Origin of the sequence: Lysinibacillus sp. UGB7, assembly GCF_049058285.1 — a bacterium.
Classification (GTDB): domain Bacteria; phylum Bacillota; class Bacilli; order Bacillales_A; family Planococcaceae; genus Lysinibacillus; species Lysinibacillus sphaericus_B.
Genome location: NZ_JBMGUV010000001.1, coordinates 164,225 through 218,695 on the forward strand (window position 1 = coordinate 164,225; position 54,471 = coordinate 218,695).

Annotated in this window: 87 protein-coding genes (2 of these 87 only partly in view); 49 read left to right on the forward strand and 38 right to left on the reverse strand. The window is 32.4% G+C overall.

Annotated elements, in window-relative coordinates:
• A protein-coding gene (locus ACOMCU_RS01070) for a hypothetical protein (RefSeq protein WP_421049121.1) crosses the window boundary here: on the reverse strand, nt 1–512 show its 5' portion. Its footprint begins 28 nt before the window's first position; only the first 512 of its 540 coding nucleotides appear in the window; the start codon lies at nt 510–512; the stop codon falls past the left edge of the window.
• Nucleotides 513–931: 419 nt separating this feature from the next.
• Here ACOMCU_RS01070 and ACOMCU_RS01075 point away from each other — a divergent pair, with 419 nt between their 5' ends.
• The 4 genes from ACOMCU_RS01075 to ACOMCU_RS01090 all read left to right on the forward strand — a co-directional run bounded on the left by ACOMCU_RS01075 (nt 932) and on the right by ACOMCU_RS01090 (nt 4,322).
• Nucleotides 932–1,390 carry a macro domain-containing protein gene (locus tag ACOMCU_RS01075; protein WP_421049122.1) on the forward strand — a complete coding sequence of 153 codons (459 nt, stop codon included), beginning with the start codon at nt 932–934 and terminating at the stop codon, nt 1,388–1,390.
• Nucleotides 1,391–1,500: 110 nt separating this feature from the next.
• Complete coding sequence (locus ACOMCU_RS01080) at nt 1,501–1,926, forward strand: hypothetical protein (protein ID WP_421049123.1); 426 nt, start codon at nt 1,501–1,503, stop codon at nt 1,924–1,926.
• A gap of 61 nt (nt 1,927–1,987) precedes the next feature.
• A complete protein-coding gene (locus ACOMCU_RS01085) occupies nt 1,988–3,277 on the forward strand; it encodes a glutathionylspermidine synthase family protein (RefSeq protein WP_421049124.1) in 1,290 nt (429 codons plus the stop codon).
• A gap of 358 nt (nt 3,278–3,635) precedes the next feature.
• A complete protein-coding gene (locus ACOMCU_RS01090) occupies nt 3,636–4,322 on the forward strand; it encodes a hypothetical protein (protein ID WP_421049125.1) in 687 nt (228 codons plus the stop codon).
• A 463-nt stretch (nt 4,323–4,785) separates the two neighbouring features.
• Here ACOMCU_RS01090 and ACOMCU_RS01095 read toward each other — a convergent pair whose 3' ends face one another.
• Entirely contained in the window at nt 4,786–5,064 is a 279-nt protein-coding gene (locus ACOMCU_RS01095; protein WP_421049126.1) for a hypothetical protein, read from the reverse strand.
• Nucleotides 5,065–5,480: 416 nt separating this feature from the next.
• Here ACOMCU_RS01095 and ACOMCU_RS01100 point away from each other — a divergent pair, with 416 nt between their 5' ends.
• From ACOMCU_RS01100 to ACOMCU_RS01245, 30 genes are all read left to right on the forward strand, one after another.
• The gene (locus ACOMCU_RS01100; RefSeq protein WP_421049127.1) at nt 5,481–5,918 is read left to right on the forward strand and encodes a hypothetical protein; all 438 of its coding nucleotides are present in this window, start codon (nt 5,481–5,483) and stop codon (nt 5,916–5,918) included.
• Nucleotides 5,902–6,249: a hypothetical protein gene (locus ACOMCU_RS01105; protein ID WP_421049128.1), complete on the forward strand. Its 348-nt coding sequence runs from the start codon at nt 5,902–5,904 to the stop codon at nt 6,247–6,249. The genes ACOMCU_RS01100 and ACOMCU_RS01105 overlap by 17 nt, the downstream gene beginning before the upstream one ends.
• 95 nt (nt 6,250–6,344) lie before the next feature.
• Nucleotides 6,345–6,539 carry a hypothetical protein gene (locus ACOMCU_RS01110; protein ID WP_421049129.1) on the forward strand — a complete coding sequence of 65 codons (195 nt, stop codon included), beginning with the start codon at nt 6,345–6,347 and terminating at the stop codon, nt 6,537–6,539.
• A gap of 33 nt (nt 6,540–6,572) precedes the next feature.
• Entirely contained in the window at nt 6,573–6,854 is a 282-nt protein-coding gene (locus ACOMCU_RS01115; protein ID WP_421049130.1) for a hypothetical protein, read from the forward strand.
• A gap of 53 nt (nt 6,855–6,907) precedes the next feature.
• Nucleotides 6,908–7,072, forward strand: coding sequence for a hypothetical protein (locus ACOMCU_RS01120; protein WP_421049131.1), 165 nt, complete (start codon nt 6,908–6,910; stop codon nt 7,070–7,072).
• 72 nt (nt 7,073–7,144) lie between these two features.
• A complete protein-coding gene (locus ACOMCU_RS01125) occupies nt 7,145–7,474 on the forward strand; it encodes a hypothetical protein (RefSeq protein WP_421049132.1) in 330 nt (109 codons plus the stop codon).
• 260 nt (nt 7,475–7,734) lie between these two features.
• Entirely contained in the window at nt 7,735–7,998 is a 264-nt protein-coding gene (locus ACOMCU_RS01130) for a hypothetical protein (protein WP_421049133.1), read from the forward strand.
• A gap of 59 nt (nt 7,999–8,057) precedes the next feature.
• Nucleotides 8,058–8,420, forward strand: a complete 363-nt coding sequence (locus ACOMCU_RS01135; RefSeq protein WP_421049134.1) for a hypothetical protein — start codon at nt 8,058–8,060, stop codon at nt 8,418–8,420.
• 160 nt (nt 8,421–8,580) lie between these two features.
• Nucleotides 8,581–8,859, forward strand: coding sequence for a hypothetical protein (locus tag ACOMCU_RS01140; protein WP_421049135.1), 279 nt, complete (start codon nt 8,581–8,583; stop codon nt 8,857–8,859).
• Nucleotides 8,860–8,927: 68 nt separating this feature from the next.
• Nucleotides 8,928–9,206 carry a hypothetical protein gene (locus ACOMCU_RS01145; RefSeq protein ID WP_421049136.1) on the forward strand — a complete coding sequence of 93 codons (279 nt, stop codon included), beginning with the start codon at nt 8,928–8,930 and terminating at the stop codon, nt 9,204–9,206.
• A gap of 52 nt (nt 9,207–9,258) precedes the next feature.
• Nucleotides 9,259–9,519: a hypothetical protein gene (locus tag ACOMCU_RS01150; RefSeq protein ID WP_421049137.1), complete on the forward strand. Its 261-nt coding sequence runs from the start codon at nt 9,259–9,261 to the stop codon at nt 9,517–9,519.
• A 29-nt stretch (nt 9,520–9,548) separates the two neighbouring features.
• On the forward strand, nt 9,549–9,809 hold the full coding sequence (locus ACOMCU_RS01155; RefSeq protein WP_421049138.1) for a hypothetical protein: 261 nt from the start codon (nt 9,549–9,551) through the stop codon (nt 9,807–9,809).
• A gap of 84 nt (nt 9,810–9,893) precedes the next feature.
• Entirely contained in the window at nt 9,894–10,256 is a 363-nt protein-coding gene (locus ACOMCU_RS01160; RefSeq protein WP_421049139.1) for a hypothetical protein, read from the forward strand.
• A gap of 133 nt (nt 10,257–10,389) precedes the next feature.
• Complete coding sequence (locus ACOMCU_RS01165) at nt 10,390–11,127, forward strand: hypothetical protein (protein WP_421049140.1); 738 nt, start codon at nt 10,390–10,392, stop codon at nt 11,125–11,127.
• Nucleotides 11,128–11,301: 174 nt separating this feature from the next.
• On the forward strand, nt 11,302–11,727 hold the full coding sequence (locus tag ACOMCU_RS01170; protein WP_421049141.1) for a hypothetical protein: 426 nt from the start codon (nt 11,302–11,304) through the stop codon (nt 11,725–11,727).
• A gap of 132 nt (nt 11,728–11,859) precedes the next feature.
• A complete protein-coding gene (locus ACOMCU_RS01175; protein ID WP_421049142.1) occupies nt 11,860–12,267 on the forward strand; it encodes a hypothetical protein in 408 nt (135 codons plus the stop codon).
• Nucleotides 12,268–12,489: 222 nt separating this feature from the next.
• Nucleotides 12,490–12,963 (forward strand): hypothetical protein, encoded by a 474-nt coding sequence (locus ACOMCU_RS01180; RefSeq protein ID WP_421049143.1) that lies wholly within the window; start codon nt 12,490–12,492, stop codon nt 12,961–12,963.
• A gap of 143 nt (nt 12,964–13,106) precedes the next feature.
• Nucleotides 13,107–13,910, forward strand: a complete 804-nt coding sequence (locus ACOMCU_RS01185; RefSeq protein WP_421049144.1) for a hypothetical protein — start codon at nt 13,107–13,109, stop codon at nt 13,908–13,910.
• Nucleotides 13,911–13,937: 27 nt separating this feature from the next.
• Nucleotides 13,938–14,627, forward strand: coding sequence for a hypothetical protein (locus ACOMCU_RS01190; RefSeq protein WP_421049145.1), 690 nt, complete (start codon nt 13,938–13,940; stop codon nt 14,625–14,627).
• A 274-nt stretch (nt 14,628–14,901) separates the two neighbouring features.
• Nucleotides 14,902–15,510, forward strand: coding sequence for a hypothetical protein (locus tag ACOMCU_RS01195; RefSeq protein ID WP_421049146.1), 609 nt, complete (start codon nt 14,902–14,904; stop codon nt 15,508–15,510).
• A gap of 780 nt (nt 15,511–16,290) precedes the next feature.
• Entirely contained in the window at nt 16,291–16,728 is a 438-nt protein-coding gene (locus tag ACOMCU_RS01200) for a hypothetical protein (RefSeq protein WP_421049147.1), read from the forward strand.
• A gap of 18 nt (nt 16,729–16,746) precedes the next feature.
• Nucleotides 16,747–17,130 carry a hypothetical protein gene (locus ACOMCU_RS01205; RefSeq protein ID WP_421049148.1) on the forward strand — a complete coding sequence of 128 codons (384 nt, stop codon included), beginning with the start codon at nt 16,747–16,749 and terminating at the stop codon, nt 17,128–17,130.
• A gap of 113 nt (nt 17,131–17,243) precedes the next feature.
• Nucleotides 17,244–17,612 carry a hypothetical protein gene (locus ACOMCU_RS01210; protein WP_421049149.1) on the forward strand — a complete coding sequence of 123 codons (369 nt, stop codon included), beginning with the start codon at nt 17,244–17,246 and terminating at the stop codon, nt 17,610–17,612.
• A 35-nt stretch (nt 17,613–17,647) separates the two neighbouring features.
• Nucleotides 17,648–18,223: a hypothetical protein gene (locus ACOMCU_RS01215; protein ID WP_421049150.1), complete on the forward strand. Its 576-nt coding sequence runs from the start codon at nt 17,648–17,650 to the stop codon at nt 18,221–18,223.
• Between the two features lie 275 nt (nt 18,224–18,498).
• A complete protein-coding gene (locus ACOMCU_RS01220; protein ID WP_421049151.1) occupies nt 18,499–18,849 on the forward strand; it encodes a hypothetical protein in 351 nt (116 codons plus the stop codon).
• Nucleotides 18,850–18,865: 16 nt separating this feature from the next.
• Nucleotides 18,866–19,639 carry a ribonuclease HI gene (locus tag ACOMCU_RS01225; RefSeq protein ID WP_421049152.1) on the forward strand — a complete coding sequence of 258 codons (774 nt, stop codon included), beginning with the start codon at nt 18,866–18,868 and terminating at the stop codon, nt 19,637–19,639.
• 18 nt (nt 19,640–19,657) lie between these two features.
• Nucleotides 19,658–19,828, forward strand: coding sequence for a hypothetical protein (locus ACOMCU_RS01230; RefSeq protein WP_421049153.1), 171 nt, complete (start codon nt 19,658–19,660; stop codon nt 19,826–19,828).
• 531 nt (nt 19,829–20,359) lie between these two features.
• Complete coding sequence (locus tag ACOMCU_RS01235) at nt 20,360–21,328, forward strand: hypothetical protein (protein WP_421049154.1); 969 nt, start codon at nt 20,360–20,362, stop codon at nt 21,326–21,328.
• A gap of 418 nt (nt 21,329–21,746) precedes the next feature.
• Nucleotides 21,747–22,850 carry a C39 family peptidase gene (locus ACOMCU_RS01240; protein ID WP_421049155.1) on the forward strand — a complete coding sequence of 368 codons (1,104 nt, stop codon included), beginning with the start codon at nt 21,747–21,749 and terminating at the stop codon, nt 22,848–22,850.
• A gap of 146 nt (nt 22,851–22,996) precedes the next feature.
• A complete protein-coding gene (locus tag ACOMCU_RS01245) occupies nt 22,997–23,332 on the forward strand; it encodes a histidine kinase (RefSeq protein WP_318286004.1) in 336 nt (111 codons plus the stop codon).
• Nucleotides 23,333–23,792: 460 nt separating this feature from the next.
• Here the strand turns inward: ACOMCU_RS01245 and ACOMCU_RS01250 are convergent, their stop codons facing one another.
• On the reverse strand, nt 23,793–24,293 hold the full coding sequence (locus tag ACOMCU_RS01250; protein ID WP_421049156.1) for a hypothetical protein: 501 nt from the start codon (nt 24,291–24,293) through the stop codon (nt 23,793–23,795).
• A 111-nt stretch (nt 24,294–24,404) separates the two neighbouring features.
• Nucleotides 24,405–24,707 carry a hypothetical protein gene (locus ACOMCU_RS01255; RefSeq protein ID WP_421049157.1) on the reverse strand — a complete coding sequence of 101 codons (303 nt, stop codon included), beginning with the start codon at nt 24,705–24,707 and terminating at the stop codon, nt 24,405–24,407.
• Between the two features lie 291 nt (nt 24,708–24,998).
• Between ACOMCU_RS01255 and ACOMCU_RS01260 the strand changes: the two genes are divergently transcribed.
• A complete protein-coding gene (locus ACOMCU_RS01260; RefSeq protein ID WP_421049158.1) occupies nt 24,999–25,559 on the forward strand; it encodes a hypothetical protein in 561 nt (186 codons plus the stop codon).
• Nucleotides 25,560–25,666: 107 nt separating this feature from the next.
• Here ACOMCU_RS01260 and ACOMCU_RS01265 read toward each other — a convergent pair whose 3' ends face one another.
• The 3 genes from ACOMCU_RS01265 to ACOMCU_RS01275 form a co-directional block, all read right to left on the reverse strand.
• Nucleotides 25,667–26,044 (reverse strand): hypothetical protein, encoded by a 378-nt coding sequence (locus tag ACOMCU_RS01265; RefSeq protein WP_421049159.1) that lies wholly within the window; start codon nt 26,042–26,044, stop codon nt 25,667–25,669.
• Nucleotides 26,045–26,197: 153 nt separating this feature from the next.
• On the reverse strand, nt 26,198–26,743 hold the full coding sequence (locus ACOMCU_RS01270) for a hypothetical protein (RefSeq protein ID WP_421049160.1): 546 nt from the start codon (nt 26,741–26,743) through the stop codon (nt 26,198–26,200).
• Between the two features lie 38 nt (nt 26,744–26,781).
• Nucleotides 26,782–27,402 carry a hypothetical protein gene (locus tag ACOMCU_RS01275; protein ID WP_421049161.1) on the reverse strand — a complete coding sequence of 207 codons (621 nt, stop codon included), beginning with the start codon at nt 27,400–27,402 and terminating at the stop codon, nt 26,782–26,784.
• 125 nt (nt 27,403–27,527) lie between these two features.
• Here ACOMCU_RS01275 and ACOMCU_RS01280 point away from each other — a divergent pair, with 125 nt between their 5' ends.
• The 14 genes from ACOMCU_RS01280 to ACOMCU_RS01345 all read left to right on the forward strand — a co-directional run bounded on the left by ACOMCU_RS01280 (nt 27,528) and on the right by ACOMCU_RS01345 (nt 35,715).
• Entirely contained in the window at nt 27,528–27,776 is a 249-nt protein-coding gene (locus ACOMCU_RS01280; RefSeq protein WP_421049162.1) for a hypothetical protein, read from the forward strand.
• A 194-nt stretch (nt 27,777–27,970) separates the two neighbouring features.
• On the forward strand, nt 27,971–28,543 hold the full coding sequence (locus ACOMCU_RS01285) for a hypothetical protein (protein ID WP_421049163.1): 573 nt from the start codon (nt 27,971–27,973) through the stop codon (nt 28,541–28,543).
• 122 nt (nt 28,544–28,665) lie between these two features.
• Entirely contained in the window at nt 28,666–28,998 is a 333-nt protein-coding gene (locus ACOMCU_RS01290) for a hypothetical protein (protein ID WP_421049164.1), read from the forward strand.
• Between the two features lie 45 nt (nt 28,999–29,043).
• Nucleotides 29,044–29,451 (forward strand): hypothetical protein, encoded by a 408-nt coding sequence (locus ACOMCU_RS01295; protein WP_421049165.1) that lies wholly within the window; start codon nt 29,044–29,046, stop codon nt 29,449–29,451.
• 224 nt (nt 29,452–29,675) lie between these two features.
• Nucleotides 29,676–30,263, forward strand: coding sequence for a hypothetical protein (locus ACOMCU_RS01300; RefSeq protein WP_421049166.1), 588 nt, complete (start codon nt 29,676–29,678; stop codon nt 30,261–30,263).
• A gap of 19 nt (nt 30,264–30,282) precedes the next feature.
• Entirely contained in the window at nt 30,283–30,882 is a 600-nt protein-coding gene (locus ACOMCU_RS01305) for a hypothetical protein (RefSeq protein WP_421049167.1), read from the forward strand.
• 20 nt (nt 30,883–30,902) lie between these two features.
• Nucleotides 30,903–31,481 (forward strand): hypothetical protein, encoded by a 579-nt coding sequence (locus tag ACOMCU_RS01310; RefSeq protein ID WP_421049168.1) that lies wholly within the window; start codon nt 30,903–30,905, stop codon nt 31,479–31,481.
• A 13-nt stretch (nt 31,482–31,494) separates the two neighbouring features.
• Nucleotides 31,495–32,499 carry a hypothetical protein gene (locus ACOMCU_RS01315; protein WP_421049169.1) on the forward strand — a complete coding sequence of 335 codons (1,005 nt, stop codon included), beginning with the start codon at nt 31,495–31,497 and terminating at the stop codon, nt 32,497–32,499.
• Nucleotides 32,500–32,542: 43 nt separating this feature from the next.
• The gene (locus ACOMCU_RS01320) at nt 32,543–33,106 is read left to right on the forward strand and encodes a hypothetical protein (RefSeq protein ID WP_421049170.1); all 564 of its coding nucleotides are present in this window, start codon (nt 32,543–32,545) and stop codon (nt 33,104–33,106) included.
• A 90-nt stretch (nt 33,107–33,196) separates the two neighbouring features.
• Nucleotides 33,197–33,553, forward strand: coding sequence for a spore protein H (locus tag ACOMCU_RS01325; protein WP_421049171.1), 357 nt, complete (start codon nt 33,197–33,199; stop codon nt 33,551–33,553).
• Nucleotides 33,550–33,966 carry a hypothetical protein gene (locus ACOMCU_RS01330; protein ID WP_421049172.1) on the forward strand — a complete coding sequence of 139 codons (417 nt, stop codon included), beginning with the start codon at nt 33,550–33,552 and terminating at the stop codon, nt 33,964–33,966. The genes ACOMCU_RS01325 and ACOMCU_RS01330 overlap by 4 nt, the downstream gene beginning before the upstream one ends.
• Before the next feature lie 32 nt (nt 33,967–33,998).
• The gene (locus tag ACOMCU_RS01335; RefSeq protein WP_421049173.1) at nt 33,999–34,532 is read left to right on the forward strand and encodes a hypothetical protein; all 534 of its coding nucleotides are present in this window, start codon (nt 33,999–34,001) and stop codon (nt 34,530–34,532) included.
• A gap of 257 nt (nt 34,533–34,789) precedes the next feature.
• Complete coding sequence (locus ACOMCU_RS01340) at nt 34,790–35,362, forward strand: hypothetical protein (protein ID WP_421049174.1); 573 nt, start codon at nt 34,790–34,792, stop codon at nt 35,360–35,362.
• Nucleotides 35,363–35,517: 155 nt separating this feature from the next.
• Complete coding sequence (locus ACOMCU_RS01345; RefSeq protein ID WP_421049175.1) at nt 35,518–35,715, forward strand: hypothetical protein; 198 nt, start codon at nt 35,518–35,520, stop codon at nt 35,713–35,715.
• Between the two features lie 699 nt (nt 35,716–36,414).
• Here ACOMCU_RS01345 and ACOMCU_RS01350 read toward each other — a convergent pair.
• The 31 genes from ACOMCU_RS01350 to ACOMCU_RS01500 form a co-directional block, all read right to left on the reverse strand.
• Nucleotides 36,415–37,260 carry a tyrosine-type recombinase/integrase gene (locus ACOMCU_RS01350; protein WP_421049176.1) on the reverse strand — a complete coding sequence of 282 codons (846 nt, stop codon included), beginning with the start codon at nt 37,258–37,260 and terminating at the stop codon, nt 36,415–36,417.
• Between the two features lie 447 nt (nt 37,261–37,707).
• Nucleotides 37,708–38,169, reverse strand: a complete 462-nt coding sequence (locus ACOMCU_RS01355) for a hypothetical protein (protein WP_421049177.1) — start codon at nt 38,167–38,169, stop codon at nt 37,708–37,710.
• Nucleotides 38,170–38,901: 732 nt separating this feature from the next.
• Entirely contained in the window at nt 38,902–39,099 is a 198-nt protein-coding gene (locus ACOMCU_RS01360; protein ID WP_421049178.1) for a hypothetical protein, read from the reverse strand.
• 47 nt (nt 39,100–39,146) lie between these two features.
• Nucleotides 39,147–39,536 (reverse strand): type II toxin-antitoxin system death-on-curing family toxin, encoded by a 390-nt coding sequence (locus tag ACOMCU_RS01365; protein WP_197224772.1) that lies wholly within the window; start codon nt 39,534–39,536, stop codon nt 39,147–39,149.
• Nucleotides 39,533–39,661 (reverse strand): hypothetical protein, encoded by a 129-nt coding sequence (locus ACOMCU_RS01370; protein ID WP_276570409.1) that lies wholly within the window; start codon nt 39,659–39,661, stop codon nt 39,533–39,535. The genes ACOMCU_RS01365 and ACOMCU_RS01370 overlap by 4 nt, the downstream gene beginning before the upstream one ends.
• A 104-nt stretch (nt 39,662–39,765) precedes the next feature.
• Nucleotides 39,766–40,368, reverse strand: a complete 603-nt coding sequence (locus tag ACOMCU_RS01375; protein WP_421049179.1) for a hypothetical protein — start codon at nt 40,366–40,368, stop codon at nt 39,766–39,768.
• A gap of 30 nt (nt 40,369–40,398) precedes the next feature.
• Nucleotides 40,399–40,995, reverse strand: coding sequence for a hypothetical protein (locus ACOMCU_RS01380; protein WP_421049180.1), 597 nt, complete (start codon nt 40,993–40,995; stop codon nt 40,399–40,401).
• Between the two features lie 194 nt (nt 40,996–41,189).
• A complete protein-coding gene (locus tag ACOMCU_RS01385; RefSeq protein WP_197224769.1) occupies nt 41,190–41,471 on the reverse strand; it encodes a hypothetical protein in 282 nt (93 codons plus the stop codon).
• Nucleotides 41,472–41,527: 56 nt separating this feature from the next.
• The gene (locus tag ACOMCU_RS01390; protein WP_421049181.1) at nt 41,528–41,866 is read right to left on the reverse strand and encodes a hypothetical protein; all 339 of its coding nucleotides are present in this window, start codon (nt 41,864–41,866) and stop codon (nt 41,528–41,530) included.
• A gap of 67 nt (nt 41,867–41,933) precedes the next feature.
• Entirely contained in the window at nt 41,934–42,527 is a 594-nt protein-coding gene (locus tag ACOMCU_RS01395; protein ID WP_421049182.1) for a hypothetical protein, read from the reverse strand.
• Between the two features lie 136 nt (nt 42,528–42,663).
• Nucleotides 42,664–43,263, reverse strand: coding sequence for a hypothetical protein (locus ACOMCU_RS01400; RefSeq protein WP_197224766.1), 600 nt, complete (start codon nt 43,261–43,263; stop codon nt 42,664–42,666).
• A 184-nt stretch (nt 43,264–43,447) separates the two neighbouring features.
• Nucleotides 43,448–43,624: a hypothetical protein gene (locus ACOMCU_RS01405; protein ID WP_421049183.1), complete on the reverse strand. Its 177-nt coding sequence runs from the start codon at nt 43,622–43,624 to the stop codon at nt 43,448–43,450.
• 40 nt (nt 43,625–43,664) lie between these two features.
• Complete coding sequence (locus ACOMCU_RS01410) at nt 43,665–44,531, reverse strand: hypothetical protein (protein WP_421049184.1); 867 nt, start codon at nt 44,529–44,531, stop codon at nt 43,665–43,667.
• 303 nt (nt 44,532–44,834) lie between these two features.
• A complete protein-coding gene (locus ACOMCU_RS01415) occupies nt 44,835–45,494 on the reverse strand; it encodes a hypothetical protein (protein ID WP_421049185.1) in 660 nt (219 codons plus the stop codon).
• A 140-nt stretch (nt 45,495–45,634) separates the two neighbouring features.
• Nucleotides 45,635–46,171 carry a hypothetical protein gene (locus ACOMCU_RS01420; protein ID WP_421049186.1) on the reverse strand — a complete coding sequence of 179 codons (537 nt, stop codon included), beginning with the start codon at nt 46,169–46,171 and terminating at the stop codon, nt 45,635–45,637.
• 12 nt (nt 46,172–46,183) lie between these two features.
• Nucleotides 46,184–46,786 (reverse strand): hypothetical protein, encoded by a 603-nt coding sequence (locus ACOMCU_RS01425; RefSeq protein WP_421049187.1) that lies wholly within the window; start codon nt 46,784–46,786, stop codon nt 46,184–46,186.
• Nucleotides 46,787–46,808: 22 nt separating this feature from the next.
• Nucleotides 46,809–47,387, reverse strand: a complete 579-nt coding sequence (locus ACOMCU_RS01430; protein WP_421049188.1) for a hypothetical protein — start codon at nt 47,385–47,387, stop codon at nt 46,809–46,811.
• An 88-nt stretch (nt 47,388–47,475) separates the two neighbouring features.
• Entirely contained in the window at nt 47,476–47,787 is a 312-nt protein-coding gene (locus ACOMCU_RS01435) for a hypothetical protein (protein WP_421049189.1), read from the reverse strand.
• 13 nt (nt 47,788–47,800) lie between these two features.
• Nucleotides 47,801–48,340 (reverse strand): hypothetical protein, encoded by a 540-nt coding sequence (locus tag ACOMCU_RS01440; RefSeq protein ID WP_421049190.1) that lies wholly within the window; start codon nt 48,338–48,340, stop codon nt 47,801–47,803.
• Nucleotides 48,341–48,464: 124 nt separating this feature from the next.
• On the reverse strand, nt 48,465–48,785 hold the full coding sequence (locus ACOMCU_RS01445) for a hypothetical protein (RefSeq protein WP_421049191.1): 321 nt from the start codon (nt 48,783–48,785) through the stop codon (nt 48,465–48,467).
• A gap of 15 nt (nt 48,786–48,800) precedes the next feature.
• Entirely contained in the window at nt 48,801–49,370 is a 570-nt protein-coding gene (locus ACOMCU_RS01450; RefSeq protein WP_421049192.1) for a hypothetical protein, read from the reverse strand.
• Nucleotides 49,371–49,486: 116 nt separating this feature from the next.
• On the reverse strand, nt 49,487–49,858 hold the full coding sequence (locus tag ACOMCU_RS01455) for a hypothetical protein (protein ID WP_421049193.1): 372 nt from the start codon (nt 49,856–49,858) through the stop codon (nt 49,487–49,489).
• A 27-nt stretch (nt 49,859–49,885) separates the two neighbouring features.
• Complete coding sequence (locus ACOMCU_RS01460; RefSeq protein ID WP_421049194.1) at nt 49,886–50,335, reverse strand: hypothetical protein; 450 nt, start codon at nt 50,333–50,335, stop codon at nt 49,886–49,888.
• Nucleotides 50,322–50,603, reverse strand: a complete 282-nt coding sequence (locus tag ACOMCU_RS01465) for a hypothetical protein (RefSeq protein ID WP_421049195.1) — start codon at nt 50,601–50,603, stop codon at nt 50,322–50,324. The genes ACOMCU_RS01460 and ACOMCU_RS01465 overlap by 14 nt, the downstream gene beginning before the upstream one ends.
• A gap of 147 nt (nt 50,604–50,750) precedes the next feature.
• Nucleotides 50,751–51,314: a hypothetical protein gene (locus ACOMCU_RS01470; RefSeq protein ID WP_421049196.1), complete on the reverse strand. Its 564-nt coding sequence runs from the start codon at nt 51,312–51,314 to the stop codon at nt 50,751–50,753.
• 99 nt (nt 51,315–51,413) lie between these two features.
• On the reverse strand, nt 51,414–51,587 hold the full coding sequence (locus tag ACOMCU_RS01475) for a hypothetical protein (protein ID WP_421049197.1): 174 nt from the start codon (nt 51,585–51,587) through the stop codon (nt 51,414–51,416).
• 14 nt (nt 51,588–51,601) lie between these two features.
• A complete protein-coding gene (locus ACOMCU_RS01480; protein ID WP_421049198.1) occupies nt 51,602–52,036 on the reverse strand; it encodes a hypothetical protein in 435 nt (144 codons plus the stop codon).
• A 19-nt stretch (nt 52,037–52,055) separates the two neighbouring features.
• Nucleotides 52,056–53,018, reverse strand: a complete 963-nt coding sequence (locus tag ACOMCU_RS01485) for a hypothetical protein (protein WP_421049199.1) — start codon at nt 53,016–53,018, stop codon at nt 52,056–52,058.
• Nucleotides 53,019–53,121: 103 nt separating this feature from the next.
• Nucleotides 53,122–53,454 (reverse strand): hypothetical protein, encoded by a 333-nt coding sequence (locus ACOMCU_RS01490; protein ID WP_421049200.1) that lies wholly within the window; start codon nt 53,452–53,454, stop codon nt 53,122–53,124.
• 173 nt (nt 53,455–53,627) lie between these two features.
• Nucleotides 53,628–54,008 (reverse strand): hypothetical protein, encoded by a 381-nt coding sequence (locus tag ACOMCU_RS01495; RefSeq protein ID WP_421049201.1) that lies wholly within the window; start codon nt 54,006–54,008, stop codon nt 53,628–53,630.
• A 137-nt stretch (nt 54,009–54,145) separates the two neighbouring features.
• Nucleotides 54,146–54,471: the 3' portion of a hypothetical protein gene (locus tag ACOMCU_RS01500; RefSeq protein ID WP_421049202.1), read on the reverse strand. 307 nt of this gene lie beyond the right edge of the window; the window shows 326 of its 633 coding nt (coding positions 308–633); its start codon lies off the right edge, out of view — the gene reads right to left on this strand; its stop codon occupies nt 54,146–54,148.

The window sequence follows — 54,471 nt, forward strand, 5'->3', positions numbered from 1 at the left end:
GCAAGCTGTAATGCTTTACTCATTTCAGCTTCGTTTTTTTGCACAATTTCGCCATTAACGGTATAAGCTTCTATGAATAGATTTTTCATAGAATCATTGTAGTGTTCTGCAAAATCTACAAGTGGATCGTCAGCTGTATTGCTGACAATTGTTGCTTTGAATACATTTACTAGCACAACTTCATCATTATCGATGTTTTCAAGGTAAGTGCCAGCAGTAAATGCATTGATTAAATCAGCTGTAAATTGAATAGAATCCGCTTCAGATACTGCGTATTGCTCAGCATAAGCTACCATTAACTTAATGCGTTCAACACGAACATCGCCAGTAGTATCTTCTAATTCTTTAGCTGTCATTGTAGCAATCGTTTTAGCGGCTTCTTTATATGATAATTGTGAAACTCGCTCGATTGGTGTCGCTACTTTTTCTTCAGTTGTTGCCTCGATTATTTCCGTATTTACTTTTGATACTTTACTTTCCTCTCCATTACTGCACCCAAATAGTAAAGTCATTGATAAAACAGAAACTAACATTAAAGGTTTTTTAGTAAATATAATAATTCCTCCATTGTCTTACTTGTTTTTTTTGTCTGTTTTTTTCTTACTCTTTTTATATCTTACGCATCCAGCTGTTGTTGCAGCAGCAGCGGCTAGGCCAATACCTGCTAAAACCATAATTTTTTTCAATACAATCACTCCTTTTTTGTATAGTAACTCTTTATCCTATGTTCCTTTTAATGTACTGATAACAATTATTTCAATAAAATTGTAATGATATAAGTAATTCGAGTAGATAAGAAGAAACGCTATATAAGGCAGATGAAAATGCATGGTGATGAATATGAAAATAGGAGCATATAGTTTAGAAGTTTTTATAAAAAAGGTGAATGATTAAATAATTCATTGAATTGTGAAAGGAGATGTTATGCAACATGATTTATAAGGAGATTTTTGGATATTCTCTATTTGATTGCCGTACAGATTATGTATTAGCCCATTGTGTTAGTCGAGATTTTGAGATGGGAAAAGGCATTGCACTCGAATTTTCACGTAGAAATCCTCAAATGAAGGGTGTTATGAGAAATGTGAAAACTAGAAAAGTTGGAGATGCACTTACTTATTTTGGACCAAAGCATGTTGTGATCAACTTGATTACTAAGGAAAAATATAACGGAAAGCCTACTAGAGCAACGTTTAATCAGGCTGTTATTTCATTACGGAATGAAATGTTAGCAAGAGGTTTTTATAAGCTAGCTATTCCATTAATAGGCTCAGGATTAGACCGTTTAGATTGGTCTGAAACAAGAAAGGTGATTAAAGATGTCTTTCAAGACACACCAATTCAGATTTTTGTCATTGCTCGTTCAGAGGAAGCACTACATAGTGCCTAAAGTTGACGAAAATAGTTAAAAGTTATCAGATATTATACTTCTTTTGTTGAATCATTTGTCGAATAGACGCATAGAATGCAGAAACGATAATTTACTAAGGAGGCGATTTTATGTCAATCAAACGAAATATTAAACGAAAGAAAATGGTAACAATTACAGGCTTATCGGTACTAGCATTAACTTTAGCAGGTTGTGGTTCTAACGGAACAAATAATGCGTATGCCTCAGCTAAAAACTCTAGCTATGGAAAGGATTGTAAGCAATGGACACAATCTGAAGATGGTTCTGAAAAATGTACGGACAAAAGATCGAGATATTCAAATCAGCACTTCTTTAACGGAGCAATGTATAGTAGCCTTTCAAATATGCAACAAAGCTCAGATTATAAAACCAATAATCTTAAAACAGGTACAAGTAAAGTTAATCTAAACAAAAGTGGCTCTAGCTCTAGTTCATCTGCTGTAAAAGGCGGTTCTACAAGTACAGGGAAGTCAGGGTTTGGATCAGGTGGACGTGGAGGTAGCAGTGGCTCTTAATTCTAAGAGCCCTTTTTTATGATTAATAGTTTATAAACAAACATTCAAAGGAGCGTCAATCATGACAACATTTAATTTAGAAAAATACAATCAAGAACGTAAGGCATTTTTTGGTCAATATCCATATTTCTTTGCTAATTTTGAAGATCCAAATTATCCGTTGGAATACGCTTTGTTCGATACACATGAAATATCAATGAAGCAAGCGGTTGAGCTTTCGTATGCAACGGAAATGTTATGGAAAATTCATAAGAAAGCAACTGTTATGATTCTTGATCTAACGGATGAACAGCTTGAATTAATGGGCTTCCGTTCTGAAATATTGCCCTATATCCGATTAAACTACTTACAAAATCCGAGTATCTTAGGACGATTCGATTTTATCTGCACCGATAATGGACAGATTAAAATGATCGAGCTGAATGCCGATACACCATTTATGCTTTCAGAAACATTCGAGATGAATTATTTAGTATGTGAGCATTTTGGAAAAACAGATATGAATGATTTTGATGAACTTTCAATCGCTGTCAATACGGCAATAGAACATGCTGCAAAGTATTTGGGAAAACCTTTGTCAGATGTTCATTTGGTGACTACTAGCAAGGAAATTGATGTAGATTTTGAAGAATTTGCAAATGTGTACTTGCTACAAGAGGCAATTGATATGCCAGTACGTGCATCATTCGAGCCTATTCAGAATTTAATTATTTATGCTGAAGATAAAGGGGATATTAAGCGTGGGTTATACACGAATAATATGGAACGAATCGACATCTTGTATCGACCAGCACATCCATTAGAGTTTATCTTAGATGATGTATCAGCTGATGGTGAGCGAATTGGACTACAGCTATTGGATCTTGTGAAAGATAAGGAATTGGCAATTATTAATTCGCCAGCCGCATATATTCTGCAATCTAAAATGTTAATGTGGATGATTTGGATTGGGAAAGATAATGATGAATTATTTACAGAAGAAGAACAGCAGGTAATCAATAAATATATGCTGCCGACCTACATGGATGCAAATTATTTTACTGAAAATAATATTCCATATGTTAAAAAACCGATTTACGGAAGAGAAGGAAATTCAGTCGAAATTGTTGTTGATGCAGCAGGTAATAATGATAAGGCAAAAGAGCAACACTACTTAGACAATTATTTCTTGTATCAGCAATATGTTGAAATGCCTGATAAGCAAATTGTCCTAAAAGATGGATTTTATACAAAAAAACTATTAATGGGATCGTTTATTTCAAATAATAAGGCTATAGGATTAACAGCTCGTATTGGTTCGAAAATAACAGAATGGGATTCTCATTGGATGGCAGTTTCTATTGAAGTGTAATAAAATATAATACTTAATACCCTTGAGTGAAACAAGAATCAAGGGTATTTTTTGATTTCATCTCATTAAATAAATAATAAATAGATAAAAAGGTCATATTTTCATATGTATTAATCTTACAAAAATACATTTCAAAATAATTAAATTGTAACAGTATCTTATAAATAATAATTATCTAATATTAGAATATTTGTAACGTTAAAAACGTATATTACGCTGTTTAAACAGAGAAACGTGCAATTTTATATTTTTTTGCTACATAACTAAAAAACTTGTGCTTTGGAAATAATCGAATCTATGTGTAAAATATAACTAAAAATAGAAACTAAAAATAGTTTTCGGGGAAAGGTTGTTAGAAGTGCAGGAACAAGATTCGAACACATCATTAAATAGGAGGGCTGTAGGACGAAAAGATTCTTGGAGTAAAGAAGATGACGAGATATTGGTAAATTTAGTATTTAAACATATCGAATCAGGTAGTACGCAAACAAATGCATTTTTGGAAGCAGAAGTGAGATTGGGAAGAACCAAATCCGCATGTGGGTTTAGATGGAACAACAAGCTTCGCATTATTTATGACGAGCGTATTCGTGAAACAAAGATCAGTAAACGTTTAACAGCTAGAGCGAGAACGTTGCGATATGGCTCAAGAAGCACCTGGAGCTTAGAACAAGATAAAATAATATTACAATTTATCCTTGATGGGATTAATATGGGGAGAAAAATTAGAGATTCAATCCGATTGGCAGCCGCTCATTTAGATAAAAATGAGAATTCCTGTATGATTAGATGGACAAATGTGGTAAGACCTGATCATATATCGGAATATTTAGAAGCTAAGAAACGATATAAGGATTCTATGGTGTTATTTGGTAATTCATGGGACGAGAATAAGGTTGAGCGAGTTATACACAATCTTGAGTTGAAAATACATGAGCTTACTAAGGAAATTCGACATATGAAGGAGAACTATGTTGAAAAATGTGATTGTTTGAGATGTGAATTAAATTGTTTGAGTATCGTTCAGAAAAAAGATGAATTATAAACATAGTCAAACCCTTTTAAACATACACTTGTAAAAGGATTATTTTGTTTATTTTTTAGCGTTTTATATAGATTATACGACATTTTTTAGGAGCTGATAAAAAACGCAAATAAGCCATTAAGGAATGTTACATAAATCATCAAGAATACTGCTATGGAGTAAGTCTTGGAAATTTTGCTTCATTTATTACAAGAAATCTTAATTTGCTTTTTAATCAGCTTTGAAGTAAATGCAACGCTTAACACAAGAAATTCCTGAAGATTTTCTCAAAGAGTTTCGATTCGATTGAAAGTGGATTAATTGTATTAAAGTAAACAATAAAAGCAGCTTACTACGATTTAGTAGAGCCGCTTTTTTATTATGATTTTTTATTCATTTTCAGGGTTTTCTCGAATGCCTGAATCACCAAAAGCCTTTTCACCGATCTGTTTCATCCAATTCATCTACTTCAACAACAGGTGGCTTAGCTTGGAGCGATAACCATTTGAGCAATTTTGTCGTCTTTACGTATTAAAATTGTTCCTACTGGTACTTTTTCTTTATCGATTACTTCAATGACAGTGCCATCCAGTAGTAGTACCTGGTTTATTTTCTTCACTTCTAATAGTTGCTCACTCATATCGAACTGAATAGGTGCAATATTGTCAATCATAACGCCAATGGCTCCACGATACCCTTCATCAACTGTACCAAACTGAATTCGTATTTTTGTTTTCGATGTGATGCCACTTCGATTACGCAATTGAGCTTCGTGATCATTTGGTAGAGCAATGGCGATTCCTGTAGGGTTTACATTTGAAAAGATAAGTCAATCTGAATTGTTTACTTCTGAACATTCATATGATTTATTGCAAGATGCGATGGTGATATTATCTACAAACATTGTGCTTTTAGTTGTTTGGCTCGTATTTGACACAAATGCGAAAATCACAAGGAGAGTATGACGGAAAATAAATAAGCAATTTACTTTACTGTAAATTGCTTATTTATATGGTGCATTTTTTGGGCATCAACTAGGAATTTAATTTTTGATTTAAAAAGTTGTCGCAACTCATTCTAAATCAGAGAAGAAACGAATTGACATATAAAAATATAGAGGTTAATATTTAATTAAATAAAACGTCAAAGATAATTTACAGAAAAAAGGTGTGTTCTACTATGGAGCAAGATTTATCAAATGAGCAAATCGCTCAGATATTGCGAACAACCTTACGAGAGAGTGTTCGGCAGGGTTCGGCAGAAGATGAAAAGGTGACTTTTACTTTATTAGAAGATAATGCTGTTAATATGGGCGTTATCGTTAATCAACAAACAAAAGGTCCAGCTGGTGTAGTAATCGCTGATCCATCTAATGACAAGGTAGCTGTTTTAGAAATTCAAAGTGTATTAGAAGTTGTTAAATTTGCAACACCTGTATTGGTTGCATCAGAAATGTTATTAGAGACTGATGGCTCACTTGCTTCATTTACTGAATCAGAAAAAATTATTTTAGAGGCTGCTCAAGGGCTTTCTAAGCGATTAGAAGGTTTAGGAGTTTATCGTCCATCAAAAACTCAAAAGAAGAAGGAGGATTCTACTCATGCAAGCACCCATTAATGAAGCAATTACTACATTAGAAACAAATAAGGTATTTCATTTATCTCATGCTCAGCTGAAGCCAACCGTTCGATTAGGACGTAGTGAAGAAGTGAGTTTTCCATTCTCTTTAGGCTTTGTTTTACGAGATGAATTGGGAAATCCAATCGAATCAATTCATGCCGCATTTGGAACAGTGCAGGGTATTCAACGCTATTTAGAGCTTCTTTTTATGTTCTGTACGCAATTAAAGGATTCGGCATATTGGGAAACAGTAGAAGAAAGCGACAAAATGGTAATTGGTGAAGTGCTGGCGACACAACAATTATATGAAAAAAAAATGAAGCATTAGCTATCTAAAAAGGCTATTCGCAATATGTAGTGAAATCTAATGTTTAAAAATTATATTCTACTAAAATTATGTTTAGCAAGAAAGGGGAATAGAAAATGAATGACAATCAACTTATAGTGCTGAAATGGATGATTAAAACAGTCAATTTTCAAGACATGCTCATTGAATTGGATGGGGCATTTGAATCCGTACCAAATGAGGTTTGTGAAGCATACGAAAACATTAGTCAAAAAGAAAAAATAGAGGTAATCCATAAAGCTACAGGCATTTTGCTTAAAGAATTATTCTAAACAAAAATACTTAGTAAGAAAGAAGGTTGTTATATGGGATTGAATCGGATTAAGGGGGAATTTTCCAAGTGCTGTAAAACCACAACGCACCGTAGCCCCAAATTAGCAGGTTTTAAAAGTTATTGTGATAAATGCCGCAAAGAGTGCGAATTGATAGATTTACAGGCTCGTATTTTAGTCGAACAACGTAATGATAAAACTTTCAAAGTTACTAGTATGATTCCTCACCGAAAAATTATAAATGTATTAATTACAGGTGAAGGCGAGCCATTTGAAATTAGCTACTTAGAGCAGGAATGCGAATTATTCTACTAAGCACTTCGTCAATGATTGTAAGAAAAAAATGTTCAGTAAGGAAAGGTGATTACATGGGTGTAAAAATAGTTAGTTCAGAAGAAATGGATGAATGTACATGCGGTACTGGAACAGATAGAAAAATGGTGTGGATATTTGAAGGTGAAACAATTCATAAAGAGATGCCCTTTTGTCGCTCATGTGAAGAAGATTTGAAGTGTAGTATTAAAAATAAATAATAAAAACTACTGCACAATATGATAATTTTGCACACCGAAAACATATTGTTCATTAAAAAAGGAGAGAAATTAATGGTAACAGAAGAAATGCTTTTTAGTAAACAATTTAAATTTAAACACTTTTTATTAGAGGTGTTAGAAAAAGATGAAAAGAAAAATGTATTAGTTTTTGCAGCAAATGTTGTAACAGCTACATTACCAGGACAAGGTATGAGTGCTGGACATATCGAAATCAACCGCACTTTATGGAATCAAGATTCTCCAAAACGACCTGAAGGTTATTGGGTACTAGGGAGTCCTGAACAAAATGGAATTATGAAAAGTGTCTTTGTATCAGATGAATGGTTAGAAAATACGCCAAAAGATATTCAAAATCAAAAACGTGCTGAATGGGGAGTATAAGTAAGCTTTGCTGAACACTTCAAACATATTGCACACTGGAACAATTTTGTGAAATAGTGGGGTGTAAAAATGAAAACAAGCATTGAAGAGTTATTGTATCACAAACATTACTTTATTGATTCTGGACGCATGCATCCGACAATGGAATTGGTATTTTTTTGTGTATTAGTTTAATTCAATATTACTTCGAAACTGCTGAATACTTTGAAGATATTGCACACTGGAAAGAAAATGTGCAGTAAGAAAGGTGGAGTAATTTCTTGAAAGAGGGACTTTATTGTCGAGATAAACGAACAAATGAAATTCTTCTTTTTTACTTCTTTACTCGTAGTTGTCATATGTTTATAAATCAAAATAATGTCTGCATTGACAGACCTAAATACAATGTTTATCAAAGAGTGACGGATAAAAAAGTAATTCAGGAATTTGAAGAATTAAGAAAAGTGAAACCAAGAAAAAATGTGCGAGAAAAACCTATCCATAACTGGGATGAAGTGATAAATTTCAACACCATTTATTATTGAAAGGTGGTATGTCTAATCTTTAATCTAGATAAAAATTGTTTAGTAAAGGAGGGTGTGTATTGGCTAAAAAGAAATTACCGTATCCGTTACAAGGACACTTTTCCCTTGTGAAGAACGATATGAAAAAGAAATATAAACACCAGCCAAACACATTAAATACAGATGAGGGTTGGTATGAGAATGTCATTTTAAATGCAGATAACTTTTTCGATTATCTTTATAGCCCTTCTTTCGTTTATGGCGATTTAAAGGTTATGTTTGACTATATAAGTCCAAGTTTAACCCTTGCTAATTTTAGGGGTGTAAGAGAGAAATATGGTGAACTGCACCGTTATCATATCGTTATGGAATATGTATTATTACCTTTATACGAACGGGCTTATGCAAAAGCAGTGAAAGAATTATCATTCACCGCTTACTAAGCAATTCGTAAGTGTTACTGAACAATTTGAAGAAAATGTTCAGTAATGGAATGACGTTGATAGATTACTTAGCAGGAAGTGATAAAATGTTAATTTTTGGCGTTGTACTTTTGGTAATAGGGATTCAATTGATTTTGCTGAAATGGTGAGTACTGAACAATTGAAAGAAAATGTACAGAAAAGGATGATGAAAATGCATATAGAATTGACCCGGACAACAGGAACAATATTGAAGATTAACGTATTATCAATAGATGCAGTAGAAAGTGATGGCAATGGGGGATTTTTTTCTTCTAAAAACACGTCAATTTCAATAGGTTCTTCAACTTTTTATGTAATTGAAAGTTATAGTGAAGTATCTACAAAAATTGATGAAGCATTAGCAAAAATTCCTACAGAACTTGTGGTCGCTAAATATAAAAATAACCAAATTTTATAATCGTTTTACTGAACGATATGAGTATATTGCACAGTGGAAAGAAAAAGTACAGGAAGGGAATAGAGTAGATGGAAAGATATAAAGATCTAGATACTTACCAAACTATATTGGCTATTAAACAATTAGCTCAATGGTCTAACGATAAATTGCTTATTTCAGCAGATGAATATGATTTTTTATGCGAGGTAACAGGTCGAGAAAATGAATTAAGAGGTTTTGGTGACGACTATAAACAGTTTGCTCCAGGAGAATTCTACAAAATCATTGAAGAAGCTAAAAAAGAGACATTACGTGAAAATGCAAGAAAAGGAGAAAATCGTGAAGAAGAAATTCATAGTTATTACTAATGATGGTCCGATGGTCCTTTGAAAGAAAGTGTGTAGAAAGGGTGAAAAGACAATGAGTAACATCGAGGGACTTAAACCATGTCCGTTTTGTGGAGGCAAAGCTCAGCTTGCTATTAATGATGATGAAGGAAATCTACGTGATGAAGAATATGAGAAAAATCCTCGGTCAGGGCTATCGTTTAAAATACGACACGCTCACGAAGAAAATGAAGGCTGTCCAATTGCCACGTATGATGAAGATGACGCAACAATGGGTGTATATCTTTATGAAAGTAGAGATGAAGCATTGCAAGCTTGGAATTTACGCAAGTGATAAATATTGTTCATTGATGGGGTGGAATATTGAAAGGTCATTTTTGTGAATGTGGCAACAAATTAAAATTAATCGAATTAAAAACATATGAACAAATTTCTGAAATCAAAAATAATGGAACTTTATCTAAACGTAAAAGAAAACCTTATTTATCACATAACCAACTTGCTGATAGTACAGGCGATAATTCATACCTTGAATGTTGGATATGTGAAGCAAAGTACGAATTTTTAGGAGTAAATGAAGGTGGTAAAGTCGTAAAAGGCGAGAAATTTTACTGCACATTCTGAGAAAATTATCTAGTAAAGAAAAATGTAAAATGAGAGCATTCCGCCATTTATAGTGAATGCCCTCAAAAAATAAGGAGTGATACTATGCAACAGGCAACGAAATTTTTTGAACATTTTCATGTAGGTTTAAATGAAGTCTTAGCTGCATCAGAAGAAATTAAAGCTTGGTTTGTGGGTGTAGATACAACAAATATTACGGAACTGGAAGCGAAGCAACATTTATTAGCCTATCATGCTGCTTCTCCAACAAAGGATGATGAAAGGCTGAATGAAAATGAAGGACATTTATGGTTTGAATCAAAGGATCATTTGGCTTTAGCATGGTCTTACTGGCACGAATCAAAAGATTATGCCTTCATGATTAACGGCTACTACTTCGATGATACACAAGCATTGCAGGAGGCATTTGCTAACAAACCAGGATGGAAAATCATTCCTTACGTATAAATATTTCAATATTGTCTAATGGGGTGGTTCTGACATAGTTCAGAGCCGCCTTTTTGATTATTGAAAGAGAAAGGAGCATAGCATGGTGTATATCCAAAGCGGATAAATATCAAGAAGAAGAGGGGGTTATAATGTGGATAAACAAGAAATTGAAGGCATTTATAAACACATCATCCAGGATGTATTATTGCCCAATAAAAATATACATTTGATCAACTTAGAAGAGTATAGTGAAAATCGTGTGTATGCAGTAAGCGACAAGGGGTATCAGTTAAGAGTTTATATTGAATCGGCTTATGATTTAGCAAACTTAATGAAGCCTGTATTTGCAGCAATGCAACTAATCAGTGCGTTAAATACAGGTGAAAAAGTATATCGTCAACTTAATGATCATGAACTAGCTTTTGTGCTGGAAATGCAATCTATTGAACAAGTTTTGATACAAGATGGGTGGTTATTGAAAGAAAATTATTATGATGAAGAAGGGATTTTGAAGGCAAAGTATGGTGGTCGCATTGAAAAACTTCAAAATAAGCAGAGGACAACACCCGCCATTGTAGATAAATCATCATCTGAAAAGGTACTTCATATATCTTCTGAAAAAGCTTCATCAATCGTCTTATATGACACGTATGAGGGGAAAAAGTTGCCTATAGGCATCGGCTTTGTAGTAATAGACGATGCAGGAGAAGAATTATTTGTGATTTTTAGTTTCCATACATTCAATGGGTTATTCAACTATTTATCATCTATGATTCACATTACATCTCCATCTGACCTAAACGCTCAACATGCCGAAATAGCCGTTGCTCAAGAGTTATTACGAGTGAATGAATTCTTGAAGAAGGCTGGAGTGATAGAAGAAAAATAGGTAATAAGCTAATTACAACGCTTTGCTAAAAAATGCAGGGCGTTTTTTTATTTCCATTGTAAAAATAAACTATAGTTCAATCAACAAAAACGGTTGACTATATGTAATTCTTTTGTTAAATTATGCATATAGTCAACGTGAAATTTAATTAACTATAAGAAAAGAGGATTATTTATGACAAATGAACAAAATGTATCAGGTATCGAAAATGCGAAAGAATTTTCCGAAGAGATGACTAAAATTCGTGAAGTGATACGTAGTGGAACTATCGAGCTGACGAATGACCATTTTTCAACAGGTTTCGTATTGCTAGATCATCCTTCAACTCAAATTCATATGGCTACTCCTTTAGGACAAGGCTTGACAAACTGTATTCTATTTTCAGACGAAAATACAGAAAAACAGATGGCAATTCAATTAAACTCAACAAGTGCAGTTGTTAAATATTTAATCCCATTGTTTATTGTAGCTGAAATGGTAAAAAAAATGATGGAAACAGGTGAGGGGAATTTCAGTCCTTATGAAATCGGTTTAATTGACAAGCTGCTAGAGATGAAACTGCGACTTGTTGAAAAAGATGTGTTAAGCCTTACACTCTAAAGAAATAGCTGAAAATCTTACGCCTAAGGAGGCAGAAGAAGTAAATGTCGAAAAAGAAGAAGCGTAACCGTAGGAAGTAATAACAATGGGCAAATAATACAAATATTATCAATCGCATTGGAGGCGTAATTAATGACAGAACAAACGAATGTAAATCAATCACAGGTTGAATCAGAAGAATTCACTACAGAAGTAACTGAAACAGGGTTTTTACTGGATCTAGGCAATGAAACGGCAAATTCTTATATCCACACAGGTATGATAAACGATGTTGAAGTACCAATTGCTATCAGAATTGAAAATGTCGATGAAAAATTAGGTAAGTATTCTCAAGTTGTTGGATTTTCAAGCATTTCTGGTATGGGCATGTATTTATATGGATTAGTGGAGCTAGAACAAGAATTTAAAGATAAAGGTGTATTGGACCAATTATCAGAAGAAGAGCGAGAAATATTAAGCATTGCGTTCTCCGCTAATGATTATTTGAAAGATGCTGGTGTCGTAAGCAACAACACTGCCGATACAGCCGAAGCTAAATAAAGCGATAAAAACCTCCTTATGTAGTTAGTTACGTAAGGGTTTTTTTTATAGACATTATCTGAGAATAAAGTCTTATTTCTCAAAACCTTCTTAATTTAGTTGTTTCTAGTGCAATTCCTGCATATAGTGCAGGAGATTTAATTAAATTAGGATGTTTAGTTAAAACGATTTGAATAGGAAAAGATTTTATTTAGGAATGAACTTATAAGGAGTGGATTTAGAATGGTGATTAATGGTTTATTAACGAAAAAGGCTTTATTTGACACATTTAGACTTTCAACTTTACATGTAGATGCATGTAGTGAATTAGAAGATTGGATCGAAAATAAATTGAGAAATTCTTTATATGAAAGCTATGTAGGATTTATTGATTTATTTGGTGTAAATAAAGCTGAACAAAAGTCTGTATTTGAAGAAGGATATGTTAGCTCATATCTTAGTTTTGTTTCAGTACGTAAGCAAAATGTGATTAACTCAGGTGAATTAGAGCACGCTGAAATTATTGAGTATTTAGAACAAGAAGAATCGTTATCTAGCCGCTATCGCAATTTCTTAATGAAATATGAGGTAAATGCTGCTAAACGAAATGAGCAAGTCGTTTACTTAAATAAGCCGTTTTGGAGAATGGCTTTACATGGAACAGCGATTGCCAGCTTGATAGTTGTAGCGACAACGTTCATCCTTTCAAATTATTAGGCTTCAAACCAAAGCAATCTGTGAGACGCAGGTTGCTTTTTTTATTGCAATTTTAACTATATGTCATTTTTGCATATCGTTTACTATATGTAATTTTAGTGATATTATTATATATATGAACATTGAGTAAAGGAGTTGAAAATATGAATGAGAAAATGCATGTGGATTTAATAAAATGTTACGCCTTAGTTGATCAGGTAACCTTATTTGAAAAAGTTATAGAGGATAAATTGGCAGCTGCTGAATTGTTAAATGCTTTTTATGCAATTGAAAAAAAATATGAGACACCGTTGTTGATTTTATATTTGAATCAAATTGATTATTATGCATGTGAAAGAATTTTAGCCGCCATTGCCAATAAATTAGAAGATTACTTCCGTCAGGCATTGAATCATTCGGGCTTAATCATAAGATCTGAACAAGCTCAAAGACTACTTTTCTCAATTACAGACAAGCATAGCAATAGAAAAATCATTCGCTTCTCGATGACTGAAAAGAAATTCGCAATCACGCATACGTATCCGAAAAATCAAGCCGATTACGATGCAAAAAAAGAACGTTGCTCAAATGATCATCTACAAAAGGAAAACTACTACAATGACAGCATTGATTATTTGAAAAAGTGGATTCGAGATTATGAGGAAACGCCATATAATCATTTTTCAGAAGTAAAAAGAACATATAAAAAGTTAGGTACACTTGCTGCTGTAAAAACATTTTTTCGTAAAGAACGAACTTTTGCTAATAACGTAGAGCAATATGAATCAAACAATCGTTTACTTGAGATCATGGTGGAGCGTTTGGCTAATTTACTGGCAGAACAAAACTTAATAACCGATTTAGACAACGACTTCAAGTTCATTCAAAACTTACGCCCAGGGATTAATAAATCATTTTTTTTGCATGGATATGAAGAAGTCGATTATAAGAAAATGTACAAAAACTAACAATTATAATTCTAGGAGGAATATAAAATGCAAAATCAAAATGTAACAAAGGGTATCGTGATAGAGGCAATCAGAAAGTCAAACAGTTTTAATATGCTTGTGCATAACTTAATTGTATTGGAGAATCAATTCAAAGCGGTAAGTCAATTATTAGAAGATGCTACCGAAGATGGACAAATCTTAATTGGACATGCAATATCGAGCCAAATTGAATCGTTTTTAAGACGAGAAATTGAGCAAAAAATTGTTGTAGAACTAATCAATTTAGATAAATTAACCTTTTCTATTTCATTGCGTTTGGAAGCAACGAAAATTTGGGGTAATATTTTAAACTTTTCAATCTTACCTACATTCGAGTATTCATTCAGTAATGAAATTATGGATGCTTCAAAGGATGCAGAAAGCTATATCAATGAATTAGCTGTTGAGATGGAAGATTTAAAGAAACATTTTAATCTTTTGACTGCTAAGAGCGTAATGGGTGGCTTTAAAGCAAAATGGTTTTCAATTTTACAACCAAATAAGAAAGATCAGTATAAATCCGAAGTTCAACAGTTGGATCAAAAAATCGAGAAAGTGCGTGCAGAATATGTAGCAATCAGTAGCCTATACGAACGAGATAGACGATTCAAAGATGAAATTGGTTCATTCATGCGTGAGGTAAAAGCAATGTTTTCACATGCTAAACATGTTAATGAACTAATTGAGCAAATTTAAATGTATAGATATATACATGCTACGTCTAAAAAAGGCGTAGCTTTTTATTTGCACTTATTTTGCAAGTTAGGTTCTAAACCATGAGAAAGTTAGGCTTTTCTAGTATTTTGCCGTTGCATTTGCTTTGAAATACGTTATAATAAATATAATAACGTAAATTATAATTTACTTAAATTATATGACAAATATATATTATTTTATTTATATTCACATATTCGTCATTTGAGATGGCACATTCAAATAAACTATTTAAAACCGAGGGAGCGTAATTATTATGAATTTATTAGCAACAAGCAGAAAAAATAACTTAGCAATTAACTATGATGCAATGGCTGCATTAATGATCGATGAAAAAGTGATCAAAACGTTTAAAGACGTAGAAGCTGCTGTAAAGCCTTATCATTTGGTGGGGATTGACGCAAAAGTATTTATTGCAGATATTAAAAAAATTCATACTGCAAACAAGGGTGACAAGAAAGCATTGAAGTCGGCTGTAGCTCAACTTTTAAAACGATGCGTAATTCTGAAAGAAGAAGATTATCCTGAATTCCGTAACGACAATGAATTAAATGGCATGATCTTTAACTTACAAAATTCATTTGCTAATAAAGAACTTATGGTGGAGGAAGTAAATGCTTTCCTAAATCTTGAAAGCACAATTTATCGTATTCGACACGAAGACGGCAATTTGACTGGATTTGTTGTTGGCGTACAAGAGATCCTGGCAGCTCATGAATATTATGAAGAGCAAGTCAATGACATTAAAAAGCTTTTCCATACACATTTCGAATTAATTCCAGCTGCTAATGAGCAGGAAGTAACAGAAAAAGCGATTCGTACATTTAGCGTATGGCGTACTAAGCAAAGCCAATCAAAAAAATAAGATATTCCTATGAGATAAGCGATTGTTATACTTTACAAAGTGTTTTACAAAATTGCGAAATAAAATTTGAGGAGTTTAGTAACTAACTAATAACTGAAAAGGAATTTTTTTTAATAGGACTATTTAACAAAAAATAAGAAAGAATTGAATAACGACTCGGAAACCTCGGCTACTACTTTGTGGGACGCCAGGAGAAACAAAAGTGATGATTAATGCATTTAGATAAGTTTTTTGGTTAGAAAAACATATACATTGCTGCATGAAAAGAGGGTTTATTACAATAAACATGAAATTGATGTATAGGTAAGTTAATAACGATAAGGGTAGGTGCTTACTCCATGCAAACGGACAAGTTTGGAACGTTTTTATTTATTAGTGGGATAGTTATAATCGTACTAATTCTCGCAGCTTTTGCATATGGGTTTCATGTTTTAGTCCATATGTAGATGTTGTACATTAGAAAGTAATGAACAAATATATGTTCATGGGATTTATTACAGAATCACTTGTATGGTATGTATGGTGTATCGTACTTTCTGTGTGAACGATATTTACAATATTAGGTGTACCAAGTTGGCGAATGAAAGAGTGAAGAGAACAAACAAGGCTACCGAAAATGGACAACGTTAAACATATTAGGTGACGAACGTCTGTTTTATGCAAAGAAGATTTTCTCTGTTTGGTCTAAATTACACAACTATCGCTATTTTCCTTTAAGAGATTTATTTAACCTTTTCGTCAATGGTTGAAAGAAAAAGAACATATAAAGGAGGAATTGGAGTGACTATACAAATAAATGATTGGGGCTTACTACAGCGTGCCGAACAAGCAGGTTTAGTTTCATCTATGACTGGATTAGTGGAACGTATTAGAACGCCTTTAAACAATGAATTGAGCAGTTATTTTAGAGAGCGTTTGCCGAAGTATGAATGGCTTTTGGAAGATGATGAAGCAGATAATAATATTGACGCTGTAAATTCCTATTTACATGAGCAAGGTATTGAAAAAGAACTATGTATGCCTCATTGCTCAGGGACAAATATCTTCTTAATTTCACTCACTGATAATTTACAAGTGAAATTTGAAGCTACTGATGTTTATGAAGGTAATGGCGAATATAGTAAATATACGTCTGTAGATTTCTTTGTTATTAATAAATCGACAACTACAGCAGATGTAGATCAATTAATTGCGTTTGTGAAAGAAATATTAGGATAGGGAAAGGTAAGTGTATACATGCTAACAAATAACGAAAAATTGGTTATTTTGTGCTTAAAAGGTCATTTTAGCAAATATGAGAATCCTCTAATAGTTATCATGGCTGAAATTTACTTACTGGAGCACAAAGATGTAACAAAACGCCTTATTCAAAGTAACTTAGCTAATTTATTTAAAAAGCTTTATCGATTAAAAGCGATTGAAATGAATTATGAAGAATCCGTAGAGTGGCTACTGGAGGAAATGATGGATATTGGTTCTCGACCACTAGCAAGTCAAAGTATTTATAATTGGCTGTATTTTAAAGTCCAACATTGTAAGCCTCAACAATTAGATTTGAACAATGTAGATCGTTTAATTGAAGCTAAAATGAAGTTGAAAGAAAATGTTTCAACAAATTAATACGATGACACAATTAATGATCAGTTAATAGATTCTTTAGAATATGGAAATGACAATTCTATAGGGCTAATTAAATTCTTAAAAGCATATTAAATTAGGAAAGGAGTGGTTTTTTGAGTAGAAATAAGGTAAAAATTAAGTTTCGTAAAGTACGTAAATCCTTCCGAAAGGATTTACGAGCAAAATGTGATGTAGATCCTGCATTTCGAACAGCTTGCATATTAGCATATCGTTCATTTGCCCATCATCACCACATTACAAAAATGTGGAATCTTATGGTTAAGCATCCAGCTTATCGAGAAGAATATAATCAATTTGGTGGGGAAATGTTGGCAGGTGGGGAAAGTGCGTGGACGACATTGTATTCTGCATCACCTAAATTGTTCAAAAAATATCAATACAAGTTCCCTGAATGTTACGCAATGGGTGATATGTTGGGGGCAGCATTAGCTAGTCGATATGCTGCAAAGAAGGCAGCTTAAATACAACTAAACATACAGAAATGAGGAATGTTATTATGCAAACATTGGACGCACCTTTATACGAAGTAGACCAGGAAAGTATATTTTATAAACATTCATTAGAAAAACGTGACTATCATGAGAAACTATCCATGGTCATTGGGGAAATTGCCGAGGCATATGGCTTCAATGGGAATGATTTTCGCTATTACGGTCCATATAAATTTGGTTTCTTAGGTTCAAGTGACGCATACGATTTAACGCAGGAGCATTTAGTAAAAAATGAAGATCGAAATGGTGTATATGCTTTCAGAAAAAGTTCAAAACCATACAAAGATATTAGTGCTCGCTTATTAAGCGTACCTGAAATCAACTTTAATCCGTTTGAGGTACATGATGTTTTTGGCTCAAATAATTTGATTGCTTCACAATGGGTAGGAGATCGTTTATTCTACGGAGTAAAAGATGCTTCACAAACGGAAGATGTTGTAGCAAAACGTGCTGCAAGTGCAAAAGAACATGGCAAAACATATGTAGAGCCTGTTGTAAAAATTGATCATAAAGATTATTTAAAACTAATTATCGCTGCATTAGAAGAAAAAGAAGAAGAAAAGTCGGCTGTAGCTTCATAGAAATATCCGTAAAGCGTCTATAAATGACGCTTTTTTTTAATAAAAAAGGCATCTGTATAAGAAACAGATACCTTCATTGCGTGTCAAAAACTTGTTTTAAGATGAAATCTATTAGAAAAAACTTATTTTAGGATGAAACCCATTGGAAAAAACTTTTCTTTAAAAAAACTTATACTTTATAATACTCGTTTCATCCTAATCTTACTACTATTATTCATTAAAAAGAATTAGATATTTATAGATTTTTCTCACGTTGGTCAATCGCTTTACGATTCGTGCTAACTATCAATCAAGCAGAACATGGGGTTATTCCTGAATACAAAGGCTTCAATACAAAAGAAGAAGCAGTTGCGTATCTTAATGGTCAATCAATAACTCAGCTATTCGTACTAGATTCGACAAGGATTACAGGAGAAATAATTAAAAATCAGATTGTAAAAGGCTGGTCTGATGCTAGAGCGTATTTAGAAGGGATTAAACTAGAAGAGCATGGTATCCAAATTGAGTTTAAAAAATTCAGCAAACGCTCTAAGGCTCTTACTTATATCCTTGAAAATTTTCCTGAAGCGAATAAATTTAAAAATCTCTTAGTAGTATATAGGGATTTTATAAAACAGGACATTTGAGAGGAATGAAAATTTTATGGCAAAAAAGCCGAAGAAGAATTTTTATGCAGTAAAAAAAGGATTTGATATTAAGAAAGGTGAGCCAATTATTAATCAAATCTATCGGACATGGGCTGAAACGGAAAAATTCGTTGTCGGTATAAATAAAAAGGATCATGGTGTTGCCGTTGAATACGCTGGTTTCGTTACTGAAGATGAAGCCATTGAGTATTTAGCAGACATTACACCAAAAAAAGAAGGCGACTTCATTTATAAAAAGGATAACGAGTATCCAAATCGTGATATTCTCCTTTGTACAATGGATGGTAGCTACTCAGGTACACTAGAAAACTATAGTTATGGATTAGTTATTACGTACAATGATGACATCGTTCATTACAGTATGGGTGTTGGAAACAACGAAGAAATGCGTGCTCAACGACAAATTGGGGGAGAATTATTAGGAGCAATGAAAGCTATTGCTTATGCAATTAATAATGGGCATAAAAAAATCGTTATTTTCTTTGACTACATGGGCGTAGCAAATCATGCAACAGGTTTTTGGAAGCTTGATACGAACAGCTCAAAGGTTTATCACAATTGGGTGCAAGAGAAATGTTCAAAACATGGGCTTGAGATCATCTTTTGCAAAGTAGATGCTCATACAGGCGAGGATTTCAATGAAATTGCTGATGGTTTAGCAAAGTTAGCATTAGGGATTAAACCTGATCCTATTTCTATTAAGATGGGGATCAAATACAATATTCCTGAATTGATTGCTGCTGAAGAAATGGTTAGAACCAAAATGTAATGAAAGGAACAATCGAAAATGATGAACAAAAGAGAAAAACTGATTCAAAGGAACAAAAAATTTGTTCAGATTCCAATGCCTGATTTATCAGAAATGACAGATGGAGAATTAGAACGAAGAGCTGACTTTTGGGAGAAATCTTTTGAAATAGCGTTTAAAGAAGATGACTGTGAAGTTGAGGATATATAAACTCATTTGAATCAAATTAATGAGTAAAAGGAGGAAATAACGTGAATAAGTGGAACAATTATGAAACGTTAGAACATCATGAAGGGCTAATTTGGGTTAGCAAATCATTTACAACTGAAAATAGAGGCAATATTTGTGTTTAACGACAATAATATATGAAGTAATAAAGGCAAATGGAATCCTTATATGTATGAGAATAAAACAATAATGTGTTCTATATGTAATACAAATCACAATGAAGCTGACGTTAATATCGTAGATTACGATGATGATGTATGCATAAATTGCGAAAAGACTTACTCAGCATAACGTCAAAATTATTTAGTAATCAATAGTAATTAAATAGGGTATTCCATCACTCATTCTGAATGCCCAAAGAAATGAAGTAATACCTTCTTAAAAGATACTTTCCGTACATCGGAGGTATCTTTTTTTTCATTTATAGCTTTATTATATAGAGCATGTTTTTCTTTATATCTTGCACTGACGACGTATAGCATACGGCATATTAATTTTTTGGAGGAATGTAATATGCTAAGTCTATTAATGGCAAGTGCAGTAGTAACAAATATGGAAGTTGATTCAAACAATGCTCAAAAATTCATCACACAAGGAATTCATCATGCGATGATAGCCGCTACGGAAAAAAAAACTCAGCAGGATGATTCTATTCTTACAGATGTAGAAGAAGTTAAAGTCCCTGAATACACCATGAATCCGCAAGCATTTAAGCTTTACCTAGATAAAGAGTTAGAGGCATTTAAGCCAAATGAGCGTGAAGAGGTGTATATCGATACTGAACAAGATATGAGTGCATTCGTGCAGCGTATCTATCAAGATCTGCCACAAGAAGTGATTGTTAAAAGTAAGCATTTTACCTCAGAACAGCTAAAATCTATGTATGATGCAAGTGAATCTCGACTTGTTGCCGATATTAATCCCAATACGAAAGGATTAGCTAACTACAGTGTTAAGCAGATCGGTAAAAATTTACGAGTATCAGATATTTCAAACGATTATTACTCAGCTTACGTAATCAAGAAAGCTTCAGATGCATTCGTCAAAGATCTTGTCCCAACATTAAAAGGTGAAAATGAGCTAGAAACAATTAACAACGTCTATGACTGGATGTATAACAATTTTAAATATACAGCAAATTCCTATAAAAATATGCTAGTAGGCAATATGTATACAGGTAAACTTGCTTGTAACGGCTTTTCTTTTCTAGCTGATGCTTTACTTGAAGAAGCTGGCATTAAATCCGCTATTCGTTCAGGTACTTCTCATTTTTGGAATGTTTTGACGCTGGAGGATGGGCGAGAAGCAACGTTTGATGTGACGACTGATATTGTATTAGATCATTACAAGAAAACGCTAGGAACGAGCACGAAAGAACATATTGCGGCTGCATCGGGAATCGGATTCTATTCTACTGAATTCACAACAGGATACTATCATGAAGTCCAATCATACGAAAAATTGAAAGTACAGGGGGAATAATTTATGTTAGATGTAATGAAGTTCATTTTCAGTGACCTTATTCATTTTATCGGAACAGTGATTTTACTAGAAACAGTATTTGGCGGATTCAGACGATTTTTAAATGATCCAAAACAATAAGATAATGAAAGAAAGCGACTAATGCTAGTTGCTTTTTTTATTTTTATAAAAATACATATACTATTGTAAGTGATAGGAGAAAAGATATAAAAACATGCAAAGATGAACGGTTGATTTGAAATAAAGTCGTACCGTTTATAAAAAAGATGTACTGTTTAAAATAAAGTTGTAAGAAGAGAACATAAATGTAACAAATACTTAATTTACTTTTAATTGTAAAAGAAGTAATATAAAGGCTATAACTATTAAATTCGATTTTAGTTAAGGTTTAAAAAAACTATAAGGTGGAGGGTTCAAAATGTTTCATAATTCGAAGAGGTATATGGGAATATTTTTTGTTGTACTATTATTTTCAATTTTAACAGTAACTACTGCAAATGCTGAAGAAAATAAGGATACCAATGTTGAAGAACAAAATCAGTCAGTAGTTTCGTCTGAATCGATTATTGTATTGAATGATTATATGAAAATTGGATATTTTTTAGAGGCTTCAGACTTTAATATTACGTCGGAAAGAGAAGTTTTTGATATTAATGGAAGAAACATTGCGAAATATTATGTTGTAGAAAGTTTAAGTGGTCAAGAATATTTCGCTATTATTTCCAATACACAAGAAAATTCAGCAGTTCTTTTAGGTGGAGAAGGTAATGGAGATGTATTTGAATTAGGGGATGAAAATTACTACTATTTTGGTGGTTATAGTATAGTTAGTGCTGATGATACAAATCAAATTATAGAGTATATTAAATCGGAAGATGAAGACCTCTCGACAAATGAAATTATACAAGATTTAGACATTCAATTGATGAATCCTAAAGCTTCTACGGGTGATGGATACGGTTCGAAATTATTGTCATCTCCTATATTTTCTCAAAAAGATTCAGATGTTAAATCAGGTTACCAAAGTTCTGCATGTGGTCCAACTACTATGGCAGTAATTTTACAGTACTGGCATGATTCAAAAGGTAAATCAAAATTACAAGTTTGGAAAAGTGGTTATGCAACTAGAGGGGCATTTATTAATAGCATGTATGCTAATCGTGGTGGCACTTTCTATGGTATGAGTGTAAATGGTGTGCGTTCAGGTCTAGAAAATGAAGCGATTGCAAGAGGATATTCAGCATCATCAAGTAGTTTTAATAATTTTTTCTCATATAAGACTCAAATAGATGATAATAGACCGGTTGCAGTAAAGTTTGATAAATGGTTTTCTAAATGGGAACCTAATGCAAAATATGATTATGATTATCACTGGACACCTGGACTTGGATATATCTATTCTGCATCCTCAGGTGCACTGTTAAGAGTTCAAACATTAGGTTCTAATAGTTATGTACGTGATATAAACTATGACGCTCACTCTGGAATTATAACAATGGTAAGTTTTTCAATTAATAATTAATAATTATTAATTAATAACTATTAATTATTAACTAATTGTATGATTGTAAAATTTCTTTATTGTTAAATTGGTAGGTAAAGACACTAAAATCGAATTTTTATAGTTTGACAAATTGTAATTATTAATTATGGCGGAAGGAGAGGAAAATGAAAAAAAAAATAATTATCTTTAATCTATTATTTTGTATAGTAGTTATTTTTGTTAATTACAATTATTTTAATTCTAAATCTCGAAACGCTATCGTATACAACTATGTGGAAAACTATATTGAAACTAACTATGGCATTGCTAGAGAAAATTTAAAATCTGAAGAAATCGATTACATGAGAGGAATGGGTTTGTTTGAAATAGAAGTTAAAGATATAGAAACTAAAAATTATTACTTTTTTGAAGTGGATATTAACGATGACTATTCATTATATTATATAAAAGATCTTACTGAACTTCATCGTAAAAATCATCCTAAAAATCAAGCTGATTAAAGAAAGTTTATTTCAACAGGTATCAGCAATATTTTGAGATAGATATAAAGTTTAACATACCACAATATATCCCGACTTATAAAGCATTCTTGAGAGAGTGCTTTTTTATTATGTTTAAAATTAACTGAATCAATTTCATAAATCATCATTTTCAAAATTTCAAAAGGCTACTAAACCGATACCTGCATTTTAAGAGAGGAAAAGGGATAGGTATTTGTTGAAGATTAGATCACAGAAAATGATCAAACTTTTTTATAAAAATTAAACAATACTTCACAGAGGAAGAATCCGTTTTGATCAATCTTTTTTCAAAACGGGTTCTATTAATTTAACGTAAGATGTGGGTTTAAGAGGTGTTTTTGATCAAACTTTATTTTAAACCTACATGAACATTTAAAAGTTTCTTTCCAAACAAATAAAAAGCCATCACAATTTACATGTGCTGGCTTTTTTCGATTAATCATAGACGATCTTTCTTCGTTGAATGATAGCCATTAATGTCGATAAATGTAGCGACATATTCCGTCCATTCAAATACGCTGAATTTTTCAATGATTAAGGCGGCTAATGCTGCCGTTTCTCTTTCATCGAGTGTTACATTATATTTTTGAATTAAGTGATCTGTAAACTTACTTAGCTTCAATGTGTAAATCGTATCTGCTGGATCATTTTCAGGCAGGTTTTGAGATAATACACTATATGATAAAACTTCTTTAGCAAATTGCTCACTAGCTTTATCTGTAAAGCCTGTATTACCTAAAAATGCATCAATATAATCCGAAACTGCTTCAATTTCAAAATCTGATTTAGCTAAATCGAAAAATTCTTCATATTCTTCTTTTTCAATTAAAGCTTCTGTAGATTCTATAACTGATACAAAATCATCCTTTCGCAAACGCCATACTACTTTTTCTGCTCCTGCAACAATTCCTACTTTTCCTTCAACTACTTGATTCGTCATAACAAATCGCTCCTTTTTCATATCATTTTAATTAAATGTCCTAATTTACTAGAGAACTCTATAATGTACGTAGGGAAATAATTATTCATGCCAACAAAAAAGGCAAAATGCTCAAATAGCTGAACATTTTACCTGTCGATTCAATTCTTTAAGATCCCTTTCATAAGCCTCTCCAAAAATACTAATCATGTATGCCTGATATAAGTTGCTGTAAGAAGGGCAGTCATTGCCAATTACATTCACTTCAAAATCTCTTAATACGATTCCACGCTCACCTAATCCATACTCATAGCGTACTGTAGTAAAAACTTTATTTGCTACTCGATGAATCAATAGCTCATGATAGCCGCCAAATAATTGCGTTACAAAAGATTCCACTTGTTGATCCGTCAATTCCAATGCATAATTTTTCATCAATATTCACCTCCATCTGTTTGTTTTTATTATTCTATGCAGAGCAATGCCCGAACATAAAAGGGAATATAGTCGAATTCTTGTAGAAAAAACGACATTTTATTCAATTAGATATTCAAGGCATTATCTTTAAACTTCATATATGATTTAACTGTTGTTGAATGATTACTAATTATTTTTTTTAAAAAATCCCTACTTCTCTCTTACTTTTTTCATAATTTAGTAGTAATTTGTTTTTAAATGCATAGACTAATCATATAAAAACAATTAAGAAAAAGGAGTGAACATTCTATGAGTATTTTAAAATGTTTAGCAGATGTAAATAAAAAAGGACAGGTAACAATCCCTAAAACATTCCGAGAAGTTGCAGGGATTTCAGCCGAAAGCATGGTTTCAATAACCTGCAATTTAATTACAAAAAAAATTGAAATTGAAGAATTTAAAACTAAATTCGACAAAGCAGATATTGAGTTCATCAAATCAGCTATGCTTACAGCAATTGGTCCAATCGCTATTTATATTTGGGGGAAAGCTGGAGTGGGAAAAACTACGCTTGTTAAAGAATTGACGAAGGGATTAACAATCGATGGATTGAATTCTGAAGCAAAAGAGCATCATTTTGATGAAGTTGGTAATATTTATGTAATGGAGGACATTCCTGTAAGTGAAAGAAAAATCGAAATCCATCCATCTAAAGCAACCATTGCTACATCACAGGAACGTATCTCTATAGACAACATTCTAAATCCAGATATGCTATCGATTTTTGTTCAATTGAGTCCCGATCATCAAAATTACGGCATCCAATCTATAGAACTTAATAGACACAATCAAATTATTAAGTGGAAATAATTTAGTATGAGAAGTGTATTATTCACTTCTCTCTATACATAAAAAAAACGCCCTCTATTGAGAACGTTTCATTATTTTATCTCCTTTTATTCCACATTTTGATTCTTTCATTTAGTAATACTATCAATCAATAATTTAGCTTCTTCTCTGTTAATTAAAAATGGTAAATATTTATCCTCGTAATCCTTAAAGTCTATCTCCATAAAACAATCATCAAATTTATTTTCTAACTCATAGTAATCTGCATGATCATCTCTAAGCTTTGATACTAAAAGTACCACTGATTTATTTTTAAGGTTGTAAGCCTCCACTGAATAAAAAATGTTAGTTGTGTTGTCAAACATCTTTAGATCGTAACGATCATTCCCATATGAAGCCGATGTCTCTATTAACTTTAGTCTCTCAATCACTTCGATTTCACGCTTTAAGGAATTATAGTGATCTTTCATATTTAAAGTGTGAATTTCATTTGTTTGTACGTGCATTTTGGTTCCTCCTTATTTTCAAATCAAATCGACATTTCCACAATTTCATATTTCATTTGATTTTACCACATCTTACGAATAGCCTTTAAAATAACCTAATTCAAATACGCCTGTTTCTATAAGCATACCAATTGTAGCCTTTAGCTTTCATTTTTATTTTGAGTAAAATTCGTATTCAGCAATATCTTGTTCAATTAATATTTCTACAGCTCTTCCAGCATCAATTTGTTCAATAGCTAATGCTATACCTCCAAATGTACGCATGGTAACATTCGCTGCGTAGATCAAACTTGCTGGATCGCCACTTAATAATGGTGCATACCGTAATGAATTAAAAATTATCAACATTTCATCGTGTTTTTTTCGATTTAATTCATCCGTATTGCCTGACACATTAAAATCAAGAATGATAGTTGTCATTTCTTGCTCTTCATAATGAACAAATAGTCGTTGAATTACCTTATCCCAATAGAAATTAACCACTGTTCTATACCTGCCGCCAATTTGAATAGGCTTCCCTTTGTAATCAAGTAACGAAAAGGTTAAACGACCTTTACTATGCTCAATTTGTAAGGTAAGCACTAGCCCTTGTACAAAAGATTCTTGATTAAGATCACTGATATGTCGTACCTTTTTATCTTTTGCATAAGCAGTTACTTGATAGGATGCCTCGCTTTCAGGACCTAATAATTCTGCCAATTTCTTTAACTCCACACGCTTCATCATTATCTTTCCTTTCAACTATAATGGCGGTAATAGAATTGATATTCAGCTGGTTCAATATTTGGTAAAATTGTAACCATTCTTGAATCCGCTCCTTCTACAAGTTTGCTCAAATTAGAAAAAGCACCAAAAAGCTTCTTTTTCGTTGTAATTGTTGCTTTAACTAAGAATGCTTTTGCAGTCACACCATCTAATCCAATATCTTCAGCTGATAGATCTGTTTTCTCCACTTCTGCATATTGATCAATTAATTTATTTGCCTCAATAGATAGTGAATCGGGATAGACAAGCAATGTGTAAAATGCTTGCGTAGGATTTTTGTCGATAAATGCTAGGCAATTAATAATTTCTTTTCCTAACGTAGTATCAAGCTTTGCCTTCACAATATGATGACCTAAAAAGTTTTCAAAATAAATTTCCTCTCGATTTACATATGCAGTCACCATTTCTCCCGAACGAATGCCAGCCTTTGAAACTGCATAAGGCAGCATACTTTCTGTTTTTCTTAAAATCATGACAGGACATTTTATATGATTGTCACCGTAGTAATTCTTACCTAGCGTTTTCTCATATAAGTCAATTAATTCATCCTTCGTATACCAAAACATAATAAAAACTCCTTTGTAGTTCGTCATTAAATGACTTCCTAATTTATTTAAAACCTGTTTTAACTTATACCGATTTTTGAAAATTTATTCTTATTTGGAATGAAGAATTGGTGTGTTTAATAGAATAAAAGAATTGAACTATCGAATGGGGGGTGGCTGCTATACCTGTAATAATTACTGAAAAATTAAAGATAGAGGCGATGCGTGCCATATGGGATCGCTATAAAAAAATGCACATCCTTTCGAAAAAAGATGTTGTTATCTATACAATTATTAAAACTTATACAGAAGGTGTAAAGCTGAATTATTTAAAACACACATATGAGATCACTTCTCTTGAAGAATTCATTGAGTTATTGCAACGTGTAATTAAAGAAGATGAATTGAAGGAATATTTCTAATTTTAGTTAGATTTAGACGTTATCATTAGTTTACATAATATTATTATTTTATTTTCGTAATAATTTTGTTTTAAAACTAATTAAGTTCAAGACTTCTACATGAATAACTTTGTAAATTCCTACGTATGCTTCAGTGTATTTTAAAAAATAGGCGATCTATCATTGAATAGACACGTTTTAGGAGGAAGTCAATTATGACAGAGAAAGTAGAATTATTAAATGAAGTTGCAAAAGGATCATCAGGAGAAGGGCGAATTTCAATTTTTAACGACACTGCGGCATTATCAGCACTTTTAGATGCTACAGTTGTTAAAACATTAATTCCGCCAAATCTATATGAAGATGATTCAGATATAGAAGCGTACAGCATGGATTTAGAAACTATGAATGCTGTTGATGCATTAAATTGGATCAATGAAGAAGTAGTAAAAATGCTTGTTTACAAGCCTTCTCAAACGTTTGCAGGTGCATTCCATGAATCCAACGCTGAACATTATCGTCAACTTTTTAATGAAAAAATAGAAGAAGATGTTTTTGAAGTACAGGAGCTAACATCTGATGTGAAAGATGAATTGATTTTAGCGTTTAACGCACTTAAAAATAATGAAGTAGGGGAAGAGGAAGCTGCCATTTACGGCATTGTTGATGGAGAAATCGGTGGTATTACTGGCTATACACCTGAATTTGATTATTCGGAACATTTTGCTGGATTCATTGGTCACTACCAAACAATTGCTGGACTAAAAAAACGTGGTGTAGAAATTTAATAATTTTATTTACAGGATACTTTTTGATTTTATCAAAAGTGTCCTGTATTATTTTGGTAACAAATAATAGCTTTTTTAAGATTACAAATACCTATCAAATAACACTTACAGGGAGATATTTAATGAAAAATTACAATTTAAGCAAAAATGTACTACCTTCCTTAGAGGAAGCGTTAAACTATCTAAAGCAGCAGGAATCGATCACTCTTTACGGAACTTCTACAGCAATGTTTATGTCTAATAAGGGGATGGTGCTGAAAAACCTTATTGATATAGTTTTTGAAGTATACTTTGTGGATGATGCGGATGTTCCGTTTTTATATATGGTGGATGTGAATAAAGTCAGATACGACAAGCCTTTTATTATGTGTTTAGCCGATCCTGAAGATCTTAAAATGGCAAGAAATCTACTTGATCCATCATGCATTTCATTCCAAATTCCTGATAAGCAATAATTTTTATTCGAGGCGAAAGCAAAGCAACAGAAGGGAACTACTATATTGAACTTGCAAAAAATGGGTAAAGGATTTACATATGATCCTGAATTAAAACGTGTTACATATTCTATGAAAGAATATATACGAAGCAAACATTCTTATAATAAAGGACATGTTGATCAATACTTAATATCTATTTATCTTATGGCTACAAATATACATTTCTATGTCAACGGAGAAGAAGATTTAGAAAATTTCCTATTCCTTGATCATGAAATTGTTGAGCATGAGGAAATTCAAGAACGCTTGTATACAGATTACACACTCAATATGGAAGCTGTAGAAAAGACAATTGTTCGTGATATTCAAGAAGGAATATCTCGCTATGTATTAACAGATGAAAAATATGAAGAGTTGAAAGACGAACAGAAAATACAAATCATTGAATACATCACATTTCATCAAGAATAAAAATTATCTAACACACGACAACGTGTGTTTTTTTATTTCATATGCAAAACAGATAGTTTATGAAAAATTGTAGAGTAATCATAAGGTGCTTGTCATACGACAAGTGCCTTTATTCTTTGTTATGAGGACCATTTTAGATGCATAAAGTACATCAACATTTATAAAAATGGGACAGCTTTTGCTGTAATAAACGTGCTCATTGAGCCAATAAGGAGTTGTAGTAGATGAAAAGTCAGTTTTTAAAAGAGGTGTTATCTCGATTTACAGAACAAAATCGGGCTACGTATACATTAGGATTGATGGCGAAACATGATGATTTTAGGGCAAATCGAGCAGAAGGAGGTAAGATGTCAGGTCAAAAAGCTATGTTTTTTGGATTTACTTATTTACCAGCATCTGAATCTTATATTTGCTACGAAGAAGGCGAGCAGGAAACAATCGCCATGTTTCATGAGTCAGATCACGCTGGCATGAGTGAATTCCTCGACAACTTCATTATTTCTTATGATGAAAATCCAATATTTTGCTATTTAGAACTGCCTATTTCATATAGTCAGGGCAAATTAGAGTTAGATGAAGTTTTAGAAGCGAATAGTGGACTGAAAATTATTGAAATGGATACAAGAGGAAATTCAAAACATTACTTGATCAAGGCAAGCTATACGCCTTCCTTACAATCCATCTTTGATATGGTGAGAAACTATTTATACACTACGCCAAATAAAGATGTTGTGATGCATCGAGAAACATTGAAAGAAACAATGTTTGTAATCGATGTTGATCCAATGGAATTTCACTGTACACATCGATAAAAAAGGAGCTAGTTAGACTATGACAATTCAAAAACAGATTCAACAATATTACAGAGATTGTATAAATCCTATTGGAGAATTACGTCTATGTGTAGCAAAGCCGCTTCCGCAAGCATTTAACTTTGCTGAAAATCATCCTGGCACAATTTTATATGTGGTGGTTGATAGAGAACAAGGTAAACCATTATTTAAAATCGCCTTTTCTAATCAACTATTGATTGAATTTGAAGAGTTTGAAGAAAATACTGAATTAACGCATTTTCTATCACATGTTTTTCTCTTCGATCCAATTGCAGAAGAAAATGTAGAGCCATTTTATTTTGAGGTTTTTGTGCAGCGTAGATTTTATGAGGATTACTTATTAGGTGAGCCTGTATATATGGAATTTATGAATGGACGCATTAAGCGTTTAGCTTTAATCCATGAAACGGAAGAAGAGATAAGAATGATTATGAAGTGCAAACGAATTTCAGTATTTTTCAGCTTTGCACGTGCATACAGCAAATATTGTGCTGAAAAGCTACATTTCATTAAAAATCAGCCTGAACTAAACGACTATTTGAGCAATTGTATTAATACAAGCGTTGATCTTGCTGAATATGATTTCTTTCATAAATAGAAAAAAAGGAGCGTTTTTTTATGAAAACACCAATGTTGGATAAATTATTTAAATTTTATAGTGATCCATTAAACGCACAACGTAAAAAGTATTTATATGCAAAAGAATACATTGATTCTGTTGAGGCAGGAGGAAAAACGTTGTCAAAGGGACGAGAATTTATGATCAAACGTAGCAAGCATAGCGATGTGCTTAGACTATTTGATCCTGAAGATTTTATGCATGTTGAAATTCCGCTTAATGTAAAGTCGGAAGAAACAGAAAGGTTTTTGCAAAAGTTCGTTTTTAATAGCGATGAAGTCATTTATTGCGATGTTACCCTACCAACACCGTTTGTTGAAGATTATTTACCTGAAATAATGAGCCAAACGGACGGCTTAAAACTATTAATGCAAAATGATTTAGGAAATGGAGTAACAAAAGGCATTTTGTCTGTACGTTACTATTTCCTATTAAAAAGAGTAATTGAATCACTCGAACGCTATCTTGAAAAGAAAAACGCAAGCCAAAGATTTATGATAATGGAAATGATCGATGTAACTTTCATTATCGACATCGATATTGCTGAAACGGAGCTAATTTTGCACAGACAAGCTTAAAGGGAGTGAGGATATGAAAAATCGAATCGTTAAATTTTCAGGTGGCAAGTCATCCTTTGCAGTAGCTGCATGGGTGAAAGAAAACTATCCAAATGACAACATTGTACTATATTTCAATGACACGCTTTGGGAAGATGAAGATTTATACAGATTTAATAAAGAAGTGAGTGACAAATTGAAATTACCATTATTAGTGCAAAGTAGAGGTATTACACCACCACAATTAATGGTCCAACAACGCTACTTAGCAAACAATCGTGCTGGAATTTGTTCCACTGAATTAAAAATCAAAGTTGCAATGAGATTTTTGAAAAAAGGCATCATTCCAGAAGTTGAATATTGGTATAACAAAGATTTCTTAAAACAAAGCATTCATGGTATACGTGATGAAGAGTTTTTTGAAAATACAACACTTTACTTTGGTATCGGGTGGGAAGAAATGCACAGACCAAAGAAAATTGCTGTTAATTGGAAACCCTTTAAGGTGCAATTTCCACTAATTAAAAAAATCAATGATAGAAATATTTATCTTGAAAAATATAGCATTGAGGAACCAAGACTATACAAAATGAATTTTGCACATAACAATTGCAAAGGAAGATGTGTGAAAGCAGGAAAAGGTCACTTTCAAAATTTGCTTATGCAAGATGGAAAGACTTTTTTTGAGCTCTTAGAACAAGAACTTGTATTAAGCGAATACGCACGTTATGTAAGACAACCAGCCATTAAAAAAGGTATTTCAAAAGATTATTTGCGAGATGACGTAATGGAATTTGTAACGAATGGAAAGAAATCTGACAAGATACAAAACATTATTGATGGTCATAAATATCTCAAAAATGCAAACTTTGGTGTAAATAGCAAAGGCGAAAATATCAATAAACCATTTAGCTTTATGAAAGACATGACATTAGAAGAATTTGAACAAACAGCTATGCAACTAAGTATGTGGGATGTAATGGATGTTGGTGGCTGTGGGTGTTCAGTAGATTATGGTTTGTGTTCAATAGATAGCTAAACACAATGTCAAATTTTAGTTTATTGAAAAGGAAGGTAAATAGATGACAGTATTGTATTTAACAGAAAAAATCGTTGCCTATTTTAAAAAACCAATAACAGAATCTCTAAAATTGGTAGCTGTTAAAAATTCGGACCAAAAGAACATTATATTACCAGCAGTAGATATAGGTGATTTTGTATCAGTTATATATGATCGTAAGGAAAAAGTTTATATAGCTTGTACAAAGGATGACGAATATTCATGGACAGCTAATGATTTGGCTATTCATAAAGAAGCATTTCAGGAGCGATTTAAACTAGATGATAGTCAACCGCTCTATGTATTAGTGAAGCATATTCAAGAGCAAGAACGTAGACTTTTCGAAGCATCCTTTCCAGGTATTAACTATGTAATGATGCACATTACTGAAGAAAGTAAATACGGAAATTATCAAGCAATCTATCAACTACCGAATACGAGGGCGATTCATCCTTTTGTGGAAAAACTAGTAGAGCAAATGGTTGAAAAAGAGCCTGAAGCTGATGAATCCAATATTCGATATAGTGACTTAAATGAGGTAGTAGAGATAGATATTGATATTGCTGAATATATGATAGTTTTCTAATTCTCTTGAAAGTTTAGATGTAAACACTTACGTTGAAGGACAAAAGATATAAAGTTAAATTGAAATCATACAAATGGAGTGAATGAAATTATGGGAAAAACGGTACGAATAACATTTAAAGATAAAGTTATGCTATTTGGAGATTCATATAAGCCCTGGCATATGCAGGTGGATGAGTATATTTGGATGTGTCGCAATCAAGGAACTACATTAGAATTATTGAACGTAGAATGCTCACACTCTAAATGGGTTGCGTGGGGTGGTTTAAAATGGTGTCCCGAAGATCGATTCCAGCACCAATTAAATCGTGAAGGCTGTCAGGATAATGATCCTGATAATCCAAAACCACGTATCTATGAAAAAATGAACTTTAAATATGTACATGCTGCAAAACAAAAGGTTATCAAATTGATGCAAGGAGCAGGATTTGAGGTGGATAAATCTTGATAAAAGGGTTGCGTGTTAAAGCGATTATTAAAGAGCCTTATCGTAAGGCAATTTCTTTAATCAATGCAGAAGATGCTTATTTTGATGAATTTGTAGACTTAATGCCATTTGCAACTGATTTTATTAAACTTCAGCGTGCTTCACTAATTCCCACTGGCAGTTCAGCATATATGCCTACTGGCTGGCTAATTCATGACGAAATTGCTACTGATGGCTTTGGACATGTGTTTGATATAGAAACAGGCTATTGGGCATTTCAATGTTGCTTAAAAAACAGTGAAAAGGAAGTAGATGTGTTTTTGCAGGACGTATTATCTCAGCTGATTGAATCCGCTATACACATTGAAGTGAAATCAGATGAAGATGACAAAAGCGAGCTATATTATTTTATTAATGGACATATAGTAAGTTGAAATCAAATCGAACTAAAAAAGGGGCTTTAAATATGAATGGATTATATCAAGCATACAAGCAATTTCAAAAGGATAACGGTAAAACTACTTATTTTTGGATGGTGTCTACAAAAAACACAACGCAAATAGCAGAAAGTAATTTACCGAGTGCATATATTGGTGAACGTTTCTATGTATTTTATTGTGAGGCTTCAGAAGCTTATGTAATGACGACATGGAACATTGTTGGAAACTATATGCAAAAATTTAACGAAGAAGGGCTAGAATTAGCTTTAAATTCGTTAGATGGTGACTTCATCAATGAGTTTGATACTCGTATCAATATTACAGTTCGTGATATTAAGGAAGAACAATGCGTGTATATTGCAAAATTGTTTGGTGAAAATGGCGAAATCAAAAAGCTAGAAGAAGGCTTGTTCCAAATTACACTAGATACAGCTGCACGTATAAGCTCAATTATGCGTTATTTAATGCGTATCATTTATGATGGTAAACTAAATGCTTATCAGGAATATGCATATATCAAAGAAAAGATACCATCACATCTAACAATTGAAGTTGCTTAATAACATCAAAAGTCGCTTATCAGCGGCTTTTTTTGTTGTATTGACAGCATAATTTAACCTTTCAAACATATAGTGTATGGATTTTAATAATGGAATTCGAAATTTAAGTAGTTTTCAACTAAACAATATAGCCTCTATCTAGGGGCTACATACATACCTTTACTACTCTTTTGCAGTCAAAAACATGTCGTATACCAGCATATCTCTTTTCTATGCAACGTATAATGATTTATAAATTTGGTGAAAAGAGGCATATTATGATTAATTTACTTGAAGCAGTTAAGAAGCAGGAATTAGAACATGAAGGTGGAGATATTTTAGGGCTTCTTTTTTTAATTACTCAAAACGTAAAAGATACTGGACTAGAACACCCTAAAACGATAACAATGGGCGAAATTTGCATTGTAAGATCTTTCGTGAAAAGAAAGAAGAGAAAATATGTTCTAGGTTACGGAAAACGCTTTACTAAGGATCTTAACGAAGATGAATTTAGACATCATTTAGATGTACTCCAAGATTGCTGCATACCACTCCATGACCGTATTAATATGGAGGCAATTTTTACAAATGCCCAACTAGAAGATTGTCAATATCTAGTTAGATTTAGTAGACATGGAAATAAGTATGCAAAGTGTGTTGTTGTTGACGAACGCACCATTTCTATGACAATGAATCCTGAGCAAGCTTTCAAATTTTTACCTCACGTGCCATCAGCCATATCATTGTGTACATTTGAAGAAGAATATACTTCTCATTTTGAAGAAGATAAAAGAATTGAACTTATGCATAGGATTACACCAACCATTATGTCATGGAGAATCCTTGAGTAAATAGCATTGTTAGCAGAAGGCTACTCGTTATGAGTGGCTTTTTTTCTGCATATAATGCCTTGTATTTTACAAAATAGGGGCGGCTTATAGCTGCATATTTGGAGGGATTTTAGTTGATTCGTCAAAACGGTTTAAAACAAAATTGAGGTGATAAAATGTCTATAATTATTAACAATTTAGAAACAGAGCAAGACATTATTAATTACAAAAGTTGGCTCTTTAAAAAGAATACCAATTCGATTAAAAGAATTAAGAGAATGTTAGAAACTGATAAAATATACAGACCGAATAGATGGAAGAATGTCGATTTAAAAATTGAATTGATGGAAAAAGAAATTGAAAATAGAAAATAAATTACTAAACATTCCGAACAAATTATTAAATAGGCAATAGTAATCAAATAGGCTATTCCACCTAAATGACAAGTTGTAAAAATACATTAACTAGCTAATATCATGCATTTAAAGCCATTCGATATTTCGGATCGGCTTTTTTATTATTATTCTGCATGTGAATCATATATGTAACCTTGAAAATTCTCTAATATCTCAATATTAATAGTATGCTTAAAATAGAGAGATAAAATGCTTTTAAAGCCCAATATAAATAGGTTTTGAAGTATCTCATAATTTTTGAAGTAAACCTTGAAAATTCTCTAATATCTCAATATTAATAGTATGCTTAAAATAGAGAGATAAAATGCTTTTAAAGCCCAATATAAATAGGTTTTGAAGTATCTCATAATTTTTGAAGTAAACCTTAAAAATTCTCCAATATCTCAATATTAATAGTATACTTGTAACATTGAGATAAAATGCTTTTAAAGCCCTATATAAAAGGGTTTTAAAGAACTTACAACTTTTGAAGTTAATCTCATATGACGCATTGAGATATAATGCGAGCCATTACCTACCAACACATACGTTTATATAGAATTAGTTCGTTAGAATATCGAGTGATAGCGTATAAGCAATAATAAAAAGGTGTCCGTATCATATGAAACGAAACACCCTCTTACAATGCCTTTTATTGAATGTTTACTTGATAACATTTTAATTGTACAGCTTTTCAACAGCTCCCTGTAAATCTTCTTTAGAAGGGCGAGCATACCGACTTAGAATATCCATTGAAGCATGTCCTGATAAAGTTTGGATTAAAACTAAATCGAATTGTTTACGTACTAAATCTGTAATAAATGTATGTCGGAATTTATGAGCATGTACTCCGTAATCTGCCATAATATGTTGTACACCACGCTTGCCTAAGCGTCCACCTTTACGTCCATAAAACAATGCTACAGATTTATCTGTGCGTGATTCCAAGTACATTGATAAAACATCCCTTGTTTTCTTGTTAATAGGTATATCACGTTCTTTATTACCTTTACCATGACGAACTTTAATTTCACCTTCATCATCTAATATGATCACATCACTACGATCAAGCATAACAAGCTCAGATACACGTACTCCTGTATTTAATAATACGGTAATAATAGCTAAATTTCTCAATGTATCGTCTTGTGCCTCATTCATGATTTTTTTACGCTCAATTTCACGTAAAGACTTCGGTGCTTGATTCTTCAGATTGGGCGGCTTCACCACCCGAATATCTTCTACAATATCCATTCGTTCAATCTCTTTTGCAAAATTTTTAATCGCCCTAAATATCTTGTTAATCGTAACGGCAGCCATCTTTTTATCGTAGCATTGATTCATATATTCTTGTGTCGATTCCTGATTTAGCTCCAGCTCATGTTCCCCCAGGAACTGTATGTATCTACGCACTTCATATTTGTATGTCCTCGCTGTATCGTCACTTTTGCTACGTTGCAGCCTTTGTTCATACTTCATGCGTAGGGCATCTATTTCTTCTAAAAATGACAACTTTTGATTCATTATATCAGCTCCTGCTCAATATTCTTTTCATCTAAGATCTCATTTGTTATTATAATAAGGACTACGGTTTGAAAATTCAATCTATTAATTAACTCAAACAAACAAACTTCTGATTTAACCGTTCTCAGCTTTACAAAAAAAACATTCCGTAGTCATTTTATATACCATGCTCAGAAAATACAAATCAATGCAAATTAAAGGACTAGCGTACATACCTATTGTACGCTTTTCTTATATCGTTTTCAATGTCATGGAATCCCAATTCTGTGACATTGGGCGTAGAATTAATGTTTTTGGAACGCACGTTCTTATTATTTTTATTAATTCGGGTGATTTTTTGTAAAAATGTAGGCGATCTGAAGAATAATTGAAAAGAGAAAAAACCGATTCCTAATCATCTGCATTTTGTGTAAGTGATTAGGAATCGGTTTTAAATAAAATATTAGATCAAATATTCATTAAATACATGTTTTCTAAATTTATAGGTACTTTATCTGATATAAAAGCTTTTTTGAAACCTATATTCATTTCTTTGCATTGCAAATTTGTGATATTGGAATCTGAAACACAACTTCCAATTTCATCATCAAAATCAACTAGGAGCATTTCCGTTTCTCCAGTGTACACATCTTCTATATGTATAATTTCAATTTGCGTCTTGTTTTTACAGTGTTCTAATATAATCGCTTTTACTAATGTTTCTAAAAGAGTGTAATATACTTTTTCTACTGAAACCTTTTTGAAATAATTAGTATAAATATGATCGATTAAAGCATCAAAATGATTTGAATTTTTTTCTAGCCTAATACATAGTAAAACCCCAACAGAATCAACAATTTTCAGGTTTAATTCATCATGTTCTACCCATTTTATACGCCTGATATACTCACTGAATTCCATATTGTTCACACTCTTCTTAACCTCCTTTGATTATTTGATAGAGTACATTATACAGCAGAAATTTCCATCATTCAATCTATCCCACAACCATCAAACACCTTTTTTAGTTAAGCACTATTTTGAAATAATTAGTTTTATTGGGATATAAAAATATACTAGGAAAGTAAATTTATTGAACTTTTATTCAATCTACATAAGCATTTGTTTCATAGATAAATGGAAATTTAGCAAAAATTTATGTATAATTAAGGAAAATCTATTCTCATATTTTTACTTTCACTATTATAATTTCGAGGCTTTTATTCCTTCAAATAACTTATATATATTCCATTTTTATAGTCGCAATTTCCTACCAAGTCTAGGATTTTTAATCTAAACTATAATTCTATGACATTGACTTTAAACAAACTGAAATAAGTGAATTAAGTTAATTACCTATTTCGATTTTTAAATAGAATATCGCAATATTTCGTTTTCTATCAATATGAGCATTCTTAAACAAAATTATAATTCTATGACATTGACTTTAGACGAACTGAAATAAATAAATCAAGTTGATTACCCATATCGATTCCTGAAAGTCCGTTCAAGTGAGTGAGGAAGAAAGCTCTTTTTTGTTATTTTCCAAACTAATAATCAAATAAAAAAACAAGCTAATTTCAAACGTTATGAAATAGCTTGTTTTTGAATTGATCTATGACATGTCAATTTTCTCGTAATATTGAGTAAAACCAAAATGTATTAAATGATTTTCGCAGTTTCTTTGATATTCGGATATTTTTGGGATACATCAAAACCCAATGATTTATTAAGTGCTGCAATGGCATTGTTAATCGTCATTACATCTTTGCCTTCTTGCGACATACTACTTAATTGAGGCATCCCACCCTCAATTCTAATTTCTGCTTCTCCTACTTTAAAAATAACTACCTTTTTCATTTCAATTCCCCCTATATAAACACACTCCTTAGCTTCAGGATTATGTTCTATTTATGATAAGAATTAGCTCGAACTATCTGAACTACTTCTTCAAATTTAACCTTTCCAGTTACAAAATCAACCGTAAGATTGCTTGCTACCTTTTCATTCAATACGCAAACATGTCCATTGATAAATAAGAAATATGTCATACAGACAAAGGCTGTCCGTTTGTTTCCGTTATAAAAGCAGTGATTCTTAGCTATGGATTCAAATAATGCAACTGCTTTTTCGAAAATATCTTTATAAAGGGATTCTCCAAACATTGATTGGAATGGTCGATGAATCGCACTATCTAATAATTTCGGCTCTTTGACACCCTTCATTTCACCATTGCTATAGTTATCAATTAAGTTTTCATTAATTTTAACGGCTACGTCATATGATAAATATTTCATCGATCTACCAAATCCTTGATTGTTCCGTCATACAGTCGTTTAATCACATCTAATGCATAAGGATCTAATTCTTCCACAATTTCAATTTCTTCTTCATTCTTAATTTCATCCTGATTATTACTCATTATTTACCCCTCCTGATAATTTGATTCTATAAAGGATTAATTTCACATATTCATTATTCTAAATTCATTTCCACAAGTATTCCCCATGTATTCCCCATTTCAGTCTACACTCTTTCAATATTTCCCTCATGATAAATTGCTAGTGCTGCTAATTCTTCATTAAAATCAAATACAGCCTTTGTGCGTACATCTGATTGTTGAGATACCTCAATTCTATACTCCTGAACTACTACTGAAGCACACAAAACAGGGATAACCATATTTTTCACATATTCTCTACTGTAATCAGAAAGCAATGGTAAATCCATATATCGTAATTTTACAACAACTTCTTCATTCGACAAATAGATAAACTCAAAATTACTTTCATTCAAGTTACTCAGCTGATTTTTAGTAAATGATTGCTCCATATAGGCATATATTTCTTCGTGCAAAGTCGTTACTAATCGTAAATAATGCTCAAAAATATGTTCTCCTAGCTTTTCACCTACAATCGTCAAGCATGAATTTCCATATTGAAAATCAATTAGCTCATAAATATCATCTTTCACATGCTCAATTCGATAAATCCATCCTTTTTTTATTTTCAGCTTCTTAATATTTGAATAAATTGAAGAATCTTCTGTTAAATTTTCAATTGCTACAAAATAACCCACGCCATTCAAATAACCTCTAACAACTTCTTTAAAATCAGCTTTTCTAATCACTTAAAATGTTCCCTTCCAAACTTCTGTATTTTATGCGTAATAAAACCCATAACCTGCTGTATCTATATCTACATGCAATGTTGCAACAGATGCTTTCCAATAAGTCTTGATGTGCTTTCTTCCTCGTTTCTTCAATTCATATTCTGGAAATATATCTGTAATCTCTTTTAAGCTTCCTAATCGTGCATCCAGTATGATGCGTCTTACGCCATTTGATTGCGTAAAATTACTTAACTCCTTTACACGACCTGTAGATAATAATACTGTCCATTTGTCGATTTCATTGTCATAAACAATTGCTTCGTTTAAAACTAGCTCACAAATAGCACGTTTATTTTCATGTGGCAATGCAAATTGATTAGCCATGTCGTATGAAAATGCTTGTTTTTGCTCGTCTGTATACATTTGAGAATTTAAGAAAGCAAAGCACGCTTTACGTTCGTTCTCACTTACTTCAAATAAAACATATCCATTAATTAGTCGTTCTAACTCATATGACATACCTACTCTATAGTGTAGTTGCCCTGGAACTAACTCATGTTCCCTAGTTGCAATAGCAATGAGTTTTAATGGCTCAGAACTTTCGTTTACAGATGACAATAATTGTTTAAAACTTAAAATCTTCACAATAAATGCTCCTTCAATAAAATATTTCTTATAAAAATCCTTCTTTATAAAAACTATTTCATTCTATGCTGGAAAATACAATTTTATGATTTTTTATGCCAATATAAAAAAAGAGCCAGCTAATAAAAGCCGCTCTCTAGAATTAGTTTGGTATTTACACAATTGATTAAATGCTTAAATTTTCTTTTTCTTTACTAAGTATTTAATATCTCTTTGTTTAGTATTCTACCTCTACCACTATATCCGCAAATTCTGAAATATTCTCCGTTTTCTTTATCCCCAACAATCATTATATCTCCCCATTTTACAATGTCAGATTCAGATTTGTAACCGTACAAGTAATGAACCAATACACCATTTTCGTAAATAGCCGTTACTATTCCATCGTGGTATTCACCCAATGCACCGTAGTAATAAGGCTTAATTCGAAAAATTACTTCATCATTAATTTTAATTTGATTTTGGTTGCTTTCCATTCATCTCTCTCCTTTTTAGAATAACTAAAAAATTTTGTTCAATTGAGTAAAATTTTCTAAATGTTTTTCACGTATTCATCCCAATGCTTTGCTTCTGCTTCTATTTTGTCTTGAATTATTTTTTGATACTCTTCTTTGTCTATAGCTGTGCCTTTTACAAGTTCACAATCCATAAATTTCTCAAAATTATTACCAAATAGATGATAGATACTATCAGCTTCTTTATTCACTTCATCATAAATACCAGGACATTCTACGTCATAAGTGTAAAGACCATTATCATCTTCAAACCATTGTGGTGAAAATTTCACAATTTGATTTATAAGTTCTTTTCGTCCATGTTCTTCGCACCATTTTTCTCCAAATTTTACGCTATCTCCACGCTCAAAATTCATTGTATTTTCCTCCATTCACTGATCCATAACATCAAATTCAACCCTTCACAACATTAATGACCGCATTTCATATTCCATTTGTATAAAAATCATATTCTGCTATATCTACATCTAAGAATATTGTATAGCCTGTTGTATTAATTTTTTCATCCATTTTAACTACTTCGCTGAATATTTCACATATTGCCGAAAGTTTAGAAGATTTAATTTGACCAACAATACATACTACTTGTTCACCATTTGGCAAATTAATACTAGAACGATTCGAAATAGAAAATTCGTGTTGATTGTGGATTTTTCTTAAACCTTGATTAATATGATCCACATCAGCTGAACTTTTAACTATTTTCTTTATTTCCACAAACACATCACCTTGAAGTGGCTCACAAAAATAATCTTCGATAAATCGTTTTAAATCCGCTCTTTCTGCATTTTGATAACGATCCTTCTTAAATACAACTACCGTTTCTTCCATACCATTATCATGTGGCTTCAGTATTGCATAATACTCATCTAGCATTCTAAAGGTATAACAATGTCCTTGTTTGCAATAAAGCAAATTGAAATCCCCATCGTAATGAAAATTCTTATATGCCACCATCTCAACAACTTCTCCATTTTCGACCTTCTGCATTACCTTTTCAAAATTTAATATTTTCATAAGCTTATGCCCCATTTCACTTGTGATAAAATTCTCAATTTGCTATATCAAAATCAACCTCGATATTTGTTTTGATGTAAACATTTAAGCCATTCGTATCTTCTTCTATACTGTACTCAGGCGTATTTAACATCTATTAGTTTTGATAAAAATCACATGCAGCTGCATCAATATCAATCTCAAGCTGAATACCTGACTTTAATAACGACTTCCCACCATCTAACATTTTCAATTCTCGAAAATCAGGTAATGCTTTGCAAAGCTTAAAAAGATACATCATATCTACACGATAATAAATCTCACACATTTCAAATACTTGTCCATCTTTTTTATCACTATAGCTACTTCTTGATATTTCCTCCAGCTGGTGAGCATGAATCATAGCTAACAATTGTTCTTTATCTACATATTCATTTTCTGTACTAAATACCGCTCGAACAAATACATATTCATCTTGTTCATCTAATTGAAAGCGTGTTGCAAATAATTCTAACAATCGATTATATTCCGATGGATCACTATACTTTACAAATGTGAAGCGATTTTGGACTTCAAACACGCCATCCTTAATCAATCCAATTTCATAAGCATCATGAACAGCACGTATAAAATAGCGACATCCCCTGTTGAAAATATATTTCTCCTTTTTAGTTACCGATCTACTAGAAATAATAGACACTTTTTCACCATTCAAAGCCCGTTTTAACGCTTTATCAAAAACAACTTTCTTAATCATAAAAAAATCATCCCTTCAAATATATTCAATAAAATGAACTCCTTTTTTAATAAAATCTTTTACAAGTTATGTAGGACAATCACTTTTTATTCAATAAAAGAAGCACAAGAGCTCAATAACAATAAAAAAAACACTTTGATTGGTCCTAAGACTACTCAAAGTGTTTTTTATTAGTTTTAGCTGGTTACAATTTAATGATTTCACATTTAGAATGCACTTTCGATAAATCCTCTTGCCCACATTCATTGTCAATAACTAATTGATTTGAAAATGGATTTTGCTCTACATTATAAATATCTCCTTCATATTGAACTTGAGTATTTACAAGTATTGTTTCCCCATTTTTATCCTTAAATGACATACTAATCATCCTCTCTTCTTATTTGTACTGTCTTGAAATTTTAAATGTAACTACCATGCCTTTCAACATGATTCAGGTTTGTTTTAACAACATGTAAATAAGTAATCTCATTCAAAGCGTCGAAATCAAATAAGTCCTCTAAATCGATCTGCTCACCTTCATGTCCGATCACACCATTCATAAGTAATTCTCGTACTGCTTTAGCTAGTTGCTTAGAAGTATCAACTATCCCCACTAATCGCATAGAATCCCGACTTGTATGTTCATCTGTTGTATAGATTACATACAACTGACGTGTATCGGGCAATTCCTTCGTTTCACCGCTTAACAATTCCATAATTCTATATTGCAGCCAACGCTTATGTTCTTCAAAGTCATAAGAATCTTCTCCGTCAAAGTTGTCTACATAACTTTTGAATTGCTTAAACAAAGAAGTGTCAGAAATCACAAGTTCCACGTGTACCGCTTCACCCATTTCAGTCCATTGTTCTAGCAGCACTTCATCTTCTTCTACACTTACATTTAAGAAGTGATCTTTCACATATACTAAGAATTCTTCGTCTGTGATTTCTTCCCCACGACTAACACCATAGTATTGTTCTAAAATTCCTTCAACCCACTCCTTATACGCTTCGAAATCTTGAATAGATTCTGTCATTGAAAAATTATCTCGATATTTTTGATCTTCACGATGGATTTCTACTTCTTCATCAACATCAAAATATTCAATATAGCTACTTACTTGTTCATCAAACGGTTTTTCATCATTTTTGGAAATAACGATAAACATATTTACTCCGCCATTTGTCCAGCTTTCTAATTCAATAGCATCTTCACTATCATGGACATTAAAAAAGTTCCCTGCAAATTCTAAAAATTTTTCATTTACTGTTGTTTCTTTCATCATCAACATCTCCTTGTATCAACTATTATTACGCCTTTTTATCATCTGGATAAACATTTTTAATCCAACCTTCGATTTGTGAAATAGCTGATTCGTTCGAATACTCAATACTTCATCAATCGTTAATTAATAATGTATATCCATAAAATATTTCTCCAATATCTGCTTAAAAACAGATTCCATTTTTATTAAAGGTGTTGCTTTACCCTACGTATGTGATTGTTGAAATATAATTACAAATTAAAAAAAGATAGGAGAATCCTACCTTTTTATTTAATAATATTTATTTATATACTTCTAATACTTTCACATCAGCTCAATTTTCCACTCCTTCACCTTGTTATTAAAAATAACACTTCGAGGTGCTGATAAATTTTCTTCATCTAAAATATCTGCCCAATGCACACCATCTAGTTCTGTAAATTGTTCAGCCCATGCCACTACCAATAAATTAATTGTTTCCATTGAACCAATATGGTCACGCATGGATACCTCTAATAATTTCGGCATTGCCTTATAGCCGCTCTTTCTAAGGTTATTTAAAACCGCTTCTTTACTAAGCGTCAAATCCTCTTCTAAGCTATACTCTAAGTATTCTGCGTATTCTTCATAGGCATGTTCAGGATTGGTGAAAGACATATAGTATTCTTCTCCATTTTCATTCATACCTGGCACAAGATATATATCCTGTTTCTCGATAAAACCTTGTTCTAAGCCCCATTTCTTAATTTTCTTTCGAGCTGTACCTAAAACGTGATAATTTAAAAAAACGCCCTTCTCCTTTGTTAAACGATTCGTATTTCTTCCACCTAATCGAGCGATACGTGTCCAAACTTTGGGACAATCACTGACGGATAATCCGCTTCCTTCATACGAATTCCGTTGTTTTTCTGAAATATCCATATCTCCTACATGGAACAGGTCAGAGAATTCAATTGTTGGAATCTCTATATTGTTTACTTTCATACATTTACACCTCTCCAATAGAGCATTCTGATCCATATTCTTCAAAGAATACCATGTTTAATAAAAATCCATATATTTTACGTACATACTCATACATTCATTCAATAAAAAAGAGCAGGAAATACCTGCTCCTTTATAATCTATTGACGATAAAATTCGTACTCAGCTGGATCAATATCGATTTCTAAATGAATTCCTGTACGTGTTGCCGAAAACAAGGTTTCGTCTGTACGTGCTGGAGCCTTGCGAGCCAATTCATCGATGTCTACAGACATTAATCGAATCACCCAATGCAAATCATCACTTATGAACAAATCTGCATTTTTATTGCCAGCCACAAATTGTTTAATAGCGTTTGAATAGCTTTCAATTTGCTCATTAAATTCAATAAGGCAATATACTTCTTCATAAACATACCCGAAGAACTGACGCATCAAAGCCCCTTCACTTGAAGTATCAGACTTTCGATATTTTTTTACGACACTACGAGCAGAATTTGGCAACATAATACAATACATGTCTGTTGCTACGTCATAACATAAAAAATATTTTTGTCCCTTTTGAAAATCTAGGTATCCAGCAAATGAATATGCTGTTTCCCTTGCCATGACTAATATTTCATTGTTATTTTCGGCTAATGCTTTATCTAAGAACTCATATGTTAAAATATTCATCATTTTACCTCTTCCCTATTGCATTCTGCCTTCGTGATAGAATGGATAATCTGCTAATTCCACATCAATATCAAATACATAACCACTACTCACCAATTCATCCATTTCATCCAATAAATGATCGGGAAATTGCTGTGCAATTATTGGCACATGCATTGCACCAATTTCAATTACATACGTCCATTTATCAATTTCCTTAAAATTTATATCAACGCCTACTCCATTATCCATCGCTGTGCCATCTTTTATTCCTCGTAAACGGTGAATGATGTTGACAATTGATTTTGATTGATCCTGTAATACGCAAACAATTCGATCATGTCCCTCAACTAATAAAAAGTTATTAGAGAAAATGTTTTCACAATCAACTTTTCCATTTCTAACATCACTCATCTTGACTGCAAAAGGCATATCTCCATTTTTAGAATCAGAAGCATTCATTAGTACGTAATGAGATTCTGCTTCAATTGGCTGCACGCAAAAAATATAGGTAATTCCATTTTTAATAATATTGAGCTCATTTTCTACCACTTGAGTACGTGTAGCTAATAATCGAACAGTATTTGTTGAACTTTCCTCAAATTCTTTCAATACCTTTTTAAAATTCATTAGTTTCATATTCTATTCATCCTCCAATTTTTCAACCTTGATAAAAACTAAATTCAGCTAAATCAGCGTCAATATGCCAATCTATCAAAAATTTTCTCAAACCGCCCTCTGTATACGTATCATTGAATCGCTTTGCTATCTTTGGGAAATAGCGAACTTTCACTGCCATAATAATTTCTTTAGCATTTTTAGCATAGAAATGAAATCCATCATTATCATTACATTCATTAACGCAATTTTCGATTCGGATCGCCTTATTTAAAATTGCTTCAAAGGGATCTTCAATGACTGTAGAAATCATTTCGTCTAAATTTTCAATATGGCGAAATACTCGACCAATCAATTCATCTAATCTTTTTTCCAGGATAGTGTTGTCATGAATGCTAGTGACATTTAATATGAAAGGTGTAAGTTTCGAATCGTTTAAATTGTAAAACGATACTAAATTTTGTCCTCCGCTTTCATGAAATGTTGCGTAATAGATGCCTCCACGTATTAAATCGCTTTGTCCATCTGCAACATTAATATCCAATGGTTCTACGCATAAAAATTTAGGGTCATTTCCTACTATGATTTGATCAATAATATACTTCATTGCCACTTGTTTCATTACGAAACCTCCTATTAAATAAAGCCCTGTTTATCATAAAAAAAACGGACCATTCAAATTATTTACCTTGAATAATCCGCCATCCTACTTATTTATCTCCATCAAATGTAGCTATCTCAGCTGCATATTGCTTTAATTCATCTTTAGAAAAGCAATCTGCATAATCGCAAATGCGATAATCGTTGTACTCAAATAAATCCTGCAATTCTACACAAACATGTTCTTGAACTAAAGATGATGCGATACCGCCTTCATCTAAATCTGAAGCAGACAATGCGTTTGTAAAATCTTCTAACTCATCAAATGGTACAAATGCAATGAGTTCAATTCCTTCTTGACGAGAATAAATATGTGTTTCACATTTCAATAAAATCTCAAATAATTCCTGATTAAATTCCATTTTAATTTCCCCTTTATCCTACTTTGTGGTAAAAATCGTACATCGAGAAGTCAACATCTATATCTAGTGATGCAATAGATCTTTGTCCTTGATAATCTTCTTCTGCCGTTAATTCATTAACAGCTGCTACTGCTTTTGGCAGTAATCGAGTTTGCACCTCAAAAGCTGTTTTAAAACGGTCTGCATGTACGATGTTTACACCTTCAATTTGTTTTAATGCTTCCAGCGAATTTTTATCAACTTGAGTTGATTCATTCATAATGCATTGAACAATTTGATTTTCATATTGAAGCATTGATGAACTAATAAACGCTTTTAAACTGTCTAATCTTTCAGTAGTTCCAGTCGTAAATTGGCACGCTGTAAAAATGTCCGACAGGTCTGTAATGTTTAGAAATTCATATACAATACCGTCATTGCATGTGATCAGATAGAAATCGCCCTTTTGTATCATGCGATTTCCTTTATTATCTACATTTTGAGTTGCAATAACTTTCACCTCAACACCAGCTCGAACAAGAGCATCTACCTCTTGTAAATTATATGGCTTCATTTTTCAACAACCTCTCTTAATTTGTTTCCTAAGAAACACCTATTTTTTATAACTGCTTCATGCTACGCTCTTAAAACTAAAATTATGCATAAAAAAAGAACCGAGTATATACTCGATCCTTCGGTTAAGCAGATTCTGTACGCAATATTTCTAAAAATGAATCTAAATCAATCTTTTTCTCAGCTGTCCATTCTTTTACAGCTTGAATAATTCGATTATGACGCTCTTCATTTTGAATTCGGTCATATACTCTAATAATCAAATCAATTGAAAATTCATCTTCATTGAACTGGCGATAAGACAAGGTAAATAATTGGGCTATCTCCATTTCATGAAATTCAATACCTTCGTTATCCTTATAGGCTTGAACAATTTCAGAAGCTTTTTTCAACAATATAAAACCATGTAGTGCTTTACCAATATCATTAAACTCTGATGTATTCATATTTACAGATCCCTTCTAATTTACTCTTTTTATTAACCACCCTTTTGCTTCCATTGCTTCAATACTCCATCCTGCTGCTGTCTTACTGCCCTTTATTTTACCTGCTCGTAATTGTTTTCCGATTGCAGCAGCAGACAAACCGCTAATCATTGCTAGATCAGTAGCATTTATCTCTTCATTTCGTTCAAGTTTTAATGAAATTTGAGCAAAACGATAAAAAATGCCAATATATGAGCCAGTAGCACCTGTCCATTGCTCCCAACTTACATCTAGTAATTCCGTATTGTCCACAAATGGATTAAACCAAACGAGCTGAAGTATATTCTCTAAAATTTTTTCAACTTCTTCAGGGCAACCAGCTACTCCTGTCATCCAATTATATAGTTGCCTTAATGGTACAGCTATTGGGAACGGATACTCGTTTCCTAGATAATTTACCGTTGTTGACTTAATGAAAACTCCTTCTTTAGCCAAATCTTCATTGAAGTAGCCTAATTTTCGAGAAAGCTCATTAAAAGCCGCTTCATAATCCTCCAGTAAATCTTTAAACCATTTTTCATTTAACACTAATACATATTTAGACATACATAGCCGTCCTCTATTCGAAAGTTTAGTCAATGCGTATAAACTAAACTATATCGAAAAGTAGTAGATAATGCAATAAAAAAAGAAGCTGCATAATACAACTTCTTCCTTACGCTTTATAATGACATAATTTGATCAATCATCGTTCGCTTAAAATCGTTCATTTCAATAAATGAAATCGTGTATTTTACTAATCGATTTTCTACACCATAATGCTCTACTGATTCCATCATAACGTACCGATTTGGAAATTCCATTTGTTCAAAATCATTTAAAATTATCAGCTCACACCCCTCATACTCTTCAGCAAGGAATCTCTCTAAATCGTTTATGCTTTTAAGTGTCATTACACAATTAGATTGAGGAAAATCAAACGCTAATGCATCAATTTTTAATTCATCTGTTATAAATTCATGCCATTCTGCTTCTTCAAATGTGTCGTGCTGAGTATGATCAGATGCAATAAATAGCTTACTTTTTTTTTCCATTAATAGTTGTAGGCAGAATATTGATCATTAGCATACCTCCTTGACGACACCATTGAAAACTGGCGTTGCTCGCAATTCATCATTTTCCTCTACGGTTGAAGTGCCGTATGCTTCCTTAACTAATTCAGCTAAGATTAGAATTCCTTTTTCAAATGTTTGGGAACGAACATCTAATCGTGGATCATAAGCTGTTTTAAACTCACCCTCTGTACCTACATATACATTTACTTCAAATTCAATATATGGTCCAACAACCTTATCCTCTTCCGCTTTAATGTTTAGACAACTCATAAAAGTGCCATTAAATACAACATGATTAGATAAGAAATTGAAAGCTTCCTTGAATGTCATTGTAAAAGAAAATGACTGACGATAATCTTCATAAGCTTTGTAAAGCTCGCCTAGTTCTGCATCGTCGTATTGATATAAAAAAGAGCGACCATACTGCTCCTGATACCATTTTTCAAAAATTAACATGATTTTTTCCCTCCTTGTGATTTGTAATATATTCGGCTGCAAAATCGTAAACGATCTTAATAGTCGGATTGTTTAAGTTGATTGATTTTCGAAGCTCAGCAAATGTAGTTGTCGGTTCTGATGAAAGCAACGCCTCTAATACATGCTGCTCTGATTGGACTAACAATGTTTCTAAGTAGCGATAATTGTCCTCATTTAATCTTGCCACCCATTCAAAATGCTTCTTGTATGCATTGCGGTATGCCTCTAAAAGTGTTGTATGTTTCACAACATTCACCTCCAAATCTCAAATTTATCCATTAGCATTATATGTATTTAAATATGTTTTCATCACTATTTTTCAAGATTGTTAGCATTCTAGTGATTAGAACATAAAAAAAAGGCAGCAAACTAGGTTGCCACCAGGGTAAAAATTTTATAAATGATGATAAATTGGATACTCAGCTATATCTATATTAATATCTACAAATCCTGTTGATTCAACAATTGTGTGTTTCGTAAAAGTTGTATTTTGATTAGTAACTACAATTTGCTTACGCTCATATTCCTTACTAAACATAACAATTTCATGAATGTCGAAAATATCAGCTTTAATAATAGCCACTTTGTCTACACTCAAAAATCTTACTTCTGAAACACAGACCTCTCTCATTGCCTCTTTGAACACATTAATATTAGACATTTCTGCTGTAACGGCACAATAAACCTTTTCTTGTGAGCCTTCAGTTAAATGGAAATAGTTCTTGAGCAGTTCATTAATCTCATTGCTAGATGTCGTTTGATAAGCTATTAAACTTGAAGCATTTTCATATATCGTTAATTCCCCCAATATATATTGAAGGTTAAATAATGCTCCTTTTTTTAGTTTGAATTCATTTACCTCTTTAAAACTTCGATTCTTCGTCAATTTCCCTTTTACACACATAAACGGTTGGCTTTTTGACACCTTTTTCAATTCCTCTTTGTTGATTTGCTTCATGTAAGTAAGTCCTCCTGTTTTCTATATACATGATGTAAAAAAAGGCAGCAACTTAGGTTGCCACCAAGGTAAAAAAATTATTAAATTTCCTCGCTATACTTAGTTGTGTTCTCCCTTTAATTCCTCAATTTTATATTCAGCACGTTCTAAATCCATTTCCAAACTTGTAATAGCATCAAGTAGATATGACATATCCATACGAGCTGTTCGTATAAAAACTTCATCTGTTTGATTCATTCGTTCTTTAATGTCTTTTATCTTTTCACTACGCATATATTCTTCCCCTTTTACGCTACATAGTCCTGTTCAGGAATAGAAGCTGTTTCAATATCAAGTACATCAATTGTTAGTCCCATTGCTTTTAACACCTGCAAACATGTTTCCGCATTGATATTTAAAATGGCATTAACAATTTGAATACGCTTATTGCCAACATATTGTACTGCTGAATTAGAAGATAACCCCCCAAAGTAGCATTTTAAAACCGCTTCTTTGTAATCTTCTCCATGAATTGATTTAAGTTGTTCTAAGCTGCTGTAATAAGGCATAATTACTTCTTCTACTTCTGATTCAGTTAAATCAGAAAACGCTAGCTTAGCATTACGAACGAAGAATAATTGAACCTTAGAATTTTCATCCATTTCACCATATTCTACAAATTCAAACACATCGTCTGAATGTTGTTTACTAAACATTGTATTTTCTACTTTTTCAAATTTCATCCTATATTCCTCCTAGCAATTATGCTTCATCAATTTCTAATTCATCAATTTGCACACCGATTCGCTTTAGAATAGCCAATGCTTTATCTTCTTCTGCATTATTAATCACGATGTTGTCTTGTGTACTTTCAAAATGACATTCCACTACGATTTGTTTATACTGCGAGCCATAAGTCTTAACAACTTCATTTAATGATTCATAGTATCCTGAAATTGCCTCATTAATTTCTTCTTCAGAAAGATCTCCGAAGTTAAGGACATCGTGCTTCACAAGAAACTTTGGCGTATCGTCATTTGATGGAACTTGTTGATATTCAACATACTCAAAAGCCTCTTCATTCAGTTCACGAAAATATTGCTGATCGTCCGTCTTGTAAAAACGATTATGGATCTCGACACCTGTTAAGTTTTCCTCGTATATTTGATGTACAGAACCAGCTTGATCAATTACATTGATTTCAGCAAAGCCATGTAGCTCGGTGATACTTAACACTGTCAATAAATCTCCATTATTGAATAAACGGTTATTTTCTACACCACAATTCATAACCATTTCCAATCCAATATCTTTAGGGAATTGACGTTCATCTGTGACAATCAACTCAGCTTGTTCATGAATCTTCACTAACTTGTCAGGATTTTTCAATAAAATATTAAATTCTTCTTTCAATTTTTCTTTTGAAAGCCCCATTAAGCTTAGTGCTGATTCGATTCCTAGTTTATAAGCGTAATCACTATAAGTGTATGCAATACTTTTTTCAGAACTTTTAAATGGAGGAAGAATAACAGGTTGTTCTAATTCACGAACAATGCTCATTGCGTCAAAATGACGAATTGCATTATCTTCGTTTAAGAAACCTTTAAAATCTTCAAGACCATTTAAAAAACCTTCTTCTAAGTCCTTCATACGCTTCTGTACTTCTTCTTCATTTGCACCAATTCTTAACTCTTCTACTACTTTAGTAATCAATTTGCTAGTCATAATAAAATCCACCTTTTGAATAAAATTTTTAAATAAATAATGTAGAGAAGGCTTTTAAAACCTTCTCTAATAAACCATTGGCAACAATCTGTAAATCTTACAACTACTCACTTACTGGAAAATCATAGTTCTCCGACATTTCAATAAATGTATCTTTGTCGAATCCAGCTCGCTCAAATAGTTCGTAGCAAGTTTGTAAAATTTCATCAGGGTTTGCTCTCTCTGAATAGCCGAGATATTCGTCATCTATATAAAGATCAACTGAATCAATTGCATCTGTTTCTTCAAGCTCTGTATAGTTCTGAACTAAATTACCTTGTTCATCGACTGTAGGCTTAAATTCCTGATTTGTTGTTACAACTGCTTTGATTTTCACGATTTCCATTAGCTCCGCTAATTTGTCTGCCTGATACTTTTTTGCCTCTGTTTTTTCCATAATAAAATCCTCCTAAAATGTTCATTTGAACACCTGTTTTAATAAAATTACCTTGCATTATACGTATGTTTTTTTATGGATATTCCTAAAGATATGCCAAATCTAATAAAACTATTTTATATATAGGCAAATAAAAAATGAGCAGCTATAATAGCCGCTCATAAATACATTTTTTAAGCTTCATATTGCATAAAATCGAAAGCATTAGCATGTTCCAACGCTGCCTCTTTAAATGTTTCTATGTCATAATCTAAGTTTTGATAGAAACTAAATAACTCTTGCAATACTTCATTTTTTACAGATTCATCAAGATCTTCTACCAGGTAAGCAATTCGTTCATCATTTATACTCACACTAATAGCTTCAATATCGTTTGTAACGTATAAATCGGAATGTCTTGAAAAAATTGCCCAATCCTTTCCAATTTTCGGCTCGTATGTTTTTGAAGCAGATACTTGAACTGAAATATCTACTACATTTATAAACGCCTCTACAACATTATCAAATTTCTCTTCCCCTAGATTAATCGCTGCTGCTTCAAATACATTACCCAAAATAAAATCCTCCTAATTTAATTGTTCATAAGTGAACACCTGTTTTTGTTTAATACTTTGCAAATATATGCAATTTGTTTATTTTTATCCCCCAATAAAAAAAGCAAGGCGTAAAACACCTCGCTTTCTCACACATATTACTTGTAAACGACTTCTTGCAAACGGCTTAATACTAACATTGCATCTTCGACTGAATCATTCTTTACTTCTCCATGCAAATACAGATAAATCGTAGATAACTTTTCTTTCGCTGTTAGCTCATTTGTTTCATTCTCAGTATTATACGTATATTTGAACACTGCTTCACCAATCTCTGAAATATACTTTTCATAATCTGAAGAAGCTCGATTATTCCATCGGTTTACAATTTCCCAAACATTAAACACGATTGTTTGTGCTTCTTCTTTTGATGTTTGGAAGTCGAAATGGTATCCATAGAAATAGGTATGAGCATTTTCGATAA

Coding starts and splice junctions, on each gene's coding strand:
- ACOMCU_RS01110 (WP_421049129.1), top strand. CDS start 6,345: ATGAATGACAATCAACTTATAGTGCTGAAATGGATGATTAAAACAGTC.
- ACOMCU_RS01450 (WP_421049192.1), bottom strand. CDS start 49,370: ATGTCTAAATATGTATTAGTGTTAAATGAAAAATGGTTTAAAGATTTA.
- ACOMCU_RS01360 (WP_421049178.1), bottom strand. CDS start 39,099: ATGAAAAAGGTAGTTATTTTTAAAGTAGGAGAAGCAGAAATTAGAATT.
- ACOMCU_RS01405 (WP_421049183.1), bottom strand. CDS start 43,624: ATGTCATTTAAGGATAAAAATGGGGAAACAATACTTGTAAATACTCAA.
- ACOMCU_RS01120 (WP_421049131.1), top strand. CDS start 6,908: ATGGGTGTAAAAATAGTTAGTTCAGAAGAAATGGATGAATGTACATGC.
- ACOMCU_RS01305 (WP_421049167.1), top strand. CDS start 30,283: ATGACAATTCAAAAACAGATTCAACAATATTACAGAGATTGTATAAAT.
- ACOMCU_RS01235 (WP_421049154.1), top strand. CDS start 20,360: ATGCTAAGTCTATTAATGGCAAGTGCAGTAGTAACAAATATGGAAGTT.
- ACOMCU_RS01285 (WP_421049163.1), top strand. CDS start 27,971: ATGACAGAGAAAGTAGAATTATTAAATGAAGTTGCAAAAGGATCATCA.
- ACOMCU_RS01195 (WP_421049146.1), top strand. CDS start 14,902: ATGAATTTATTAGCAACAAGCAGAAAAAATAACTTAGCAATTAACTAT.
- ACOMCU_RS01390 (WP_421049181.1), bottom strand. CDS start 41,866: ATGAATTTTGAGCGTGGAGATAGCGTAAAATTTGGAGAAAAATGGTGC.
- ACOMCU_RS01485 (WP_421049199.1), bottom strand. CDS start 53,018: ATGACTAGCAAATTGATTACTAAAGTAGTAGAAGAGTTAAGAATTGGT.
- ACOMCU_RS01320 (WP_421049170.1), top strand. CDS start 32,543: ATGACAGTATTGTATTTAACAGAAAAAATCGTTGCCTATTTTAAAAAA.
- ACOMCU_RS01430 (WP_421049188.1), bottom strand. CDS start 47,387: ATGAAACAAGTGGCAATGAAGTATATTATTGATCAAATCATAGTAGGA.
- ACOMCU_RS01400 (WP_197224766.1), bottom strand. CDS start 43,263: ATGATTAAGAAAGTTGTTTTTGATAAAGCGTTAAAACGGGCTTTGAAT.
- ACOMCU_RS01370 (WP_276570409.1), bottom strand. CDS start 39,661: ATGAGTAATAATCAGGATGAAATTAAGAATGAAGAAGAAATTGAAATT.
- ACOMCU_RS01125 (WP_421049132.1), top strand. CDS start 7,145: ATGGTAACAGAAGAAATGCTTTTTAGTAAACAATTTAAATTTAAACAC.
- ACOMCU_RS01490 (WP_421049200.1), bottom strand. CDS start 53,454: ATGGAAAAAACAGAGGCAAAAAAGTATCAGGCAGACAAATTAGCGGAG.
- ACOMCU_RS01425 (WP_421049187.1), bottom strand. CDS start 46,786: ATGAAACTAATGAATTTTAAAAAGGTATTGAAAGAATTTGAGGAAAGT.
- ACOMCU_RS01250 (WP_421049156.1), bottom strand. CDS start 24,293: ATGACGAATCAAGTAGTTGAAGGAAAAGTAGGAATTGTTGCAGGAGCA.
- ACOMCU_RS01415 (WP_421049185.1), bottom strand. CDS start 45,494: ATGAAAGTAAACAATATAGAGATTCCAACAATTGAATTCTCTGACCTG.
- ACOMCU_RS01265 (WP_421049159.1), bottom strand. CDS start 26,044: ATGCACGTACAAACAAATGAAATTCACACTTTAAATATGAAAGATCAC.
- ACOMCU_RS01480 (WP_421049198.1), bottom strand. CDS start 52,036: ATGAAATTTGAAAAAGTAGAAAATACAATGTTTAGTAAACAACATTCA.
- ACOMCU_RS01475 (WP_421049197.1), bottom strand. CDS start 51,587: ATGCGTAGTGAAAAGATAAAAGACATTAAAGAACGAATGAATCAAACA.
- ACOMCU_RS01275 (WP_421049161.1), bottom strand. CDS start 27,402: ATGACGAACTACAAAGGAGTTTTTATTATGTTTTGGTATACGAAGGAT.
- ACOMCU_RS01105 (WP_421049128.1), top strand. CDS start 5,902: ATGCAAGCACCCATTAATGAAGCAATTACTACATTAGAAACAAATAAG.
- ACOMCU_RS01335 (WP_421049173.1), top strand. CDS start 33,999: ATGAATGGATTATATCAAGCATACAAGCAATTTCAAAAGGATAACGGT.
- ACOMCU_RS01085 (WP_421049124.1), top strand. CDS start 1,988: ATGACAACATTTAATTTAGAAAAATACAATCAAGAACGTAAGGCATTT.
- ACOMCU_RS01340 (WP_421049174.1), top strand. CDS start 34,790: ATGATTAATTTACTTGAAGCAGTTAAGAAGCAGGAATTAGAACATGAA.
- ACOMCU_RS01310 (WP_421049168.1), top strand. CDS start 30,903: ATGAAAACACCAATGTTGGATAAATTATTTAAATTTTATAGTGATCCA.
- ACOMCU_RS01145 (WP_421049136.1), top strand. CDS start 8,928: ATGGAAAGATATAAAGATCTAGATACTTACCAAACTATATTGGCTATT.
- ACOMCU_RS01185 (WP_421049144.1), top strand. CDS start 13,107: ATGAATGAGAAAATGCATGTGGATTTAATAAAATGTTACGCCTTAGTT.
- ACOMCU_RS01080 (WP_421049123.1), top strand. CDS start 1,501: ATGTCAATCAAACGAAATATTAAACGAAAGAAAATGGTAACAATTACA.
- ACOMCU_RS01315 (WP_421049169.1), top strand. CDS start 31,495: ATGAAAAATCGAATCGTTAAATTTTCAGGTGGCAAGTCATCCTTTGCA.
- ACOMCU_RS01385 (WP_197224769.1), bottom strand. CDS start 41,471: ATGGAAAGCAACCAAAATCAAATTAAAATTAATGATGAAGTAATTTTT.
- ACOMCU_RS01170 (WP_421049141.1), top strand. CDS start 11,302: ATGACAAATGAACAAAATGTATCAGGTATCGAAAATGCGAAAGAATTT.
- ACOMCU_RS01180 (WP_421049143.1), top strand. CDS start 12,490: ATGGTGATTAATGGTTTATTAACGAAAAAGGCTTTATTTGACACATTT.
- ACOMCU_RS01190 (WP_421049145.1), top strand. CDS start 13,938: ATGCAAAATCAAAATGTAACAAAGGGTATCGTGATAGAGGCAATCAGA.
- ACOMCU_RS01240 (WP_421049155.1), top strand. CDS start 21,747: ATGTTTCATAATTCGAAGAGGTATATGGGAATATTTTTTGTTGTACTA.
- ACOMCU_RS01260 (WP_421049158.1), top strand. CDS start 24,999: ATGAGTATTTTAAAATGTTTAGCAGATGTAAATAAAAAAGGACAGGTA.
- ACOMCU_RS01325 (WP_421049171.1), top strand. CDS start 33,197: ATGGGAAAAACGGTACGAATAACATTTAAAGATAAAGTTATGCTATTT.
- ACOMCU_RS01395 (WP_421049182.1), bottom strand. CDS start 42,527: ATGAAAATATTAAATTTTGAAAAGGTAATGCAGAAGGTCGAAAATGGA.
- ACOMCU_RS01300 (WP_421049166.1), top strand. CDS start 29,676: ATGAAAAGTCAGTTTTTAAAAGAGGTGTTATCTCGATTTACAGAACAA.
- ACOMCU_RS01435 (WP_421049189.1), bottom strand. CDS start 47,787: ATGGAATTTAATCAGGAATTATTTGAGATTTTATTGAAATGTGAAACA.
- ACOMCU_RS01440 (WP_421049190.1), bottom strand. CDS start 48,340: ATGAAGCCATATAATTTACAAGAGGTAGATGCTCTTGTTCGAGCTGGT.
- ACOMCU_RS01230 (WP_421049153.1), top strand. CDS start 19,658: ATGATGAACAAAAGAGAAAAACTGATTCAAAGGAACAAAAAATTTGTT.
- ACOMCU_RS01470 (WP_421049196.1), bottom strand. CDS start 51,314: ATGAAGCAAATCAACAAAGAGGAATTGAAAAAGGTGTCAAAAAGCCAA.
- ACOMCU_RS01245 (WP_318286004.1), top strand. CDS start 22,997: ATGAAAAAAAAAATAATTATCTTTAATCTATTATTTTGTATAGTAGTT.
- ACOMCU_RS01160 (WP_421049139.1), top strand. CDS start 9,894: ATGCAACAGGCAACGAAATTTTTTGAACATTTTCATGTAGGTTTAAAT.
- ACOMCU_RS01445 (WP_421049191.1), bottom strand. CDS start 48,785: ATGAATACATCAGAGTTTAATGATATTGGTAAAGCACTACATGGTTTT.
- ACOMCU_RS01410 (WP_421049184.1), bottom strand. CDS start 44,531: ATGATGAAAGAAACAACAGTAAATGAAAAATTTTTAGAATTTGCAGGG.
- ACOMCU_RS01150 (WP_421049137.1), top strand. CDS start 9,259: ATGAGTAACATCGAGGGACTTAAACCATGTCCGTTTTGTGGAGGCAAA.
- ACOMCU_RS01255 (WP_421049157.1), bottom strand. CDS start 24,707: ATGAAAAATTATGCATTGGAATTGACGGATCAACAAGTGGAATCTTTT.
- ACOMCU_RS01075 (WP_421049122.1), top strand. CDS start 932: ATGATTTATAAGGAGATTTTTGGATATTCTCTATTTGATTGCCGTACA.
- ACOMCU_RS01205 (WP_421049148.1), top strand. CDS start 16,747: ATGCTAACAAATAACGAAAAATTGGTTATTTTGTGCTTAAAAGGTCAT.
- ACOMCU_RS01225 (WP_421049152.1), top strand. CDS start 18,866: ATGGCAAAAAAGCCGAAGAAGAATTTTTATGCAGTAAAAAAAGGATTT.
- ACOMCU_RS01345 (WP_421049175.1), top strand. CDS start 35,518: ATGTCTATAATTATTAACAATTTAGAAACAGAGCAAGACATTATTAAT.
- ACOMCU_RS01460 (WP_421049194.1), bottom strand. CDS start 50,335: ATGTTAATTTTTGAAAAATGGTATCAGGAGCAGTATGGTCGCTCTTTT.
- ACOMCU_RS01215 (WP_421049150.1), top strand. CDS start 17,648: ATGCAAACATTGGACGCACCTTTATACGAAGTAGACCAGGAAAGTATA.
- ACOMCU_RS01175 (WP_421049142.1), top strand. CDS start 11,860: ATGACAGAACAAACGAATGTAAATCAATCACAGGTTGAATCAGAAGAA.
- ACOMCU_RS01420 (WP_421049186.1), bottom strand. CDS start 46,171: ATGATGAATATTTTAACATATGAGTTCTTAGATAAAGCATTAGCCGAA.
- ACOMCU_RS01350 (WP_421049176.1), bottom strand. CDS start 37,260: ATGAATCAAAAGTTGTCATTTTTAGAAGAAATAGATGCCCTACGCATG.
- ACOMCU_RS01365 (WP_197224772.1), bottom strand. CDS start 39,536: ATGAAATATTTATCATATGACGTAGCCGTTAAAATTAATGAAAACTTA.
- ACOMCU_RS01455 (WP_421049193.1), bottom strand. CDS start 49,858: ATGGAAAAAAAAAGTAAGCTATTTATTGCATCTGATCATACTCAGCAC.
- ACOMCU_RS01290 (WP_421049164.1), top strand. CDS start 28,666: ATGAAAAATTACAATTTAAGCAAAAATGTACTACCTTCCTTAGAGGAA.
- ACOMCU_RS01115 (WP_421049130.1), top strand. CDS start 6,573: ATGGGATTGAATCGGATTAAGGGGGAATTTTCCAAGTGCTGTAAAACC.
- ACOMCU_RS01100 (WP_421049127.1), top strand. CDS start 5,481: ATGGAGCAAGATTTATCAAATGAGCAAATCGCTCAGATATTGCGAACA.